49 protein-coding genes are annotated in these 57,324 nt (G+C 64.5%); 33 read left to right on the top strand and 16 right to left on the bottom strand.

Annotated elements, in window-relative coordinates; all coding sequences use genetic code 11:
* Positions 1 to 27: 27 nt before the first annotated feature.
* Positions 28 to 483 (top strand): hypothetical protein, encoded by a 456-nt coding sequence (locus tag CC207_RS20745; RefSeq protein ID WP_028690075.1) that lies wholly within the window; start codon positions 28 to 30, stop codon positions 481 to 483.
* A gap of 43 nt (positions 484 to 526) precedes the next feature.
* On the opposite strand, the gene CC207_RS20740 is transcribed toward CC207_RS20745, so the two are convergent.
* Together CC207_RS20740 and CC207_RS20735 are read right to left on the bottom strand one after the other, a co-directional pair.
* A complete protein-coding gene (locus CC207_RS20740) occupies positions 527 to 1,744 on the bottom strand; it encodes an argininosuccinate synthase (protein ID WP_028690076.1) in 1,218 nt (405 codons plus the stop codon).
* Between the two features lie 128 nt (positions 1,745 to 1,872).
* On the bottom strand, positions 1,873 to 2,850 hold the full coding sequence (locus tag CC207_RS20735) for an OmpA family protein (protein ID WP_088852678.1): 978 nt from the start codon (positions 2,848 to 2,850) through the stop codon (positions 1,873 to 1,875).
* Positions 2,851 to 2,980: 130 nt separating this feature from the next.
* On the opposite strand from CC207_RS20735, the gene pyrC reads away from it, so the two are divergent.
* Complete coding sequence (gene pyrC / locus CC207_RS20730) at positions 2,981 to 4,027, top strand: dihydroorotase (RefSeq protein WP_088852677.1); 1,047 nt, start codon at positions 2,981 to 2,983, stop codon at positions 4,025 to 4,027.
* A gap of 59 nt (positions 4,028 to 4,086) precedes the next feature.
* The gene (gene rnt / locus CC207_RS20725; protein ID WP_225933324.1) at positions 4,087 to 4,698 is read left to right on the top strand and encodes a ribonuclease T; all 612 of its coding nucleotides are present in this window, start codon (positions 4,087 to 4,089) and stop codon (positions 4,696 to 4,698) included.
* A gap of 75 nt (positions 4,699 to 4,773) precedes the next feature.
* Here the strand turns inward: rnt and CC207_RS20720 are convergent, their stop codons facing one another.
* Positions 4,774 to 5,376, bottom strand: coding sequence for a peroxiredoxin (locus tag CC207_RS20720; protein WP_003254945.1), 603 nt, complete (start codon positions 5,374 to 5,376; stop codon positions 4,774 to 4,776).
* Between the two features lie 213 nt (positions 5,377 to 5,589).
* On the opposite strand from CC207_RS20720, the gene CC207_RS20715 reads away from it, so the two are divergent.
* Together CC207_RS20715 and bfr are read left to right on the top strand one after the other, a co-directional pair.
* Positions 5,590 to 5,811, top strand: a complete 222-nt coding sequence (locus CC207_RS20715) for a bacterioferritin-associated ferredoxin (RefSeq protein ID WP_028690080.1) — start codon at positions 5,590 to 5,592, stop codon at positions 5,809 to 5,811.
* Positions 5,812 to 6,011: 200 nt separating this feature from the next.
* Positions 6,012 to 6,485 (top strand): bacterioferritin, encoded by a 474-nt coding sequence (gene bfr / locus CC207_RS20710; RefSeq protein WP_028690081.1) that lies wholly within the window; start codon positions 6,012 to 6,014, stop codon positions 6,483 to 6,485.
* Between the two features lie 65 nt (positions 6,486 to 6,550).
* Here the strand turns inward: bfr and grxD are convergent, their stop codons facing one another.
* Complete coding sequence (gene grxD / locus CC207_RS20705) at positions 6,551 to 6,886, bottom strand: Grx4 family monothiol glutaredoxin (RefSeq protein ID WP_016713741.1); 336 nt, start codon at positions 6,884 to 6,886, stop codon at positions 6,551 to 6,553.
* 91 nt (positions 6,887 to 6,977) lie between these two features.
* Positions 6,978 to 9,086, bottom strand: a complete 2,109-nt coding sequence (locus tag CC207_RS20700; protein ID WP_088852676.1) for a molybdopterin oxidoreductase family protein — start codon at positions 9,084 to 9,086, stop codon at positions 6,978 to 6,980.
* 364 nt (positions 9,087 to 9,450) lie between these two features.
* Here CC207_RS20700 and argF point away from each other — a divergent pair, with 364 nt between their 5' ends.
* Together argF and CC207_RS20690 are read left to right on the top strand one after the other, a co-directional pair.
* A complete protein-coding gene (gene argF, locus CC207_RS20695) occupies positions 9,451 to 10,371 on the top strand; it encodes an ornithine carbamoyltransferase (protein WP_028690083.1) in 921 nt (306 codons plus the stop codon).
* Entirely contained in the window at positions 10,368 to 11,477 is a 1,110-nt protein-coding gene (locus CC207_RS20690) for an ABC transporter ATP-binding protein (RefSeq protein WP_028690084.1), read from the top strand. The genes argF and CC207_RS20690 overlap by 4 nt, the downstream gene beginning before the upstream one ends.
* Positions 11,478 to 11,489: 12 nt before the next feature.
* On the opposite strand, the gene CC207_RS20685 is transcribed toward CC207_RS20690, so the two are convergent.
* Positions 11,490 to 12,269, bottom strand: coding sequence for a PhzF family phenazine biosynthesis protein (locus CC207_RS20685; protein ID WP_028690085.1), 780 nt, complete (start codon positions 12,267 to 12,269; stop codon positions 11,490 to 11,492).
* Between the two features lie 99 nt (positions 12,270 to 12,368).
* Positions 12,369 to 12,839, bottom strand: a complete 471-nt coding sequence (gene ybaK / locus CC207_RS20680; RefSeq protein WP_088852675.1) for a Cys-tRNA(Pro) deacylase — start codon at positions 12,837 to 12,839, stop codon at positions 12,369 to 12,371.
* Positions 12,840 to 13,145: 306 nt separating this feature from the next.
* On the opposite strand from ybaK, the gene CC207_RS20675 reads away from it, so the two are divergent.
* From CC207_RS20675 to CC207_RS20625, 11 genes are all read left to right on the top strand, one after another.
* On the top strand, positions 13,146 to 13,997 hold the full coding sequence (locus CC207_RS20675; RefSeq protein ID WP_028690087.1) for an MIP/aquaporin family protein: 852 nt from the start codon (positions 13,146 to 13,148) through the stop codon (positions 13,995 to 13,997).
* Positions 13,998 to 14,076: 79 nt separating this feature from the next.
* A complete protein-coding gene (glpK, locus tag CC207_RS20670; RefSeq protein WP_062573049.1) occupies positions 14,077 to 15,576 on the top strand; it encodes a glycerol kinase GlpK in 1,500 nt (499 codons plus the stop codon).
* A gap of 113 nt (positions 15,577 to 15,689) precedes the next feature.
* Positions 15,690 to 16,445, top strand: a complete 756-nt coding sequence (glpR, locus tag CC207_RS20665; RefSeq protein ID WP_062363536.1) for a DNA-binding transcriptional repressor GlpR — start codon at positions 15,690 to 15,692, stop codon at positions 16,443 to 16,445.
* A gap of 268 nt (positions 16,446 to 16,713) precedes the next feature.
* Positions 16,714 to 18,246: a glycerol-3-phosphate dehydrogenase gene (gene glpD, locus CC207_RS20660; protein ID WP_088852674.1), complete on the top strand. Its 1,533-nt coding sequence runs from the start codon at positions 16,714 to 16,716 to the stop codon at positions 18,244 to 18,246.
* A 336-nt stretch (positions 18,247 to 18,582) separates the two neighbouring features.
* Entirely contained in the window at positions 18,583 to 19,500 is a 918-nt protein-coding gene (locus CC207_RS20655; RefSeq protein ID WP_028690091.1) for a glutamate/aspartate ABC transporter substrate-binding protein, read from the top strand.
* Between the two features lie 147 nt (positions 19,501 to 19,647).
* Entirely contained in the window at positions 19,648 to 20,394 is a 747-nt protein-coding gene (locus CC207_RS20650; protein WP_028690092.1) for an amino acid ABC transporter permease, read from the top strand.
* Positions 20,395 to 21,066 (top strand): amino acid ABC transporter permease, encoded by a 672-nt coding sequence (locus CC207_RS20645; protein WP_028690093.1) that lies wholly within the window; start codon positions 20,395 to 20,397, stop codon positions 21,064 to 21,066. It begins immediately after the preceding gene.
* Positions 21,063 to 21,797, top strand: coding sequence for an amino acid ABC transporter ATP-binding protein (locus CC207_RS20640; protein ID WP_028690094.1), 735 nt, complete (start codon positions 21,063 to 21,065; stop codon positions 21,795 to 21,797). Before CC207_RS20645 ends, CC207_RS20640 begins: the two co-directional genes overlap by 4 nt.
* A gap of 60 nt (positions 21,798 to 21,857) precedes the next feature.
* Positions 21,858 to 23,762 carry an ATP-binding protein gene (locus tag CC207_RS20635; protein WP_028690095.1) on the top strand — a complete coding sequence of 635 codons (1,905 nt, stop codon included), beginning with the start codon at positions 21,858 to 21,860 and terminating at the stop codon, positions 23,760 to 23,762.
* Positions 23,759 to 25,087, top strand: coding sequence for a sigma-54 dependent transcriptional regulator (locus tag CC207_RS20630; protein WP_028690096.1), 1,329 nt, complete (start codon positions 23,759 to 23,761; stop codon positions 25,085 to 25,087). Before CC207_RS20635 ends, CC207_RS20630 begins: the two co-directional genes overlap by 4 nt.
* A gap of 28 nt (positions 25,088 to 25,115) precedes the next feature.
* On the top strand, positions 25,116 to 25,451 hold the full coding sequence (locus tag CC207_RS20625) for a GlpM family protein (RefSeq protein ID WP_028690097.1): 336 nt from the start codon (positions 25,116 to 25,118) through the stop codon (positions 25,449 to 25,451).
* A gap of 45 nt (positions 25,452 to 25,496) precedes the next feature.
* On the opposite strand, the gene CC207_RS20620 is transcribed toward CC207_RS20625, so the two are convergent.
* The gene (locus tag CC207_RS20620; RefSeq protein ID WP_088852673.1) at positions 25,497 to 26,492 is read right to left on the bottom strand and encodes an alpha/beta fold hydrolase; all 996 of its coding nucleotides are present in this window, start codon (positions 26,490 to 26,492) and stop codon (positions 25,497 to 25,499) included.
* 197 nt (positions 26,493 to 26,689) lie between these two features.
* On the opposite strand from CC207_RS20620, the gene metR reads away from it, so the two are divergent.
* On the top strand, positions 26,690 to 27,607 hold the full coding sequence (gene metR, locus CC207_RS20615; RefSeq protein WP_028690099.1) for a transcriptional regulator MetR: 918 nt from the start codon (positions 26,690 to 26,692) through the stop codon (positions 27,605 to 27,607).
* Here metR and CC207_RS20610 read toward each other — a convergent pair.
* The gene (locus CC207_RS20610) at positions 27,591 to 28,004 is read right to left on the bottom strand and encodes an NUDIX domain-containing protein (RefSeq protein ID WP_062363527.1); all 414 of its coding nucleotides are present in this window, start codon (positions 28,002 to 28,004) and stop codon (positions 27,591 to 27,593) included. The genes metR and CC207_RS20610 overlap by 17 nt on opposite strands.
* Before the next feature lie 142 nt (positions 28,005 to 28,146).
* Here CC207_RS20610 and CC207_RS20605 point away from each other — a divergent pair, with 142 nt between their 5' ends.
* The gene (locus CC207_RS20605) at positions 28,147 to 32,433 is read left to right on the top strand and encodes a DEAD/DEAH box helicase (protein ID WP_088852672.1); all 4,287 of its coding nucleotides are present in this window, start codon (positions 28,147 to 28,149) and stop codon (positions 32,431 to 32,433) included.
* Between the two features lie 8 nt (positions 32,434 to 32,441).
* On the opposite strand, the gene CC207_RS20600 is transcribed toward CC207_RS20605, so the two are convergent.
* Entirely contained in the window at positions 32,442 to 32,699 is a 258-nt protein-coding gene (locus CC207_RS20600; RefSeq protein ID WP_028690102.1) for a type B 50S ribosomal protein L31, read from the bottom strand.
* A 160-nt stretch (positions 32,700 to 32,859) separates the two neighbouring features.
* Here CC207_RS20600 and CC207_RS20595 point away from each other — a divergent pair, with 160 nt between their 5' ends.
* On the top strand, positions 32,860 to 34,479 hold the full coding sequence (locus CC207_RS20595) for an FMN-binding glutamate synthase family protein (RefSeq protein ID WP_028690103.1): 1,620 nt from the start codon (positions 32,860 to 32,862) through the stop codon (positions 34,477 to 34,479).
* 61 nt (positions 34,480 to 34,540) lie between these two features.
* Here CC207_RS20595 and CC207_RS20590 read toward each other — a convergent pair whose 3' ends face one another.
* Positions 34,541 to 35,959, bottom strand: coding sequence for an amino acid permease (locus tag CC207_RS20590; RefSeq protein WP_028690104.1), 1,419 nt, complete (start codon positions 35,957 to 35,959; stop codon positions 34,541 to 34,543).
* A gap of 424 nt (positions 35,960 to 36,383) precedes the next feature.
* On the opposite strand from CC207_RS20590, the gene CC207_RS20585 reads away from it, so the two are divergent.
* The 3 genes from CC207_RS20585 to CC207_RS20575 all read left to right on the top strand — a co-directional run bounded on the left by CC207_RS20585 (position 36,384) and on the right by CC207_RS20575 (position 40,899).
* Positions 36,384 to 39,503 carry a transglycosylase domain-containing protein gene (locus tag CC207_RS20585; protein ID WP_028690105.1) on the top strand — a complete coding sequence of 1,040 codons (3,120 nt, stop codon included), beginning with the start codon at positions 36,384 to 36,386 and terminating at the stop codon, positions 39,501 to 39,503.
* A gap of 104 nt (positions 39,504 to 39,607) precedes the next feature.
* The gene (locus CC207_RS20580) at positions 39,608 to 40,141 is read left to right on the top strand and encodes a PadR family transcriptional regulator (protein WP_028690106.1); all 534 of its coding nucleotides are present in this window, start codon (positions 39,608 to 39,610) and stop codon (positions 40,139 to 40,141) included.
* Entirely contained in the window at positions 40,138 to 40,899 is a 762-nt protein-coding gene (locus CC207_RS20575) for a siderophore-interacting protein (RefSeq protein ID WP_088852671.1), read from the top strand. The genes CC207_RS20580 and CC207_RS20575 overlap by 4 nt, the downstream gene beginning before the upstream one ends.
* A 170-nt stretch (positions 40,900 to 41,069) precedes the next feature.
* On the opposite strand, the gene CC207_RS20570 is transcribed toward CC207_RS20575, so the two are convergent.
* Both CC207_RS20570 and CC207_RS20565 read right to left on the bottom strand, forming a co-directional pair.
* The gene (locus CC207_RS20570) at positions 41,070 to 41,696 is read right to left on the bottom strand and encodes a Pr6Pr family membrane protein (protein ID WP_028690108.1); all 627 of its coding nucleotides are present in this window, start codon (positions 41,694 to 41,696) and stop codon (positions 41,070 to 41,072) included.
* Complete coding sequence (locus CC207_RS20565) at positions 41,696 to 41,917, bottom strand: VF530 family DNA-binding protein (protein WP_028690109.1); 222 nt, start codon at positions 41,915 to 41,917, stop codon at positions 41,696 to 41,698. The genes CC207_RS20570 and CC207_RS20565 overlap by 1 nt, the downstream gene beginning before the upstream one ends.
* A 369-nt stretch (positions 41,918 to 42,286) precedes the next feature.
* Here CC207_RS20565 and CC207_RS20560 point away from each other — a divergent pair, with 369 nt between their 5' ends.
* The 7 genes from CC207_RS20560 to cmoB all read left to right on the top strand — a co-directional run bounded on the left by CC207_RS20560 (position 42,287) and on the right by cmoB (position 53,320).
* Complete coding sequence (locus tag CC207_RS20560) at positions 42,287 to 44,338, top strand: TonB-dependent receptor (RefSeq protein WP_088852670.1); 2,052 nt, start codon at positions 42,287 to 42,289, stop codon at positions 44,336 to 44,338.
* Positions 44,339 to 44,639: 301 nt separating this feature from the next.
* Positions 44,640 to 45,986 (top strand): carbohydrate porin, encoded by a 1,347-nt coding sequence (locus tag CC207_RS20555; RefSeq protein ID WP_088852669.1) that lies wholly within the window; start codon positions 44,640 to 44,642, stop codon positions 45,984 to 45,986.
* A gap of 31 nt (positions 45,987 to 46,017) precedes the next feature.
* Positions 46,018 to 48,429 (top strand): glucose/quinate/shikimate family membrane-bound PQQ-dependent dehydrogenase, encoded by a 2,412-nt coding sequence (locus CC207_RS20550; protein ID WP_028690112.1) that lies wholly within the window; start codon positions 46,018 to 46,020, stop codon positions 48,427 to 48,429.
* A 152-nt stretch (positions 48,430 to 48,581) separates the two neighbouring features.
* Entirely contained in the window at positions 48,582 to 51,002 is a 2,421-nt protein-coding gene (gene lon / locus CC207_RS20545) for an endopeptidase La (protein WP_069016058.1), read from the top strand.
* A gap of 138 nt (positions 51,003 to 51,140) precedes the next feature.
* Positions 51,141 to 51,533, top strand: coding sequence for a protease inhibitor I42 family protein (locus CC207_RS20540; protein ID WP_028690114.1), 393 nt, complete (start codon positions 51,141 to 51,143; stop codon positions 51,531 to 51,533).
* Positions 51,534 to 51,623: 90 nt separating this feature from the next.
* Positions 51,624 to 52,367: a carboxy-S-adenosyl-L-methionine synthase CmoA gene (cmoA, locus tag CC207_RS20535; RefSeq protein WP_028690115.1), complete on the top strand. Its 744-nt coding sequence runs from the start codon at positions 51,624 to 51,626 to the stop codon at positions 52,365 to 52,367.
* On the top strand, positions 52,364 to 53,320 hold the full coding sequence (gene cmoB / locus CC207_RS20530) for a tRNA 5-methoxyuridine(34)/uridine 5-oxyacetic acid(34) synthase CmoB (RefSeq protein ID WP_062364210.1): 957 nt from the start codon (positions 52,364 to 52,366) through the stop codon (positions 53,318 to 53,320). The genes cmoA and cmoB overlap by 4 nt, the downstream gene beginning before the upstream one ends.
* A gap of 72 nt (positions 53,321 to 53,392) precedes the next feature.
* Here cmoB and CC207_RS20525 read toward each other — a convergent pair whose 3' ends face one another.
* Positions 53,393 to 53,596, bottom strand: coding sequence for a hypothetical protein (locus tag CC207_RS20525; protein WP_088852668.1), 204 nt, complete (start codon positions 53,594 to 53,596; stop codon positions 53,393 to 53,395).
* Between the two features lie 269 nt (positions 53,597 to 53,865).
* Between CC207_RS20525 and CC207_RS20520 the strand changes: the two genes are divergently transcribed.
* On the top strand, positions 53,866 to 54,540 hold the full coding sequence (locus tag CC207_RS20520) for a heavy metal response regulator transcription factor (RefSeq protein ID WP_062364201.1): 675 nt from the start codon (positions 53,866 to 53,868) through the stop codon (positions 54,538 to 54,540).
* The gene (locus CC207_RS20515; protein ID WP_088852667.1) at positions 54,537 to 55,925 is read left to right on the top strand and encodes a heavy metal sensor histidine kinase; all 1,389 of its coding nucleotides are present in this window, start codon (positions 54,537 to 54,539) and stop codon (positions 55,923 to 55,925) included. The genes CC207_RS20520 and CC207_RS20515 overlap by 4 nt, the downstream gene beginning before the upstream one ends.
* 33 nt (positions 55,926 to 55,958) lie before the next feature.
* On the opposite strand, the gene pdxJ is transcribed toward CC207_RS20515, so the two are convergent.
* Together pdxJ and CC207_RS20505 are read right to left on the bottom strand one after the other, a co-directional pair.
* Entirely contained in the window at positions 55,959 to 56,681 is a 723-nt protein-coding gene (pdxJ, locus tag CC207_RS20510) for a pyridoxine 5'-phosphate synthase (RefSeq protein WP_189656959.1), read from the bottom strand.
* A 62-nt stretch (positions 56,682 to 56,743) separates the two neighbouring features.
* On the bottom strand, positions 56,744 to 57,324 hold a 581-nt coding region (locus CC207_RS20505), incomplete at its 5' end, for a DNA repair protein RecO (RefSeq protein WP_256582141.1).

Below are 57,324 nucleotides of genomic sequence, written 5' to 3'. Positions count from 1 at the left end.
TGAGCAAAGCATGGCCAGGCACTCATCATGAACCGCGACCCCATCAGCCCGTTGACTCTTATCGCTGTCTTTGCCGGTGTGATTGAGGGATCCGCCTTGGCCTCACTACCATTCCTCAGTGACGACAGCCAGACTGTCTACACTTGGTTCCTGGTAGGTTTTCCGTTCTTCCTCACCGTGCTGTTCTTTCTCACACTCAACTTCAATAGCGGTTCACTCTTTGCCCCGGACAGGCGTGCCTGTACTTCGGATAAAACAATGCCCCCCTCTGCGGCAAGGGACAAAGGGGCAATGATCATCGCCATCTCCGGTACCGACAGCCGGAAGATTATCGAAAACCATGTGCTGCGGATGGTCGAGCGTCCACACGGACGACAGCGGCGCTGGATCCTGTACAACCTCGATACGCGAACCTGCATCCACCTGTCGGTATCGCCGATGCAGGAAGGCGAGGTCGCGCCGCCCGCTGAATCCCGGGCATGAAAAAACCCGGCCAAGGCCGGGTTTTTTCTGATACACCATAGGCTTACAGCAGCGAACGACCCTTGTTGGCCGCGATGCGCATGCGCAGTGCATTGAGCTTGATGAAGCCCGCGGCGTCGGCCTGATTGTAGGCGCCGCCGTCTTCCTCGAAGGTCGCGATATTGGCATCGAACAGCGAATCGTCCGACTTGCGGCCGACGACCGTGACGTTGCCCTTGTACAGCTTCAGGCGTACGACGCCGTTCACGTTGACCTGGGAGGCGTCGATCATCTGCTGCAGCATCAGACGCTCCGGGCTCCACCAGTAGCCGGTGTAGATCAGGCTGGCGTACTTGGGCATCAGCTCATCCTTCAGGTGAGCGACTTCGCGGTCCAGCGTGATCGACTCGATGGCGCGGTGGGCCTTGAGCATGATGGTGCCGCCCGGGGTCTCGTAGCAGCCGCGCGACTTCATGCCGACGTAGCGGTTCTCGACGATGTCCAGGCGACCGATGCCGTTGGCGCCGCCGATGCGGTTGAGGTCGGCCAGCACGGTGGCCGGGGTCTTCTCGACGCCGTCGATGGCAACGATGTCACCGTTGCGGTAGGTCAGCTCGAGGTAGGTGGCCTGGTCAGGGGCATTCTCCGGCGAGACGCTCCAGCGCCACATGTCTTCCTCATGCTCGGTCCAGGTATCTTCCAGGACACCGCCTTCGTAGGAGATGTGCAACAGGTTGGCGTCCATCGAGTACGGCGATTTCTTCTTGCCGTGGCGCTCGATCGGGATGCCGTGCTTCTCGGCATAGTCCATCAGCTTCTCGCGGGACAGCAGGTCCCACTCGCGCCACGGGGCAATGACCTTGACGCCTGGCTTGAGCGCATAGGCACCCAGCTCGAAGCGCACCTGGTCGTTACCCTTGCCGGTGGCACCGTGGGAAATGGCGTCGGCGCCGGTTTCGTTGGCGATCTCGATCAGGCGCTTGGCGATCAGCGGACGGGCGATGGAGGTACCCAGCAGGTACTCGCCTTCGTAGACGGTGTTGGCGCGGAACATCGGGAAGACGAAGTCACGCACGAACTCTTCGCGCAGATCGTCGATGTAGATTTCTTTCACGCCCATCGCCTGGGCCTTGGCGCGGGCCGGCTCGACCTCCTCGCCCTGGCCGAGGTCAGCGGTGAAGGTCACCACTTCACAGTTGTAGGTGTCCTGCAGCCACTTGAGAATCACCGAAGTATCAAGGCCGCCGGAATACGCCAATACGACCTTTTTTACGTCCGCCATGCCATCACTCCACGGGGTTGTACGGAAAGCCGTTGATTCTACCGGCCTTGCCGAAATATTTACAATGGGGCGACAGCTTGTGACGACAAAGCGACAGGAATTGTCGAGAGCGCGACCCGTGGTCGCTCTCAGGATTTCGCCGAAGCGGACGGCGTGGCAGCAGCCGCAGGCGTTGGCGCAGGTGTGGTAGCCGTGGGTGTCGGGGTCGACGGCGGCACCGGCGCTGCCGGTTTCTCCAACGGCTTCTCGACCGGCGTCACGCGCTCGAGCTGGATGTTCACCCGGCGGTTGCGCGCGCGGTTGGCGGCACTGTTGTTCTTGGCCAGCGGGTAGCGCTCACCATGGAAACGCACGGTGATCTGTTCTTCCGGCACACCATGGGCCTTGAGGTACTCGGCCACCGCCAGCGCCCGTCGACGCGAGGTGTCGCGGTTGGTCAGACGATTGCCGCTGTTGTCGGAGTGACCATTGAGTTCGATGTGATTGACCGTCGGATCGGCCTTCAGGTAGTCCAGCAGCACATCCAAGCGCGCGCGCGCCGAGCTGTCCAGCTCGATCCCGCCCCCCGGGAAGCCGACCTGGGTCTGGCGGATCTGGTCGTAGTTCATCGGCAGCAGCTTGGCGGCGCACAACTGGTAGTCGCTGTAGGCCTTGGCGAAACTGACCGGCATCACATGCACTTCCATCGGCCGGCCACCTTCGCCGCGGTAGTTGCGCACCACGGTGCTGCGTCCATCGAGCAGGCCGTTGATCAAACGGCTGGCCTGGCCCTGACTGGAGGTGAACAACACCCCGGTACGGGCCATATGCACCGCACCAAGGTTGATGTCGCCGCGCCCGGGCTGCCAGGGCGCGGCGGCGGCCAGCAAGGTGGCGGAGCCGGCGCCCAGGATATTGCTGTCCGAACGCAGCTGGAAGGTTGGCTGCTCGCCGGCGCGGCGCACGAACTCGCCGCTGCCGAAACCGTCGATCGGCTGGATCAGGCGACATTCGAACTGGTCACCCTCAACTTTCCAGGCAACGTTCTCCACGCGGGTCTGGAAGGTCATTGCCCCGGCCGGCAAGCTGGCAACGAGGGTGAACAGGGCTAGGTAACGCTGGCGCACGGTCGGCTCCACAGATTCTGGCGGCTTACCTGAACGCTATCGGTCGCCCGTCGGAAAACTTGATAGCCGTGCTCGAACAGGGGTTTTCCGGTAGCATTGGCTTCTGAGTTCGACCCGCCTGGAATCTCCAATGTCCGATCGCCTGACCCTCCTGCGCCCCGACGACTGGCACATCCATCTGCGCGATGGTGCCGTTCTGCCACACACCGTCGGTGACGTGGCGCGCACCTTCGCCCGCGCCATCATCATGCCCAACCTGGTTCCGCCAGTGCGCAACGCCGTCGAGGCCGCTGCCTACCGCGAGCGCATCCTTGCCGCACGACCCGCCGGCAGCCGCTTCGAGCCGCTGATGGTGCTTTATCTCACCGACCGTACCAGCGCTGACGATGTGCGTGCCGCCAAGGCCAGCGGGATCGTGTACGCTGCCAAGCTTTACCCGGCCGGCGCCACCACCAACTCCGATTCGGGCGTGACCAGCATCGACAATATCTTCCCGGCGATCGAGGCCCTGGCCGAAACCGGCATGCCCCTGCTGGTGCACGGAGAAGTCACACGCAGCGAGATCGACGTGTTCGACCGCGAGAAGCGCTTCATCGACGAGCACATGCGCCGCCTGGTCGAACGCTTCCCGACCCTGAAGGTAGTGTTCGAGCACATCACCACCAGCGACGCCGCGCAGTTCGTCACCGAGGCGCCAGCCAACGTTGGTGCGACCATCACTGCCCAGCACCTGCTGTACAACCGCAATCACATGCTGGTCGGCGGTATCCGCCCACACTACTACTGCTTGCCGATCCTCAAGCGCAACACCCACCAGGTGGCGCTGCTGGATGCCGCCACCAGCGGCAATCCGAAGTTCTTCCTCGGCACCGACTCGGCGCCCCACGCCAAGCATGCCAAGGAAGCCGCCTGCGGCTGTGCTGGCTGCTACACCGCTTACGCCGCCATCGAGATGTATGCCGAGGCGTTCGAACAGCGCAACGCGCTGGACAAGCTCGAGGGCTTCGCCAGCAAGCACGGCCCGGACTTCTACGGCCTTGCTCGCAACACCGACACCATCACCTTGGTCCGTGAGGAATGGACCGCGCCGGACAGCCTGCCGTTCGGCGACAACACCGTGATCCCCCTGCGCGCCGGTGAGAAATTGCGCTGGCGCCTGCTGGAGGACAACGCGTGAGCGAAGACCTGTACGAAGACGACCAGGACAGCCAAGTCAGCAGCGGCTCGCGCCACCCCATGGCCGAGCGTTTTCGTGGCTACTTGCCAGTGGTGGTGGATGTCGAGACCGGCGGTTTCAACAGCGCCACCGACGCGCTGCTGGAGATCGCCGCCGTCACCATTGGCATGGACGAGAAGGGCTTCCTGTTCCCCGAACACACCTACTTCCACCGGGTCGAACCGTTCGAAGGGGCCAACATCGAGGCGGCCGCGCTGGAATTCACCGGCATCAAGCTGGACCACCCGCTGCGCATGGCAGTGAGCGAGGAAAGCGCACTGACCGATATCTTCCGCGGCGTGCGCAAGGCGCTGAAGGCCAATGGCTGCAAGCGGGCAATCCTGGTCGGGCACAACAGCAGCTTCGACCTGGGCTTCCTCAATGCCGCGGTGGCGCGCAACGACATCAAGCGCAACCCGTTCCACCCGTTCTCCAGCTTCGATACCGCCACCCTCGCCGGCCTCGCCTACGGCCAGACCGTGCTGGCCCGTGCCTGCCAGAGCGCGGACATCGACTTTGACGGACGCGAAGCGCATTCGGCGCGCTACGACACCGAGAAGACCGCCGAGCTGTTCTGCGGCATCGTCAATCGTTGGAAAGAAATGGGCGGCTGGCGCGACTTCAACGATTGAAGCCCGCCTAGCGCGACATGCTCGCGGGGCATAAAAAAACCGGCCACCAGGGCCGGTTTTTTATACGCGTGGCAATTACAGCTTGCCAGCGTTCTCGCTCAGATAGGCAGCAACGCCTTCCGGCGAAGCGTTCATGCCCTTGTCGCCTTTCTTCCAGTTGGCCGGGCAGACTTCGCCGTGCTCTTCGTGGAATTGCAGGGCGTCTACCAGGCGCAGCAGCTCGTCCATGTTGCGGCCCAGCGGCAGGTCATTGACGATCTGCGAGCGGACAACACCGTTGGTGTCGATCAGGAAGGCGCCACGGAAGGCCACGCCGCCTTCGGACTCGACGTCGTAGGCCTTGCAGATTTCGTGGGTCATGTCGGCTGCCAGGGTGTACTTGACTTGACCGATACCGCCGTTGTTGACCGGCGTGTTGCGCCAGGCGTTGTGGGTGAAGTGCGAGTCGATCGACACACCGATCACTTCCACGTTGCGCGCCTGGAAGTCAGGGATACGGTTGTCCAGGGCGATCAGCTCGGATGGGCAGACGAACGTGAAGTCCAGCGGGTAGAAGAATACCAGGCCGTACTTGCCCTTGATGGCCGAGGCCAGGTTGAAGCTGTCTACGATCTCGCCGTTGCCCAGCACGGCTGGAACGGTGAAGTCCGGGGCTTTTTTGCCAACGAGTACGCTCATTCGATCTCTCCTGATGAGGGGTGAAAAACCTTGCCCGGGCGGAACACGTCCCCCGGATCCAGCAAAGGCCGACCATCATACACAGCTTTACGTGACAGGCCGAATCTCGACCGCCGGTCGCTCTGGAACGCACCTCACACAAAGTGCTTTGACAAGCATTCTCATTACCATTACTCTCCAACGCATCGACTCAACCCGCGACGGTCAGCCTTTATGTATGTGTGTCTCTGTGTCGGTGTCACCGATGGACAGATCCGCGATGCGATCTACGAAGGATGCTGCAGCTACAAAGAAGTGCGAGCCGCCACCAATGTGGCCAGCCAGTGCGGCAAATGCGCCTGCCTCGCCAAGCAGGTGGTACGCGAAACCCTCACCGAGCTGCAACTAAGCCAGCAGGCTAGCCTGCCCTACCCCGTTGAGTTCAATGCGGCATAATTCCCGAATTCGAAGAACCGGACCCAGCGTCCGGTTTTTTTATGCCTGCAATTCAATAAGTTAGCGCTCGAACGCGGTTCACAAACATTCTTATTCCGATTAATTTTCACTTATTATTCAATAACTTAGGTTTGACATAGGAATAGCTCAGGCTCAAACTTCCCTGTATTGGCTCAACTTCTACAGGGCAGGACCCCATCATGAAAGGCGACGTAAGCGTCATCCAGCATCTCAACAAGATCCTCGGAAACGAGCTGGTCGCAATCAACCAGTACTTCCTGCACGCGCGCATGTACGAAGATTGGGGCCTGAACAGAATCGGCAAGCTCGAGTACAAAGAATCCATCCAGGCGATGAAGGACGCTGACAAGCTGATCAAGCGCATCCTTTTCCTCGAAGGCATCCCCAACGTGCAGGACCTGGGCAAGCTGATGATCGGCGAGCACACCAAGGAGATGCTCGACTGCGACCTGAAACTTGAGAAAAAGGCCCATGCCGACCTCAAGGCCGCCATTGCCCACTGCGAAACGGCTGGCGACTTCGGCTCGCGCGATGTGCTCGAAGACATCCTCGAAGACCAGGAAGAGCACATCGACTGGCTGGAGACCCAGCTGGGCCTGATCGACAAGATCACTATCGAGAACTACCTGCAGTCGCAGATGGGCGAAGAGTAAGTTTCGCCAGCTACAAAAAAGCCCCGCCTAGGCGGGGCTTTTTGCTACTTGCGGCAAACGCCGGATCAGGCTTCGGAAGCCTTGGCCTTGGCGGCCGCTTCCTTGATCAGGGTCTGCAGCTCACCCTTCTCGAACATTTCCAGCATGATGTCGCTGCCACCGACCAGCTCACCGGCCACCCACAGTTGCGGGAAAGTCGGCCAGTTGGCGTACTTGGGCAGGTTGGCGCGGATTTCCGGGTTCTGCAGGATGTCGACATAGGCGAACTTCTCACCACAACCCATCACTGCCTGCGAAGCCTTGGCCGAGAAGCCACACTGCGGCGCATTCGGCGAACCTTTCATGTAAAGCAGAATGGTGTTGTTGGCAATCTGCTCTTTGATTGTATCGATGATATCCATGAAGCACCTCGGCTGAACTTTCCGACAGGGTCGTCGGCACGGTGACGCATTGTATCGGAAAGCCGAGCAGCGTGCTCGGCCTTACCGTACTTCATGCGGCCTCGACCTGTACCGGCACGCCATTGAGGGCGGCATTGCCGGAAACGCCATCGCGCAAGTGTTCGTCGGTCAGGTCATTGGCACTCGCCCCCGGCTGTGCAGCAGCCACCTGCAAGCGCGCGCCCTGGCGCCCATGGCCGTAGCCATGGGGCAGGCTGACCACGCCTGGCATCATTTGCTCACTGGCCTGCACCGTCACCTCGATTACCCCGGTACGCGAGCGCACCCGCACCGTCTGGCCGTCCTGCAAGTGCCGCCGGCGCAGGTCGTCCGGATGCATCAGCAACTGATGGCGCGGCTTGCCTTTGACCAACCGATGGTAGTTGTGCATCCACGAATTGTTGCTGCGCACGTGCCGACGGCCGATCAGCAGCAACTGGTCATCCGCAGGCGCGGCCATATGAGCGAGGCGCCGCAGGTCCTCGAGCAGTACGCCCGGGGCCGCCTCGACCTTGCCGCTGGTCGTGCGCAGGCGCGTCGTAAGGTTGGCGCGCAGCGGCCCGAGGTCAAGGCCATGGGGATGCGCGTCTAACACGCCTAGCGAGAGTTTCCAGGGCGTCTGCTCGCCATAAGGCCCCTTGCGCAGGGCGAAGTCGATCATCTGTGCCGGCGCCAGGGTGGCCTTGAGCTCGACCTGCGCGCGCTCGGCAAAAGCCTTGGCCAGCCCCACGAAGATCTCCCAGTCGTGCAATGCGCCCTCGGGCTTGGGCAGGATTGCCCGGTTGAAGCGGGTAACGTTGCGCACCGCCAGCAGGTTGAAGGTGGAATCGTAATGATCGTTCTCCAACGCCGAGGTCGACGGCAGGATCAGGTCGGCATGGCGCGTGGTCTCGTTGATGTACAAGTCAATACTGAGCATGAAGTCGAGGCCGGCCAGGGCGTCGTCCAGGCGTCGCCCGTTGGGCGTGGACAACACTGGGTTACCCGCCACGGTCACCAGTGCCCGCACCTGCCCCTCCCCGGGTTCGAGGATCTCTTCGGCCAGGGCCGACACCGGCAACTCGCCGCCGTACTCGGGCAAGCCCGAGACCCGGCTGCGCCATTGGTCGAAATGCCCGCCGCAAGTGCTGGCGACCAGGTCGACCGCAGGTGTCGTGCACAGGGCACCGCCCTCGCGATCAAGATTGCCGGTGACCAGGTTGATCAACTGCACCAACCAGTGGCACAGCGAACCGAAGACCTGGGTCGATACACCCATTCGGCCATAACACACCGCTTTGTCGGCAGCGGCGAAATCTCGCGCCAACTGGCGGATCGCCTCCGCCGGAATACCACACAGCGCGCTCATGGCGGTCGCATCGAACGGCAGGATGGCTTCGCGCACCTGTTCCAGCCCAGTGACCGGCAGATGCGAGCCCCGGGCCAGGTTCTCGCTGAACAGCGTATGCAGCAGGCCACACAACAGCGCCGCGTCGCCACCGGGGCGAATGAACAGGTGCTGGTCAGCCAGCGCCGCTGTCTCGCTGCGCCGCGGATCCACCACCACCAATTGTCCGCCTCGGGCCTTGAGCGCCTTGAGACGCTTTTCCACATCCGGCACGGTCATGATGCTGCCATTGGAAGCCAGGGGATTGCCGCCCAGGATCAGCATGAACTGGGTCTGATCGATGTCCGGAATGGGCAACAGCAGGCCATGGCCATACATCAGGTGGCTGGTCAGGTGCTGCGGCAACTGGTCCACTGAGGTCGCAGAGAAGCGATTGCGGGTCTTGAGCAGGCCGAGGAAGTAGTTGCTGTGGGTCATCAGCCCATAGTTGTGCACGCTGGGGTTGCCCTGGTAAACGGCCACCGCGTTGCGCCCGTGGGCCTGCTGGATCGCCCACAACCGCTCGGCGGCCAGGGCGAAGGCTTCGTTCCAGTCGATCGGCAACCACTGGTCACCGATGCGCCGGTGAGGCTGGCGCAGACGGTCGGGGTCCTCCTGGATGTCCTGCAGGGCGACCGCCTTGGGGCAGACATGGCCGCGGCTGAACGGATCCTGCTGATCGCCCTTGATCGAGCTGATCCGCGCCGGACCATCTGTTTCATGGGTGACTTCGATATTCAGGCCACAGATGGCCTCGCACAGGTGACAGGCTCGGTGATGCAGGGTCTTGGTCATGGCCGCCTCTGCCTTGTTATTTTAAAGACTCGACTATGCGCCCGCCGATCGAGGCTCGCTAGAAAGGTTCGCGACGTGAATCGGACGATATCAGGGGGACGATTCGCGACAACGGGTTTGCCAAAAGCGCTCCGAGCCGTGTACAACCGCTGTAGCAAATAAAAAACAGCTAGCCGGCAAGGGCTTACGACACCCATTGACACAGAGGCGCTGTTTCCCCTCTTGGTTTCAGGCGACATTTAATTATAGTATTGCGCCTTTCCCTATTCCGTCCGCCCTGTGCGGCTTACGCCGCAGGTCACCCCCGTTGTCAACAAAACCCATACGGTCGACCTGCAAAACGTTGCAGATAAGGTAGTCAATCATGAGCGCTAGGCACTTTCTCTCCCTGCTGGATTTCACCGCTGACGAATTGCTCGGCGTGATCCGTCGCGGCATTGAGCTGAAGGACCTGCGCAAACGAGGCGTGCTGTTCGAGCCGCTGAAAAACCGCGTGCTGGGCATGATCTTCGAGAAGTCCTCGACCCGCACCCGGGTGTCTTTCGAGGCCGGCATGATCCAGCTCGGCGGCCAGGCCATCTTCCTGTCGCCGCGCGACACCCAGCTGGGCCGCGGCGAGCCGATCGCCGACAGCGCCATCGTGCTGTCGAGCATGGTCGACGCGGTGATGATCCGCACCCACGCCCACAGCACCCTCACCGAGTTCGCCGCCAACGCGAAGGTGCCGGTCATCAACGGCCTGTCCGACGAGTCGCACCCCTGCCAACTGCTGGCCGACATGCAGACTTTCTTCGAGCACCGTGGCGCGATCCAGGGCAAGACCGTGGCCTGGGTCGGCGACGGCTTCAACATGTGCAACTCCTATATCGAAGCTGCCGTGCAGTTCGATTTCCAACTGCGCATCACCTGCCCTGAAGGCTACGAGCCTGATCAACGCTTCCTGGCGCTGGGCGGTGACCGCGTGCAGATCATCCGTGATCCGAAAGAAGCCGTGCGCGGCGCTCACCTGGTGACCACGGATGTCTGGACTTCCATGGGCCAGGAAGAGGAAACTGCACGGCGCCTGGCGCATTTCGCGCCTTACCAGGTCACCCGCGAACTGCTCGACCTGGCGGCACCCGATGCCCTGTTCATGCATTGCCTGCCCGCCCACCGTGGCGAGGAAATCAGCCAGGACCTGCTCGACGACCCTCGTTCGGTCGCCTGGGACGAAGCTGAAAACCGCCTGCATGCGCAGAAGGCCCTTCTGGAATTCCTTGTAGAACCGGCTTACCACCACGCATGAGTCAACAGCTACTGCTCAACCTGCGCAACCTCGCCTGCGGCTATGGCGAGCAACGCATCGTCCAGAACCTCAACCTGCACCTGAACGCAGGCGACATCGGTTGCCTGCTGGGGTCCTCCGGCTGCGGCAAGACCACCACGCTGCGCGCCATCGCCGGCTTCGAGCCGGTGCACGATGGCGAAATCCAGCTAGCCGGCGAAGTCATTTCCCGCGCCGGGTTCACCCTGGCCCCGGAAAAGCGCCGGATTGGCATGGTGTTCCAGGACTACGCCCTGTTCCCACACCTTACCGTGGCGCAGAACATCGCCTTCGGCATCGGCAAGCATCCGCGCCAGGCGGCGGTGGTCGACGAGATGCTCGAACTGGTCAAGCTCGGCGGCCTGGGCGGGCGCTACCCGCACGAACTGTCCGGTGGCCAGCAGCAGCGCGTGGCCCTGGCCCGGGCGCTGGCGCCGGAGCCACAGCTGCTGCTGCTCGACGAGCCGTTCTCCAACCTCGACGTGGAGCTGCGTCGGCGCCTGAGCCATGAGGTGCGCGACATTCTCAAGAGCCGTGGCACCAGCGCCATCCTGGTCACCCACGACCAGGAGGAAGCCTTTGCCGTCAGCGACCATGTAGGCGTGTTCAAAGAAGGTCGTCTGGAACAGTGGGACACCCCCTACAACCTCTACCACGAGCCGCAGACCCCGTTCGTCGCCAGCTTCATCGGCCAGGGTTACTTCATTCGCGGCCAGATGAGCAGCCACGAGTCGGTCACCACCGAACTCGGCGAGCTGCGCGGCAACCGCGCCTACACCATGGCTCCCGGCAGCTCGGTGGACGTGCTGCTGCGCCCGGATGATATCGTCCATGCTCCCGACAGCCCGTTGCGGGCGCGGATCATCGGCAAGAGCTTCCTCGGCGCCTCGACGCTGTATCGCCTGCAACTGCCCACCGGCAGCCAGCTCGAGTCGATTTTCCCCAGCCACAATGACCATCAGGTCGGCCAGGATGTCGGCATTGCGGTTGCTGCGGACCACCTGGTGCTGTTCGCGGTGCCCGGTAGCGTCGCTGCGCAGCTCTCCAGCCATGAGCAAGGCGTGCGACGCGTCAGCTGCGCACATTGATGCGCTAGATCCTCACAGCATCAATGTGCCGCTGGCGACGCGCCTGGCCATCCCGCCGATCTTCACCCGCTCGCCTTCCAGACGACAGAACAGCTCACCGCCCCTGGTCGAACACTGGAAGGCCTGCAGCTCGGACTTGCCAAGTCGCGCCGCCCAGTACGGGATCAGTGAGCAATGGGTGGAGCCGGTGACCGGGTCTTCCGGGATGCCAATGCCCGGAGCGAAATAGCGCGATACGAAATCATGCCGCTCGCCTGGAGCCGTCACGATCACTCCCAAGCCCGGCAGGCGAGCCAGCGCTGCCATGTCCGGCGCGCAATCGCGTACCGCTTGCTCCGAGTCGAGCACCACGAACAGCTCGCGGGTCTGGTAGACCTCGCGCACCTCGCAGCCCAGCGCTTCGGCCACCGCCACTGGCTCGGTCAACGGCTGCGGATCGATGCGCGGGAAGTCCAACCACAGGCGGCCATTCTCACGGCTGACGCTCAGCAGGCCCGAACGGCTCTTGAAGTCCAGGCGCGGCGCCTGCTCAGCATAGACGTCGAACAGGACATGAGCGCTGGCCAGGGTGGCGTGACCACACAGGGGGACTTCGGTGCTCGGGGTGAACCAGCGGATCCGATAGCCATCATCCTCGGCCACCACGAACGCGGTTTCGGCAAGGTTGTGCTCGGCGGCCACCTGCTGCATCAGGCCATCTTCGAGCCACTGGTCCAGGCGGTAGACCATGGCCGGGTTGCCAGCGAAGGGGCGGTCACTGAAGGCGTCCACCTGATGAAAATGCAACTGCATGCCACGACTCCTGTATCTGGCGGGAAAGGTCCCGAGCATGCGGCATGCCGCCAGGGCCCGACAGTGACAGAGTCGTAGAATTTCTATCAGTACAGATGATCAGCCGCGACCGATCTCGGCGAACTGTGCCTGGGTGTGGGTCGCCAGCACTGTGGCGGCCAGCTCCACTTCAAGACCACGGCGGCCAGCGCTCACATGAATCGTTTCATGTTGTTGCGCGGATTGATCGATAAAAGTGCGCAAGCGCTTCTTCTGCCCCAGCGGGCTGATCCCGCCGACCAGGTAACCCGTGGCGCGCTGGGCGGCCTGCGGGTCGGCCATTTCGCACTTTTTCACTCCCGCCGCGTGGGCCAGGGCCTTCAGGTCGAGGGTCCCGACCACCGGCACCACGGCCACCAGCAGTTCGCCCTTTTCACTGCTGGCGAGCAAGGTTTTGAATACCCGCAACGGGTCAAGGCCGAGCTTTTCCGCCGCCTCCAGGCCATACGAGGCGGTTTTCGGATCATGTTCGTAACTGTGCACGCGGTGCTCGGCGCGCACCTTCTTCAAAAGGTCCAGGGCGGGGGTCATCAACGGCTCCAGTCGATCACAAGTCGCCCGGTACTTTAGGGCAATTCTACCGGTGCAGCCAGCGCAGGTCCCAGGCTAGAGCAGCGGCCATGGATTCACGACCCGGTGCGTCAGTCAGATTGTGGCCAAGCGTTCATTTTCGACCTTTGACATCAGCGTTTCTTGTCTATATTTTTTCGTTTATGAATAAATGGTGCACCTATAAGGTGCACTACCTGTACCTGCCCGGCGTCAATGGGGATCGACTCCGGGCTTTTTTGCTGTCGAGCGCCCAGCGCCTCACAACAACAAGAACCGAGGTCACACATGACAACTGCTCTACGCGAACCCACGTTATCCGCCCAATGCCTGGCCGAGTTTCTCGGCACCGCCCTGCTCATCTTCTTCGGCACCGGTTGTGTCGCCGCGCTCAAGGTCGCTGGCGCCAGCTTCGGCCTGTGGGAGATCAGCATCATCTGGGGGGTCGGCGTGAGCATGGCGATCTACCTGACCGCCGGCGTCTCCGGCGCGCACCTGAACCCAGCGGTCAGCATCGCCCTGGCGGTGTTCGCCGGTTTCGACAAGCGCAAGCTGCCGTTCTACATGCTGGCCCAGGTGTGCGGCGCATTCTGCGGCGCGGCCCTGGTGTACTTCCTGTACAGCAACCTATTCTTCGATTTCGAACAAAGCCACGCCATGGTACGCGGCAGCCAGGCCAGCCTGGAGCTGGCCTCGGTGTTCTCCACCTACCCGCACCCGGCGCTGTCCACTGGCCAGGCCTTCCTGGTCGAAGTGATCATCACCGCGATCCTGATGGCCGTGATCATGGCCCTGACCGACGACAACAACGGTCTGCCACGCGGCGCCACCGCCCCGCTGCTGATCGGCCTGCTGATCGCCGTGATCGGCAGCGCCATGGGACCGCTGACCGGCTTCGCAATGAACCCGGCGCGAGATTTCGGGCCTAAACTGATGACCTTCCTGGCCGGCTGGGGCGAAGTCGCCTTCACCGGCGGGCGCGATATTCCGTATTTCCTGGTGCCGGTGTTCGCGCCAATCCTCGGTGCCAGCCTGGGCGCGGCCCTGTACCGTGGGGTGATCGCCCGCAACTTGCCGACAACCCAGGCTGCGGCCCAACAGACAGACGATAATCCTCAGGGTGATACCCAGGTTTCCTGATGCCAGCGCCGGGCCCGGACCGCAAGGCCGGCGCCCGCCACGCCCTGACCTACTCCCTTATTCGTGCAAGGCCACCGACATGACCGATACCCTGGACAAGAACTACATCATCGCCCTGGACCAGGGCACCACCAGTTCGCGCGCCATCATCTTTGATCGCGACGCCAACGTGGTGGGCACCTCGCAGCGTGAATTCGCCCAGCATTACCCGCAGGCGGGCTGGGTCGAACACGACCCGATGGAAATCTTCGCTACCCAGAGCGCGACCATGGTCGAGGCCCTGGCCCAGGCCGGCATCAGCCACGCCCAGGTCGCCGCCATCGGCATCACCAACCAGCGTGAGACCACCGTCGTCTGGGACAAGGAAACCGGCCGCCCGGTGTACAACGCCATCGTCTGGCAATGCCGCCGCAGCACCGACATCTGCGCCCAGCTCAAGCGCGACGGCCACGAGCAGTACATCCGCGAAGCCACCGGCCTGGTCACCGACCCGTACTTCTCCGGCACCAAGCTCAAGTGGATACTCGACAATGTCGAAGGCGCCCGCGAACGCGCCGAACGTGGCGAGCTGCTGTTCGGCACCATCGATACCTGGCTGATCTGGAAATTCTCCGGCGGCAAGGTACATGTCACCGACTACACCAACGCCTCGCGTACGCTGATGTTCAACATCCATTCGCTGCAGTGGGACGAGAAGCTGCTCGATATCCTCGGCATTCCGCGCCAGATGCTGCCTGAAGTGCGCCCATCGTCCGAGGTCTATGGCAAGACCAAGAGCGGCATCGACATCGCCGGTATCGCCGGCGACCAGCAATCGGCGCTGTTCGGCCAGATGTGCGTCGAACCGGGCCAGGCCAAGAACACCTACGGCACCGGCTGCTTCCTGCTGATGAACACCGGCGCCAAGGCGGTCCAGTCGTCTCACGGCCTGCTCACCACCATCGCTTGCGGCCCACGCGGCGAGGTGGCCTACGCCCTCGAGGGCGCGGTGTTCAATGGCGGCTCGACCGTGCAGTGGCTGCGCGACGAGCTGAAGATCGTCAACGACGCCTACGACACCGAGTACTTCGCCAGCAAGGTCAAGGACAGCAATGGCGTCTACCTGGTACCGGCCTTCACCGGCCTGGGCGCGCCGTACTGGGATCCGTACGCTCGTGGCGCATTGTTCGGCCTGACCCGTGGCGTCAAGGTCGATCACATCATTCGCGCCGCCCTGGAGTCGATCGCCTACCAGACCCGCGATGTGCTCGACGCCATGCAGCAGGACTGCGGCCAGCGCCTCTCCGAACTGCGCGTGGACGGTGGCGCAGTGGCCAACAACTTCCTCATGCAGTTCCAGGCCGACATTCTCGGCACCTGCGTCGAGCGTCCGAAGATGCGCGAGACCACGGCGCTGGGCGCGGCCTACCTGGCGGGCCTTGCCTGCGGCTTCTGGAGCGGCCTGGACGAGTTGCGCGACAAGGCGATCATCGAACGCGAGTTCAGCCCGCAGCTCGATGAAGCGGCGAAAGAGAAGCTGTACAAGGGCTGGCGCAAGGCTGTGGATCGTACCCGCGACTGGGAAGATCACGACGCCTGATCTAGTAATGCAGGGGCTGCCGTGCAGCCCCAGTTGACCAACGGCCTACTGGTCGTCATCTCCGTCCTACGGCATCATTGCAGAATTTGTCCGGCAGCCCCAAAGGACCGCCCATGAATCTGCCCCCACGCCAACAACAAATCCTCGAGCTCGTCCGCGAACGCGGCTATGTCAGCATCGAAGAGATGGCGCAGCTGTTCGTCGTCACCCCGCAGACCATCCGCCGCGATATCAACCAGCTTGCCGAGGGCAACCTGCTGCGCCGTTATCACGGTGGCGCGGCCTACGACTCGAGCATTGAGAACACCGCCTACGCCATGCGCGCCGACCAGATGCGCGACGAGAAGCAACGCATCGCCGAAGCCGTGGCACGGCAGATTCCCGACCATGCCTCACTGTTCATCAACATCGGCACCACCACCGAATCCATCGCCCGCGCCCTGCTCAACCACAACCACCTGAAGGTCATCACCAACAACCTGCACGTGGCGGCGATCCTGGCGGCCAAGGACGACTTCGAGGTACTGGTGGCCGGCGGCACGGTCCGTCGCGACGGCGGCGTGGTCGGCCAGGCAAGCGTCGACTTCATCAGCCAATTCAAGGTCGATTTCGCCGTGGTCGGCATCAGCGGTATCGACGAAGACGGCAGCCTGCTGGACTTCGACTACCAGGAAGTACGTGTATCCCAGGCGATCATCAGCAACGCCCGCCAGGTGCTACTGGCGGCGGACTCGAGCAAGTTCGGCCGCAATGCCATGGTTCGCCTCGGTTCGATCAGCCTGATCGACTGCCTGGTGACCGACCAGGCCCCTTCTTCTGCCCTGACGCAGTTGCTCAATCAGTACAAGATTCGTCTCGAGGTGGTTTGAAGCAGAGGCCGTGGGAGGGCGAAGGGCGCAGGCCTCAGCCCTTGTATCGCCTGTGAGATCAAGCGCCGCGCGGGCGGCGCTCGATCTCAATACCCCTGAAAATCTTCAACCGTTCACCCCACCTTTTTCACAAATGTTCATTTCCCTGTCATCCGATCAGTTTTTTCTATAAAGACTGACTGGCAGCCGCCTGTTCATTGCGCTAGTATTTTCGAAAACGAACATTAATGTTCATATTCGATGTGAACAGCCCCAGGAGGCCTTGCCCGTGTCCCAGCCCGTTTCGTCCCAGCCACCACTCCAGGACTGCTACGACCTCGCCGTGATCGGCGGTGGCATCAATGGCGTCGGTATCGCTGCCGATGCCGCCGGGCGCGGTCTGAAGGTGTTCCTTTGCGAAAAGGATGACCTGGCACAGCACACCTCCTCGGCCAGCAGCAAGCTGATCCACGGCGGCCTGCGCTACCTGGAGCACTACGAATTCCGCCTGGTGCGCGAAGCACTGGCCGAACGCGAAGTGCTGCTGGCCAAGGCGCCGCACATCGTCAAGCCTATGCGCTTCGTGCTGCCCCATCGCCCGCACCTGCGCCCGGCCTGGATGATCCGTGCCGGCCTGTTCCTCTATGACCACCTGGGCAAGCGCAAGCGTCTGGGCGCCTCGCGCGGCCTGCGATTCGGCCCAGGCTACCCGCTCAAGCCAGTCATCACCCGCGGCTTCGAATACGCCGACTGCGCGGTGGACGATGCTCGCCTGGTGGTGCTCAATGCCATGGCCGCCCGGGAGAAGGGCGCGCACATCCATACCCGCACCCGTTGCCTGCGCGCCGAACGCGTCGACGGCCTGTGGCAGGTGGAACTGCAGCATGCCGATGGCAGCCTGCAGAGCATCCGCGCCCGGGCACTGGTGAACGCTGCCGGCCCTTGGGTCGCCAGCTTCATCAAGGACGACCTCAAGCTCGATGCGCCGTACGGCATTCGCCTGATACAAGGCAGCCACCTGATCGTGCCGCGCCTGTACGAGGGCGAACACGCCTACATCCTGCAGAACGAAGACCAGCGCATCGTCTTCTGCATTCCTTACCTGGATCGCTTCACCCTGATCGGCACCACCGACCGCGAATACAGCGGTGACCCGGCCAAGGTAGCGATCACCGAACAGGAAACCGACTATCTGCTCAAGGTGGTCAACGAGCACTTCAACCACCAGCTCAGCCGCGCCGATATCCTGCACACCTATTCCGGCGTGCGCCCGCTGTGCAACGACGAATCGGACAACCCTTCGGCCGTGACCCGCGACTACACCCTGGCGCTGTCTGCCGCCCAGGGCGAGGCGCCGTTGCTGTCTGTGTTTGGCGGCAAGCTGACCACATACCGCAAGCTGGCCGAATCAGCCATGGCCGAGCTGCAGCCATTCTTCACCCAGATGCGCGGCAGTTGGACCGCAGGCGCACCACTCCCCGGCGGTGAAAGCATGACAACCGTACCAGCCCTGGTCGATGCGCTGGTGGCACGTCATGCCTGGCTGCCACTGGATATTGCCAAGCGTTGGGCCACGACCTATGGCAGCCGTGTGTGGCGTCTGCTCGACGGTGTCAACGGCCCCGAAGACCTCGGCCAGTCCATGGGCGGTGGCCTGTTCACCCGCGAGGTCGACTACCTGTGCACCGAAGAATGGGCCATCAGCGCCGACGACATCCTCTGGCGCCGCACCAAGCTGGGCCTGTTCACCAGTGCGATCGAGCAACAGGCACTGGCTGACTACTTGCAGCAGACCCAGGGCAACCGCGTGCAGGCTGCCTGACGCCAAACTGCTAAAGCTTGGGTTCGATCATCATCCATGGGGCCGCTTTGCGGCCCCAATGCATCTGACCGATGCATCTGCGCGCAGCCATTCGTTCGGATTTCCGAATGCGCCACGTCCCATCCTTTCGGAAATCCGTACGACACATACTGTCGTAAAGGCATCAAAAAACATTAATCCCCAGCATTTTCGCGGCGTTATGATCGACATCAGAGCTTGGCACGACTCATGCTCTACACTTGGAAGCCGAATGCACCACGCTTCATGCTGTATTCGTTGAACGAAAGAGTCCGCCAACGGCTCCATAAAAAAAACAAACACGTCGAGGAAAATTTGATGCGCATCGTTCGTCAATTGCTGGGCGCCGCCATCGCGGCAGCAGTCATTTCGTCGCCGGTCATGGCCGAAGAACTGACCGGCACCCTGAAGAAGATCAAGGACTCCGGCACCATCACCCTGGGCCATCGCGACTCCTCCATCCCGTTCTCCTACCTGGCCGGCAGCACCGCACCGGTAGGCTACTCCCACGACATCCAGCTGGCCGTCGTCGACGCCCTGAAGAAGCAACTGGGCACCGACATCAAGATCAAGTACAACCTGGTCACCTCGCAGACCCGCATCCCGCTGGTGCAGAACGGCACCGTGGACCTTGAGTGCGGTTCCACCACCAACAACGTCGAGCGCCAGCAGCAGGTCGGCTTCTCGGTGGGCATCTTCGAAGTCGGCACCCGCCTGCTGACCAAGGTCAAGGATGGCCAGCCTTCCTATAAAGACTTTGCCGACCTGGCCGGCAAGAACGTGGTGACCACCGCCGGCACCACCTCCGAGCGCATCCTCAAGGCGATGAACGCCGACAAGCAGATGAAGATGAACGTGATCTCCGCCAAGGACCACGGTGAAGCCTTCAACATGCTCGAAAGCGGCCGCGCCGTGGCCTTCATGATGGACGACGCCCTGCTGGCCGGTGAAATGGCCAAGGCCAAGAAGCCTGCCGACTGGGTCATCACCGGCACGCCACAGTCGTACGAAATCTACGGCTGCATGGTGCGCAAGGACGACCCGGCCTTCAAGAAAGCGGTCGACGAGGCCATCGTCGCCTACTTCAAGTCGGGTGAGGTCAACAAGAGCTACGACAAGTGGTTCCAGCAGCCGATCCCGCCAAAGGGCCTGAACCTGCAGTTCCCGATGAGCGACGAGCTGAAGAAGCTGATCGCCGAGCCGACCGACAAGGCGGCGGACGAGAAGAAGTCCTGACCTCCGGCAAATAGTGGCCTGAAGCGCCTCCGCGCGAATCCATCCAACAGGCCACTTAGTTAGTGTCTAACCTTTACATCCGAGGGCGTCGAACGCCCCCGGGTGTATCGAGGTGCCCGTGAAACAACCGTCTGAGGGGAAATCCCGATGAATTACAACTGGGACTGGGGCGTGTTCTTCAAGTCCACTGGCGTGGGCAGCGAAACCTATCTGGACTGGTACATCAGCGGTCTGGGCTGGACAATCGCCATCGCCATCTCCGCCTGGATCATCGCCTTGCTGCTGGGCTCGCTGCTCGGCGTGATGCGTACCGTACCCAACCGTCTGGTGTCAGGGATCGCCACCGCCTACGTCGAACTGTTCCGCAACGTGCCGCTGCTGGTGCAACTGTTCATCTGGTACTTCCTGGTGCCGGACCTGCTGCCAGAAGGCCTGCAGGAATGGTTCAAGCAGGACCTCAACCCGACCACCTCGGCACTGATCAGCGTGGTCATCTGCCTCGGCCTGTTCACCGCCGCCCGTGTCTGCGAGCAGGTGCGCACCGGCATCCAGGCGCTGCCCCGCGGCCAGGAGTCGGCCGGGCGCGCGATGGGCTTCAGCCTCCCGCAGATCTACATGAACGTGCTGCTGCCCCAGGCCTACCGGATCATTATTCCGCCGCTCACCTCGGAATTTTTGAACGTGTTCAAGAACTCCTCGGTGGCCTCGCTGATCGGCCTGATGGAGCTGCTGGCGCAGACCAAGCAGACTGCCGAGTTCTCCGCGAACCTGTTCGAAGCATTCACCCTGGCCACCCTGATCTACTTCACCCTGAACATGGGCCTGATGCTGCTCATGCGCATGGTCGAGAAGAAAGTCGCGGTACCGGGCCTGATTTCCGTGGGAGGCAAGTAAATGGACATGGATTTCAGTGAAATCATCCCGGCCCTGCCCGCCCTCTGGGACGGCATGGTCCTGACCCTGCAACTGATGGTCATGGGCGTGGTCGGCGGTATTGCCCTGGGTACCATCCTTGCCCTGATGCGCCTGTCGTCGAACAAGCTGCTAGCTAATATCGCTGGCGCCTACGTCAACTACTTCCGCTCCATCCCGCTGCTGCTGGTGATCACCTGGTTCTACCTGGCGGTGCCGTTCGTGCTGCGCTGGATCACCGGCGAAGACACCCCGGTGGGCGCCTTCACCTCCTGCGTCGTGGCCTTCATGATGTTCGAGGCGGCCTACTTCTGCGAAATCGTCCGCGCCGGCGTGCAGTCGATCTCCAAGGGCCAGATGGGCGCCGCGCAGGCGCTGGGCATGAGCTACGGCCAGTGCATGCGCCTGATCATCCTGCCCCAGGCGTTTCGCAAGATGACCCCGCTGCTTTTGCAACAGAGCATCATCCTGTTCCAGGACACCTCGCTGGTCTACACCGTCGGCCTGATCGATTTCCTCAACTCGGCCCGCTCCAACGGCGACATCATCGGGCGCTCCCATGAGTTCCTGATCTTCGCCGGTGTCGTCTACTTCCTCATCAGCTTCTCCGCTTCCTGGTTGGTCAAGCGCCTGCAAAAAAGGATCGCCGTATGATTTCCATCAAGAACGTCAACAAGTGGTACGGGGACTTCCAGGTGCTGACCGACTGCAGCACCGAGGTCAAGAAGGGGGAAGTGGTGGTCGTGTGCGGCCCGTCCGGCTCGGGCAAGTCGACCCTGATCAAGTGCGTCAACGCACTGGAACCCTTCCAGAAGGGCGACATCGTGGTCGACGGGACCTCCATCGCCGACCCGAAGACCAACCTGCCCAAGCTGCGTTCGCGGGTGGGCATGGTGTTCCAGCACTTCGAGCTGTTCCCTCACCTGTCGATCACCGAGAACCTGACCATCGCCCAGCGCAAGGTGCTCGGCCGCAGCGAGGCGGAAGCCACCAAGAAAGGCCTGGCCCTGCTCGACCGCGTAGGCCTCGGCGCCCACGCCAAGAAGCATCCCGGCCAGCTGTCCGGTGGCCAGCAGCAGCGCGTGGCGATCGCTCGCGCCCTGTCGATGGACCCGATCGTCATGCTGTTCGACGAACCGACCTCGGCGCTGGACCCGGAGATGGTCAACGAAGTGCTCGACGTGATGGTCGAGCTGGCCCACGAAGGCATGACCATGATGTGCGTGACCCATGAGATGGGCTTTGCGCGCAAGGTCGCCAACCGGGTGATCTTCATGGACAAGGGCCACATCATCGAGGATTGCCAGAAGGAAGACTTCTTCGGCAACCCCGAAGGCCGCCACGAACGCACTCAACACTTCCTCAGCAAGATCCTGCAACACTAAGCAGGCACTGCTGCCCGGCGCTGCCGGGCAGCGGATGCTGGTGGTGACAAGGCCACTGTGATGAAATGCGACCCCTCGCTCCTTCGCCCTGCCCAGCCTGCCGTGAAATCCCGTCTGATCCGCCAACTGCTCCTCCCGCCCCTGGTCATTCTACTGATGGTTGGGCTGGGCTTCGTTGGCTTCTTGATCAGCGAGAGCAACGGCATCCGCACCCTCAGCGAGAACGGCGAGCGCCAGCTGGAGCTGCACGCCCGTACCGTCGAAAGCGAAATCAGCAAGTACACCTACCTGCCCAGCCTGCTGGAGTTGGAAGACAGCGTCTCGCGCCTGCTCACCGACCCCGAGGCCGGTGACCGTCAGGCCGTCAACGAATACCTCGAGGGCCTGAACCGGCGCAGCCGCAGCCGGGCGATCTTCGTCCTCGACACCAACGGCAGGGTCCAGGCCACCAGCAACTGGCGCGACGCCGACTCCTTCCTCGGCGAGGACCTGGCGTTTCGCGCCTACTTCCAGGTCGCCGTGCGCGGCGAGCCGGGGCGCTTCTACGGCATCGGCAGCACCACCGGCGAGGCCGGCTACTACCTGGCACACGGGTTGGAGGAACACGGCAAGATCATCGGCGTGGCGGTGATCAAAGTTCGCCTGGACACCCTTGAGGAGCGCTGGCAGCGTGCCCGTCTGGAGGCCTTTGTCAGCGACGAGAACGGCATCATCATTCTCTCCAGCGACCCGGCCCGGCGCCTGAAATCAGTACGCCCGCTCACCCCGCAGATCAAGGAGCGCCTCGCGCGCAGCCTGCAATACTACTGGTGGCCGCTCAACGAACTGCAACCGCTGGCCCGCGAAACCCTGGCCGACGGCGTGGAAAAGCTCACCTTCCCGGCCAACAGCGAGACCGACCAGGGCAAGCAACGTGAAGTCTCCTACCTGGCCCAGACCCGCCGCCTGGTCGACACCCCCTGGCATTTCACCCTGCTCACCCCGCTGCAGGACCTGCGCCGCGAATCGATGATGCAGGGCATCCTGGTGGGCGTGGCCTTCGCCCTGCTGGCGATCCTGGCCATCGCCTGGAACGAGCGGCGCAAGGTGATCGCCACCCGCCTGGCCGCCCGCGAGGCCCTGGAAGAGGCCAACAGCCAGCTGGAACGCAAGATCACCGAGCGCACCGCCGACCTGCGCGCCAGCAACGAACGGCTCAAGGGCCAGATCCGCGAGCGCCGCCACGCCGAGCAGACCCTGCGCCACGCCCAGGACGAACTGGTTCAGGCCGGCAAGCTGGCGGCCATCGGGCAGATGTCCACCAGCATTGCCCATGAGTTGAACCAGCCGCTGGCGGCCTTGCGCACCCTGTCCGGCAACACCGTGCGCTTCCTCGAACGCGGCGCGCTGGAAACCGCCAGCGCCAACCTGCGCACCATGAACGACCTGATCGACCGCATGGGCCGCATCACCGCCAGCCTGCGCTCGTTCGCCCGACGTGGCGACGACAGCGGCCAGGCCTCGCTAGAAAAGGCGGTGGAGGCTACCTTGCAGGTGCTGGCCAACCGCATCAGCGCCTGCCACCTGCAACTGCACCGACAGTTCGACGATCAACTGCTGGCCATCGACCAGACCCGGCTGGAACAGATCCTGGTCAACCTGATCGGCAACGCCCTCGACGCCATGGCCACCCAACCCCTGCCGCAACTGTGGCTCGAAGGCGAGACGCAGGGCGACAAGTATCGCCTGCGGGTGCTCGACAACGGCCACGGCATCGATGCCGAGGCGCGCAAGCACCTGTTCGAACCTTTCTTCACCACCAAACCGGGCGAGCATGGCCTGGGCCTGGGCCTGACCCTGTCGGCGAGCCTGGCCACCGCCGCCAAGGGTACACTGAGCGTCGAACATCCCGCCGGTGGCGGCACCGCGTTCGTGCTTGCCCTGCCCCTGGTCACGCCCCCTAGCGAATTGGCTGAGCCTCTATGAAACAAGCACCTCTCACCGTCCTGATCGTCGAAGACGACCCGCACGTGCTGCTCGGCTGCCAGCAGGCGCTGGCCCTGGAAGACATCGCCTGCGAAGGCGTCGGCAGCGCCGAGCAGGCCCTGGAGCGCATCGGCGACGACTTTGCCGGCATCGTCGTCAGCGATATCCGCCTGCCGGGCATCGATGGCCTGGAGCTACTCAACCGCCTCAAGGCCCGCGACCGCAGCCTGCCGGTGGTGCTGATCACCGGCCACGGCGACATCGACATGGCGGTCGGCGCCATGCGCAACGGCGCCTACGACTTCATGGAGAAACCCTTCTCGCCGGAGCGTCTGGTCGAGGTGGTGCGCCGGGCACTGGAACAGCGCGGCCTGTCTCGCGAGGTATTCGCCCTGCGCCGCCAACTGGCCGAACAGAGCAGCCTGGAAGGGCGTATCATCGGCCGCTCGCCGGCCATGGAGCAACTGCGCGAACTGATCGCCAACGTCGCCGACACCTCGGCCAACGTGCTGATCGAAGGCGAGACCGGCACCGGCAAGGAGCTGGTCGCCCGCTGCCTGCACGACTTCAGCCGGCGCCAGGGCCAGCCGTTCGTGGCGCTGAACTGCGGCGGCCTGCCGGAGAACCTGTTCGAAAGCGAGATCTTCGGCCACGAGGCCAACGCCTTCACCGGTGCCGGCAAGCGTCGCATCGGCAAGATCGAGCACGCCAATGGCGGCACGCTTTTCCTCGACGAGGTGGAGAGCATGCCGATCAACCTGCAGATCAAGCTGCTGCGCGTGCTGCAGGAGCGCACCCTGGAGCGCCTGGGCTCGAACCAGAGCATCCCGGTGGACTGCCGGGTAATCGCCGCTACCAAGTCCGACCTCGCCACCCTGGGCCAGAGCGGCCAGTTCCGCAGCGACCTGTACTACCGGCTCAACGTCGTTACCCTGGAGCTGCCACCACTGCGTGAGCGTCGCGAAGACATCCTGCAACTGTTCGAGCACTTCCTGCAGCAATCTGCCCTGCGCTTCGACCGCGAAGCGCCAGCGCTAGACAGCCAGACCCTGTCGCGGCTGATGGCTCACGACTGGCCGGGCAACGTGCGCGAGCTGCGCAACGTCGCCGAGCGCCATGCCCTGGGGCTGCCCGCATTCAAGAAGGGCCCAAGCGGCGGCGCCAGCCAGGGCCTGGGTTTTGCCGAGGCGGTGGAAGCGTTCGAACGCAACCTGCTCAGCGACGCCCTGCAGCGCACCGGCGGCAACCTCAGCCAGGCCAGCTTGGAGCTGGGCATGGCCAAGACCACGCTGTTCGACAAAGTGAAGAAGTACGGCCTCGGCTGATCGGCAACCCCAATCCTGGAATGAAAACGTGGACCTGGTATTCAAAGCGGCCCTGGGCGCCGGGGTGGTGGTGCTCCTGGCAATCCTGTCGAAGACCCGCAACTATTACATTGCCGGCTTGGTGCCGCTGTTTCCCACCTTTGCCCTGATCGCCCACTATATCGTCGGCAAGGGGCGGTCGCTGGAAGACCTGAAGGCCACCATCCTGTTCGGCATGTGGTCGATCATTCCCTACTTCGTCTATCTGGCGACGCTCTACGTGCTGGTCGATCGCCTGCGCCTGGAAGCTTCGCTGGTGCTGGCCACTGTGGCCTGGCTGATGGCGGCGACGGTGCTGGTGAGCGTTTGGGTAAGGATGCATTGAACCTATCGCGAAACGATGCTGGAAGCCGGCCTGCCGCGAGAGCCTTTAAAGCCGGGCAATATGCGTGACATCCTGTCGATGCGCCTGCAGGTAGGGTAGAACCGCCACCAACAACGGCGCCTTGAACGGCTCCTGAAAGCGATGCGCCAGCCCAGGAATCAGCCGCAACTGGCTACCCTGGATATGCGCCGCCAGATGCACCCCGTGCATCACTGGCAACAAGGGATCGGCGGTGCCGTGCACCACCAGCGTCGGCACCCGCAATTGATTGAGCAGTTCGACCCGGCTGGGTTCGGCAAGGATCGCCATGATCTGGCGTTTGGCCCCTTCCGGATTGAACGCCCGGTCATAGGCCACGGCAGCTTGTTCCAGCAGCGCGGCACGGTCATCCCGCACCTCGGGGCTGCCCAGTGCCGCCAGCAGATCGGCCTGCTGCTCGATGGCCACCTCGCGGCTCGGCGCACTGCGCCGCGCCAGCAACTGCACCAAAGCCGGATCCGGCGCCGGCAGGCCGGCAGCGCCCGAACTGGACATCACCAGGGTCAGGCTGCTCACCCGCTCCGGGGCCATCGCCGCCAGGTGCTGCGCGATCATGCCGCCCATGCTCACCCCCAGCACATGAAACTGACGGATCCCCAGGGCATCCATCAGGCGCAAACCGTCACCGGCCATGTCGGTGAGGGTATAAGGCGCCGACACCGGCAGCCCCAGCTTGTAGCGCAGCAGTTCGACGGTCAGGTTGGCCGAGGCAGGCAGTTGGTTCCAGCGCGACAGGCCGACATCGCGGTTGTCGTAGCGGATCACCCTGAAACCCTGGCGACACAAGGCCTCGACCACATCGTCCGGCCAGTGGATCAACTGCCCGCCCAGGCCCATGACCAGCAACAGCGCCGGGTCACGGGGCGCGCCGACGCTCTGGTAGACCAGGCTCAGTTCACCCAGTTCGGCCCGTTGCACCGGCACATGGACGTCGCAGCGACCCTCGGCGAAACTCGCCGGCACGCTGACCAGCAGCAAGAAGAAAAGCAGTAAAGCCCGCATGAAAGAAACACCAGAATGCAGATCCCCAGTAGAGCGCGAGTCTGATGAAATCCGTTCGGGCGCGCTGCCACAAAACCGTGACAGTTTCGTGAACCCGGCCGAGCGGTCGTGTATATCCGGTTGTCGACAGCACAGTGCAACATGAGGGAAACTCAACGCCAACTCGTTTTAGTTCAAAGAATGCTCACGGAGCCGTCGTGCTGGAAATCCGCCACCTGAAAACCCTTCATGCCCTACGCGAAGCCGACAGCCTTGTGGAGGCCGCCGAGCGTCTGCACCTGACCCAGTCAGCGCTGTCACACCAGTTCAAGGAGTTGGAAGAGCGCCTGGGCCTGCCGCTGTTCGTGCGCAAGACCAAGCCCATCCGCTTCACCAGCGCCGGCCTGCGCTTGTTGCAACTGGCCGACGCCACCCTGCCGCTGCTGCGCGGCGCCGAACGCGATATCGCCCGCCTGGCCGGCGGCACCGCCGGACGCCTGCACATGGCCATCGAGTGCCACAGCTGCTTCCAATGGCTGATGCCGACCATCGACCAGTTCCGCGACGCCTGGCCGGAGGTGGAACTGGACCTGGCCTCGGGCTTCGCCTTCGCCCCGCTGCCGGCCCTGGCCCGTGGCGACCTGGACCTGGTGGTGACCTCCGACCCCGTGGACCTGGCCGGCATCACCTACGTGCCGCTATTCACCTATGAGGCCATGCTCGCCGTGGCCAACCAGCATGCGCTGGCCAGCAAGCCGTTCATCGTGCCCCAGGACCTGCTCGATCAGACCCTGATCACCTACCCAGTGGAGCGCGACCGCCTGGACATCTTCACCCGTTTCCTGGAGCCGGCCGACATCGAGCCGGCGGCGGTGCGCACCTCGGAGCTGACGGTGATGATGATGCAACTGGTGGCCAGCGGCCGCGGCGTGTGCGGCATGCCGCACTGGGCGCTGCACGAGTACAGCTCGCGGGGCTACGTGAAGGGCAAGCGCCTGGGCGAGAAAGGGTTGTTCGCCACGCTCTACGCCGCAGTGCGCACCGACATGCTCGATGCGCCATACATGCGCGACTTCCTGCTGACCGCCAAGGACACCTCGTTCGCCACCCTGGACGGGGTCAGCGCGGTACGTTGAGGCCTTCGCGCCACAGCGGCAGGATCAGGTCGCGAGTCAGAGGGGCCAGATCCAGGTCCGTGGCCTGGTCGGCGGACAGCCAGGTCACCTCTTCGATTTCCGCCGCCGGGCTTACCGTCTCGACGCATTGGACGCGAAACAACTCGGCCTGCACTTCGAAGCCCGGTTCGTTGGCGGCCGGGGCACTGAAACGGCCCAAGTGAAAGGCCTGGGCCGGATCGACGCACAAGCCCAGCTCCTCGTGCAGCTCGCGCACCAGCGCCTGGGCCGGCGACTCGCCCGCATCGATCTTGCCGCCGGGCTGCATGAACGCCTGGGTGCCGCGTTTGCGGACCAGCAGGGTGCGGCCTTGCAGGTCGATGAGCAGAGCGGCGGCGATACGGATGGTGTTGGACATACTGGACTCACGAGCAGATGAAGGGCCGCAGAATACCTGACCAGGCCCTATCGCGGGGCAAGCCCACGCGTAATCGGCAACTCCGGAACAGGCGGACGAACGGCCCCTTGCCAAGTCGCCGGCAACCCGCCATAACCAACCCATGAACCTCCCTGCCCCGCAACACCCGGTGCTCGGCCTGTTCCACCCCGCCGTCGCCACCTGGTTCCACCAGCGATTCGCCACGGTCACCGAGGCCCAGGCCGGCGCCTGGCCGTTGATCCACGGTGGCCAGTCGATGCTGCTGGCCGCCCCGACCGGCTCGGGCAAGACCCTCAGCGCCTTCCTCGCCGTGCTCGACGAGCTGTTTCGCCAGGGCCTGGCGCAAGGCGGCGAACTGCCGGCGCAGACCCTGGTCGTCTACGTCTCACCGCTCAAGGCGCTGTCCAATGACATCCGCTTGAACCTCGACGCGCCGCTCGCAGGCATCGGCGGGCAACTCGAACAGTCTGGTCTCAAAGCCCCGCGCATCACCACCGCCGTACGCACCGGCGATACCCCGCAGAAGGAGCGCGCGGCCATGCGCAAGCTGGCGCCGCATATCCTGGTGACCACGCCGGAATCACTCTATGTGCTGATGGGCTCGGCCTCGGGCCGCGAGGGGCTGGCCAACGTGCACACGGTGATCGTCGACGAGATCCACGCGCTGGCCGGCAACAAGCGCGGTTGCCACCTGGCGCTGACCCTTGAGCGTCTGCAGGCCCTGACTGGCCGGCCGCTGCGGCGCATCGGCCTGTCCGCCACGCAGCGCCCAGTGGAGCGCGTGGCGCGTTTCCTGGTCGGGCAGGAACGTCCCTGCGCCATCGTCGATATCGGCCATGCCCGCCATCGTGACCTGGCCCTGGAAGTGCCACCCGTGCCGCTGGGCGCGGTGATGGCCACGGATGTCTGGGACCTGGTCTACGACCGCCTCGCCACCCTCGCCCGCGAGCACCGCACCACCCTGGTGTTCGTCAACACCCGGCGCCTGGCCGAGCGCCTGACCCGGCACCTTGGCGAGCGCCTGGGCAACCACGCGGTGGCAGCGCACCACGGCAGCCTGGCCAAGGAGCATCGCCTGGCCGCCGAGCAGCGCCTCAAGGGCGGCGAACTGCAGGTGCTGGTGGCCACCGCCTCGCTGGAGCTGGGAATCGATATCGGTGAGGTCGACCTGGTCTGCCAGATTGCCTCGCCGGGTTCGATCGCCGCCTTCCTGCAGCGAGTCGGACGTTCCGGCCACCAGGTCGACGGCGTGCCCAAGGGGCGCCTGTTTCCCACCTCACGGGACGATTTGATCGAGTGTGTCGCCCTGCTCGACTGCGTGCGCCAGGGCGAGCTGGACGAACTGCACATCCCGGCGGCGCCACTGGATGTACTGGCCCAGCAGATCATCGCCGAGGTCGGCAACCAACCGTGGGAAGAACGGGCGCTGTTCGACCTGCTGCGCCGAGCCAGTCCCTACGCCCTGCTCGACGAAGGCCACTACCAGGCCCTGCTGCGCATGCTTGCCGAGGGCTTCAACGGTCGCCAGGGCATCCGCAGCGCCTACCTGCACCGTGATGCGCTGAACCACACCCTGCGTGGGCGCCGCGGCAGCCAGCTGACCGCCCTGACCAGCGGCGGCACCATCCCCGAAACCGCCGACTATGCCGTGCTGCTCGAACCCCAGGCGCTGAACATCGGCAGCGTCAACGAAGACTTCGCGGTGGAGAGCATCGCCGGCGATATCTTCCAGCTGGGCAACGCCTCCTATCGCATCCTGCGGGTCGAACCTGGCCGAGTGCGGGTCGAAGACGCCCACGGCCTGCCGCCGACCATCCCGTTCTGGCTGGGGGAGGCGCCGGGGCGCAGTGACGAGCTGTCCGCCGCGGTGGCCCGCCTGCAGCAGCGGATCGACCAGCAATTGCAGACCAGCGATGGTCCGCAGATGCGCGCCTGGCTGCAAGCGACCTATGCCCTGGATGAAAGCTGCGCCGCGCAACTGCTCGACTACCTGGGCCGCACCTGGCAGGTGCTGGGCGCCCTGCCTTCGCAGCAGACACTGGTCATGGAGCGCTTCTTCGACGAGTCCGGCGGTACCCAGCTGATCATCCACTCGCCCTTCGGCAGCCGGGTCAACCGGGCCTGGGGCCTGGCCCTGCGCAAGCGCTTCTGCCGTACGTTCAATTTCGAGCTGCAGGCGGCGGCCAGCGAGGACGCCATCGTGCTCTCGTTGTCCACTAGCCACAGCTTCGCGCTGGACGAAGTGTGGCGCTACCTGCACAGCCGCACCGCGGAGTCGATCCTGGTCCAGGCCCTGCTCGATGCGCCGCTGTTCGGCGTGCGCTGGCGCAGGAATGCGGCGGTGGCCCTGGCGTTGCCGCGCTATGTGGGCGGACGCAAGGTGGCGCCGCAGATCCAGCGAATGAAGGGCGAGGACTTGGTTGCCGCAGTGTTCCCCGACCAGATCGCCTGCCTGGAGAACATTGTCGGCGAACGCCAGATCCCCGATCACCCGCTGGTGCAACAGACCCTCGACGACTGCCTGCACGAGGGCATGGACAGCGAGGGCTGGCTGGCGTTGTTGCGGCGCATGGAAAACGACGAGGTGCGCCTGCTCAGTCGCGACCTGTCGGCCCCGTCGCCGCTGGCATCCGCCATCCTCAACGCTCGGCCCTATACCTTCCTCGATGACGCGCCCTTGGAGGAACGGCGTACCCAGGCCGTGCTCAACCGACGCTGGAACGAGGTGCACAGCGCCGACGACCTGGGTGCGCTGGACGGCGATGCCATCGCCGCGGTACAGGCCGAGGCCTGGCCACAGGCGAGCAACGCTGACGAAATGCATGAGGCGCTGATGAGCCTGGGTGCCATTGCCCAACCTGAAGTCGAGGTCAATCACGGTTGGTCGCAGCTGCTGTTGCAGCTGGCCAAGGCAGGGCGTGCCTGTCATCTGGATGTTGGGGAGCGACGCCTGTGGTTCGCCCGCGAGCGCCTGCAAGCGATGCGGATCCTGTATCCCGAGGCACGCCCGGCCCCGGACGTTGCGGTGCTGCCGGGTTTCGCCGATGTATGGGACCTCGACACGGCCCTGGTCGAGTTGCTGCGCGCCCGACTCAGTGGCTTCGGGCCGCTAACCTTGCCCGAGCTCATCGATCCGCTTGCACAGGCAGCGGGTAATGCCGAACAGGCCCTGGCCCGCCTGGAAGGCGAAGGCTATGTGATGCGTGGCCACTTCAGCCCAGGCCAGACCGGCCCGCAGTGGTGCGAGCGGCATCTACTGGCACGCATCCACCGCTACACGGTCAAGCGCCTGCGCCAGGAAATCGAGCCGGTCAGCCTGCAGGACTTCATGAGGTTTTTGTTCGACTGGCAGTACCTGGGCGACGAAACACGCCTGCGCGGGCCGCAGGCGCTGGGCGAAGTGCTCGCTCAGTTGCAAGGTTTCCCAGCCGCCGCCGGGGCCTGGGAAAGCGACCTGTTGCCGGCACGGATCAAGGGCTACAGCCCGCACTGGCTGGACGACGCCTGTCGCAGTGGCCAGTGGGCCTGGAGCCGGCTGGCATCCACGCTGTCAGCCAGCACCCTGGCCAGCACGCCGCTGGTGCTGCTGCCCCGCGAGCACCTGGGACTGTGGCGCAGCCTGGCGCCCACTCCGGACCTCGAACAACTGGGTGCACGCGCACGGCGAGTGTTGCAGACGCTGCAGGAACAAGGCGCCTTGTTCTTCGATGAGCTGGCCCACGAAGCTCATCTGCTACCCAGCGAGCTGGAGTCGGCCCTGCAGGAGCTGGTCGGATCGGGCTTGGCCAGCGCCGATGGTTTCAGCGGCCTGCGCAGCCTGATCACTCCGGCGGCCAAGCGCGCTTCGCGTAACAGCCGCCGCGGCCATCCGGCGCTGTCGAGCAGCATGGTCCACGCCGGACGCTGGGCGCTGCTGCGCCGTTCGAGCGTTGCAGTGGATGCAGGCAAGCGCCTGGAGCATGTCGCCCGCAGCCTGCTGCGCCGCTATGGCGTCGTCTGCTGGCGCCTGCTGGAGCGCGAGAGCGATGTGCTGCCGCCGTGGCGCGACCTGTTGCGCTGCTACCACCGCCTCGAGGCCCGCGGCGAGATCCGTGGCGGGCGCTTTATCGCCGGGCTGGCGGGGGAGCAGTTCGCCTTGCCCGAAGCGGTGGGGCTATTGCGCCAGGTACGCAGGCGCTCACCGCAAGGCGAGCTGGTGGTGGTCAGCGGCTGTGATCCGTTGAACCTGGTGGGTACCTTGTTGCCTGGGGCCAAGGTACCGGCGGTGGCGGGCAACCGCGTCCTGTACCGGGAGGGTGTCGCGGTGGCCACCCGGGTGGCGGGCAAGTACCAGTTTCTTGTCGATGCGCCAGCCACCGAACAGGCACAATGGCGCCAGTATCTGTTGCGCGACGCACCGTCTGTTTGACTACGCGATCAACGCTTGGCCTGGAAACCGGCGAAGCGCTTGTTGAACCCGGCCACCCGCCCTTCGACCGTGGTCTTGCGCTGCTGCCCGGTGTACACCGGATGCGAGGCACTGGAGACATCCAGCGCCACGTACGGATAGGTCTGCCCATCGCTGTGCACCTGGGTGCGGTCGGTCTCGACGGTCGAGCCGATCAGGAAGAACACATCGGCGGCAGTGTCGTGGAACAGCACGGGGCGATAGGCAGGGTGGATACCAGCTTTCATGGGGGCAATCTCCTGTAAGTTATGGTTACTTTATAACATATCTCATCGCGAATGATTTTCGATACCCCAATTTTCATTTTTCCCCCAGCGCCCAAACGGGCTATGGTCGGGGTTTGCCCCAGGCCCCTGAGCCTGACCGAGCCATTCGCAAGGACACCGTATGAGCCTGTCACTCCTCAGCCGTTACGCCTTCTTCGCCGCCTGCGTGCTGTTCACCCTCGCCAGCCTGCCGTTCCTCGCCCACGACTGGTTGTGGCCGTTCACCCTGACCACCGGGGTACTCAGCCTGATTGGCGTGTTCGACCTGCTCCAGCAACGCCACGCGGTCCGTCGCAACTACCCGATCCTGGGCAACATCCGCTACCTGGTCGAGGGCATCCGCCCGGAGATCCGCCAGTACCTGCTGGAATCCGACAGCGACGCGCTGCCCTTCTCCCGCGCCCAGCGCTCACTGGTCTACGCCCGGGCCAAGAACGAAGCCTCGGACAAACCCTTCGGTACCTTGATCGACGTCTACGAGTCGGGCTTCGAGTTCATCGGCCACTCCATGCGCCCCGCGCCGTTGGCCGACCCGGCGAGCTTTCGCGTCAGCGTCGGCGGCCCGCAGTGCACCCAGCCGTACTCGGCGTCGATCTTCAACATCTCGGCCATGAGCTTCGGCTCGCTCAGCGCCAACGCCATCCGGGCTCTCAACCAGGGCGCCAAGCTGGGCAATTTCCACCACGACACCGGCGAAGGCAGCATCAGCCCCTACCACCGCGAACATGGCGGCGACCTGGTCTGGGAACTGGGCAGCGGCTACTTCGGCTGCCGCACCGCGGACGGCCGCTTCGACCCCGAGCGCTTCGCCGTCCAGGCGCAGAACCCGCAGGTGCGGATGATCGAGATCAAGATGAGCCAGGGCGCCAAGCCCGGCCATGGCGGCATCCTGCCCAAGCACAAGGTGACCCGGGAAATCGCCGAGACCCGTGGCGTCATGATGGGCGAGGACTGCATCTCGCCATCACGCCACAGCGCCTTCTCGACCCCGATCGAGATGATGCAGTTCATCGCCCAGCTGCGTGAGCTGTCCGGCGGCAAGCCGGTGGGCTTCAAGTTCTGCCTGGGCCACCCATGGGAATTCATGGGCATCGCCAAGGCCATGCTGGAGACCGGCATCCTGCCCGACTTCATCGTCGTCGACGGCAAGGAAGGCGGCACCGGCGCCGCCCCGGTGGAGTTCACCGACCATATCGGCGTGCCGCTGCGCGAGGGCCTGCTGTTCGTGCACAACACCCTGGTCGGCCTGAACCTGCGCGACAAGATCAAGCTCGGCGCCAGCGGCAAGATCGTCAGCGCCTTCGACATCGCCAGCGTGCTGGCCATCGGCGCCGACTGGGCCAACTCGGCGCGCGGTTTCATGTTCGCCATCGGCTGCATCCAGTCGCAGAGCTGCCACACCAACAAGTGCCCGACCGGCGTGGCCACCCAGGACGCCCTGCGCCAGCGTGCGCTGGTGGTGCCGGACAAGGCCCAGCGGGTGCTGAACTTCCACCACAACACCCTGCGCGCCCTGGCCGAGATGCTCGCCGCGGCGGGCCTGGAACATCCGGCGCAATTGGAGGCCAAGCACCTGGTGCGGCGCATCTCGGCCACCGAGATCAAGCTGTTCTCGCAGATGCACGTGTTCCTCAAGCCGGGCGAACTGCTCACCGGCGAGGTCAATGGGCAGTTTTATTCGCGGATGTGGCAGTTGGCCCGGGCCGACAGTTTCGAGCCGCATAGCGAGGTGGCGGCCTGATCGGCCACGCGATGAGGGCCATACAAAAACAAAGCCCCGGCACTGGCCGGGGCTTTGTTCATCAGGAGGCGGTACTCGCCACGCCTTGGGCCTCTTTCGGCGCCAGACGGAAGGTGTAGTACAGCGCCGTCAGCAGCACCAGGAATGCCGGACCGATGTACAAGGCCACGCGGGTATCCGGGAAGTACGCCATCAGCCCCACCACCAGTACCAGGAACGCCAGCGCCAGGTACGAACTCAACGGCCACAGCCACATGCGGTATTTCAGCGCGTTGCGCTCGGCGGTACTCAGCCCGGCGCGGAACTTCAGTTGCGCCAGCAGGATCATCACCCAGGTCCAGATCGCGCCGAAAGTGGCGATCGAGGTCACCCAGACGAACACCTTCTCCGGCACCAGGTAGTTGGCCAGCACGCCCAGCAGCAGCGCGGCGATCGACAGCAGCAGCGCGTTGCGCGGCACGCCGCTCTTCGAGGTACGGGCGAAAGTGGCCGGGGCCTGGCCGTTCTGCGCCAGGCTGTAGAGCATGCGCCCGGTGCTGAAGATACCGCCGTTGCACGACGACAGCGCGGCGGTGATCACCACGAAGTTGATGATGCCGGCGGCGGTCTTGATGCCGAGGCGCTCGAAGGTCATCACGAACGGGCTGCCCTGGCTGCCGATCTCGTTCCACGGATAGATCGACAGGATCACGAACAGCGCGCCCACATAGAACAGCAGGATGCGCCAGAACACCGAGCCAATGGCTTGGGGGATGGTCTTCTGCGGGTTGCGCGCTTCGCCGGCGGTCAGGCCGATCATTTCCACGCCCAGGTAGGCGAACATCACCATCTGCAGCGACATCAGCACGCCGGTCACGCCATTGGGCATGAAGCCGCCGTTGCGCCACAGGTTGGAGATACCCATGGCCACGCCGTCGTTACCGAAACCGAAGGCGATGATGCCAATACCGCCGAGCACCATGGCGATGATGGTGACGATCTTGATCAGGGCAAACCAGAACTCGAACTCGCCGAACGCCTTGACCGCAATCAGGTTGATCGCGCCCATGCTGCCCAGGGCCATCAGCGCCCAGATCCAGCGCGGCACATCGGGGAACCAGATGCCCATGTAGATGGCCACCGCGGTGATCTCGGCGACGCAGGTCACCAGCCACAGGAACCAATAGTTCCAGCCGGTGAGGAAGCCCGCCAGGGGGCCGAGGTAGTCTTGCGCGTAGCGGCTGAAGGAGCCTGCCACCGGGTTGTGCACGGCCATCTCGCCGAGGGCGCGCATGATCACCAGGATGGCCAGGCCACCGATGATGTAGGAGAGCATGATGGCGGGGCCGGCCATTTCGATGGCCTTGGCCGATCCCAGGAACAGGCCGACGCCGATACAGGCGCCAAGGGCCATCAGACGGATGTGCCGTTCGCCCAGCTCGCGCTTGAGCGGGCCGCCCTGGACGGACGCGTCGTGGGCAGGATGGTTGCCGACTGGCATAGCAATACAACCTCATTTTGTTATTGGATTTGACCTTCGTGCAGCACCGACCACGCCGATAGGCGGGGCGTCGTCTCGCCAGGCCGCGTTGTGGGCGGCCTGTCCACCGGACGCGGGGCGCCGGCGGGTCGAAGGGGGCGAGCAGTATAGGAAGCCAATTGCAGGGCTTTTCACTATATAAAACGGGATATTTGGCGAGAATTCTCGGCAAAAAGCCCTTAACCGGAGGGGCATTCTGGCCTCGCTCCACCCATGCACAGGAATGGGGCAGCTACATTAACAACATTGCCGAAGAATGGAAGTCGCACCAAAGGCGCATGTTCATACGCTATCGCTCGAAGCTTCTTACAAATTTTTCACCAAACTTGGCCAGCGTCTAAGCTTCAGACAAGCAACGCGAAAACACCTGGCCGGACTCAAGACTATGGGCGCACTGTGGCAATCGGAACCAACCAGAACGGAAGCACCCAAAGCACCTCAGGCTGAAGCCCCCTTGCCCAAGACCCCACGTCAGCGCCGCCTGTGGTGGCGCCTGATCCTGCTCATCCTGTTGATCGGCCTGGTCGCGGTGGGCCTTGCCGCCTATGACGAATTCCAGACCTCGCGCCTGCAATCGCGTGAGTTCAGCCGCCTGGCCGGTACCCTCACCTACGCCCTTGAGCCCGGCCCGAGCGATGCCATCGTCTACCCGGGCGAGGGTCCGTTCGACAGGCGCCTGGGCTACAGCGCCCTGGGCGAATTCCTGCCGCGACTGCTCAAGCGCGACTACCTGATCAACCAGCAGGTGCGTTTCTCCCCGGCGCTGATGAACTACGTCGATCACGGCCTGTTCGTCCCCTATGTGGAGAAGATCCAGGCTGGCCTGTCGATCACCGACTGCCGCGGCGACATGCTCTATCAATACAACTACCCGCAGCACCTGTACCCGAACTTTGCGGCGATCCCGCCGGTGATGGTCAACAGCCTGCTGTTCATCGAGAACCGCGACCTGCTCGACCCGAAAGACCCGCAGAACAACCCAGCGGTGGACTGGCCACGCTTCGCCAAGGCCGCCTATAGCCAGGTGGCCAAGTACCTGGCCCTGCCCGGGCAGTCAGCCGGCGGCAGCACCCTGGCCACCCAATTGGAGAAATACCGCCACTCGCCGGACGGGCTGACCGTCTCAGGCGCCGAGAAGATCCGCCAGATGATTTCCGCCAGCGTGCGTGCCTACCAGGGCGGCCCCGACACCACCGAGGCTCGCGAGCGCATCGTGCGCGACTACCTCAACAGCGTGCCGCTGTCGGCGGTACCCGGCCACGGCGAGGTGCACGGCATGGCCGAAGGCCTGCGGGTGTGGTACGGCGCCGACTTCGACCAGGTCAACCAGGCCCTCACCTCCACCGCCAGCGACGAAAAGAGCATGGCCGAACGCGGCTTGGCCCTGCGCCAGGTGCTGTCGCTGATGATCGCCCAGCGCCGCCCTTCGCATTACCTGTCCAAGGGCCGCATCGAACTGGCCGAGCTCACCGATTCGCACATCCGTGTACTCGCCGCCAACGGCATCATCGAGCGTGCCCTGGCCGACGCCGCCCTGGCCAGCAAGGCGGTGTACCGCGACTGGGTGGCCCAGCCGACCATCGTGCCGATTATCACCAACAAAGGCATCAGCCTGGCCCGCAACCGCCTGGCAGCCATGCTCAACCGGCCGCTTTACGACCTCGACCGCCTCGATCTGTCGGCCACCAGCACCCTGCAGGCCGACCTGCAGGTGCAGGTCAGCCAGTACCTGAAAAACCTCGCCGACCCGGTATTCGCCGCGCAGATGGGCCTGATCGGCGAACGCCTGCTCACGGCCAAGACCACCGACCAGGTGAGCTACAGCTTTACCCTGTTCGAACGTACCGCCGACGGTTCGCGGGTACGGGTGCAGACCGACAGCACCAACCAGCCCTTCGACATCAATGAAGGCAGCAAGCTCGAACTGGGCTCCACCGCCAAGCTGCGGGTGCTGACCACCTACCTGGAAATCATCGCCGAGCTGCACGACAAGTATGCCGGCAAGCCGGCGGCCGAGCTGAAGAAGGTCCCGGTGGCCGAGCTCGACCGCATCACCCAGTGGTCGCTGGAATGGCTGATGCAGAACAGCAAGAACCAAGGCCTGGATGCCATGCTCGACGCGGCGCTCGAGCGCAAGTACTCGGCCAACACCGGCGAGGCGTTCTTTACCGGTGGCGGCATGCATGTGTTCAACAACTTCCGCAAGGAAGACAACAATCGCAACCCCACGCTCAAGGATGCCCTGCGCGAGTCGATCAACCTGCCGTTCATCCGCCTGATGCGCGACATCGTGCGCTACGTCACCTATCAGCAGCCGTTCAACCGCGAACCACTGCTCAGGGACGACAGCGATCCGCGCCGCCAGGAATACCTGGCGCGCTTCGCCGACCGCGAAGGCTCCAACTACACCATGCGTTTCTGGAAGAAGTACCAGCGCAAGACCTCGCAGCAGCGCCTGGACACCTTCCTCGACAGCATGCGGGTAACCCCGCAGCGCTTGGCCGCGGTGCACCGCTACCTGTTCCCCGAGGCCGGCCAGGAGACCTTCAACGCCTTCGTTCGCGCCCACAGCAAGGAAGACAAGAAGGCCATGGCCAAGCTCACCGACGGCCGCCTGGTGGAGATGTACGAAGCCTACGGCCCGGGCAAGTACGACTTGCCTGACCAGGGCTACATCGCCAAAGTCCACCCGCTGGACCTGTGGCTGCTCGGCTACCTGCTGAAGAACCCCGGCGCCTCGCTCAAGGACGCCCTCAACGCTAGCCGCTTCGAGCGCCAGGAGGTCTACAGCTGGCTGTTCAAGAGCCGCCACCAGGGCGCCCGCGACAGCCGCATCCGCACCATGGTCGAGATCGAGGCGTTCACCGATATCCACCAGCGCTGGAAGCGCGTCGGCTACCCGTTCGACCACCTGGTACCGTCGCTGGCCACCGCCATCGGCAGCTCCGGCGACCGTCCGGCCGCGCTCTCCGAACTGGTCGGGATCATCCAGAACGACGGCGTGCGCCTGCCCACGCTGCGCATCGACACCCTGCACTTCGCCCAGAACACCCCCTACGAAACGCAGCTGATCAGCGACCCGGACCGTGGCCAGCGGATTCTCCCGGTGGAAGTCGCCCGGGCGCTCAAGGGCGCCATGTCGCAGGTGGTCGACGCCGGCACCGCGCGGCGCATCTCCGGCAGCTTCAAGCTGCACGACGGCACCCCGCTGGTGATGGGCGGCAAGACCGGCACCGGCGACAACCGCATCGAAAGCTTCGGCGCCGGCGGCCGGTTGATCGGCTCGCGTTCGCTGAACCGCACCGCGACCTTCGTGTTCTTCCTCGGCGACAACCACTTCGGCACCCTTACCGCGTTCGTCCCGGGGCGCTCGGCAGAAGCGTTCACGTTCACCTCGGCGTTGCCGGTGCAGGTGCTCAAGGGCATGGCACCGATTCTCATGCCGTATCTGGAGCCGGGCAATCCCACCGCCTGCAAGGCACCACAAGTGGCAGGCCAGTCCTGAACCATCAAAAAAACAGATGATAATCATCTGCATTTGAGGGCTTGTCTTTAGATATATCTTGAGTAATATCTTGCGATATATCTAAACAGACGGAGCCCTTCCCCATGCGCGACCACGACCCCTTCGAACGCCGTCCCGGCCGCGGCGAACGTGGCCCGCGGGTATTCGCCCCGGGCGACCTGAAGTTGCTGATGCTTTCGATGCTGGCCGAGCAACCCGGCCATGGCTACGACCTGATCCGCCAGATCGAGACCCTCTTCGACGGCAGCTACAGCCCCAGCCCCGGGGTGATCTACCCCACACTTAGCTATCTCGAGGAAGCCGAGCTGGTCACCGGCGCCATCCAGGGCAGCAAGCGCCTCTACGCCATCACCGATGCCGGCCGCAGTGCCTTGCAGGAACAGGCCGTCGCCCTCGACGGCGTGCGCATGCGCATCGAGGTTAGCAAGCGCGCCCTGCGCGGCCACGACCGGCCGCCGGAAATCCATGAAGCGGTCGGCAACCTGCGCCACGCCCTGCACATGCACAGCGGCCGCTGGACCAGCGAAGAGATCGAGCGGGTGCGCAACCTGCTCAACGACACCGCCAAGGCCATCGCCTCCGGGCCGGCCAACCTTGTTACGGAGAACACCCCATGAGCGACACCATTCATCGCGTCAACCATGAGATTCGCCAGCGCCGCCTCGAAGTGCTGCGGGTCACCGACCTCACCCCGCGCATGCGCCGCATTACTCTCGGTGGCGCGGAGCTAACCGGTTTCACCAGTGTCGGCACGGACGACCACATCAAGCTGCTGTTCGCCTGCACGCCCGAAGAGCAGCAGGCCATCGACGCGCGCAACCTGGGCCGTGATGGCGGCGCCCGGCCGACCATGCGCGAGTACACGCCACGGCGCATCGACCTGGTGAACAACCAGCTGGATATCGATTTCGTCCTGCATGGCGATGGCCCCGCCTCCACCTGGGCGGCCCAGGCCGCGCCCGGCCAGACCCTGGACATCGCCGGCCCGCGGGCCTCGATGGTGGTGCCGGATATCTTCGACAGCTACTTGCTGATCGGCGACGAGACGGCGATCCCGGCCATTGCCCGTCGCCTGGAAGAACTGCCGGCGGGCCGCCAGGTACTGGCGGTGATCCAGATCGAGGACGAGCATGAGCGCCAGGTGCTGACGAGCAAGGCCCAGGTCGAGGTGATCTGGGTGCGCCGGCACCAGGAGGATGTGCTGGAGCGGGTGAAGCACCTGGCGTTGCCCCAGGGCCGGTTGTATGGCTGGGTGGCGCTGGAGAAGGCTCTGACCCGCCAGGCCAAGGCGCTGCTGCTGGAGAAAGGCGTTCCCGAGGATGCCCTCAAGGCTGCGGCTTACTGGCGAGCTGACGGCACTGCCGACGACGAATGATCAGAATCTGCACACCCCGTGTAGGAGCGGCCTTGCCGAGGTGTCGGCCCGGTCGGAAAGGGCTGCAAAGCAGCCCCGGGATCTCAGCGCCAAGGAAGAAATTGCCGAGGCCGCTGTGCGGCCCGTTCGCGACACAAGGCCGCTACTACAGGGATTGCATATGGCCAATCTCATGAATGCCTGCGCCAGCGATCCAACCCCAGCAATACCAACCCGATCCCCCAGAATCCCGCCAGCACCATCAGGGCATTGCCCAGCACCTGCCCATATCCCAACCGTGCCACGTCGATGAACGGATAGGGATAGACCCCAATCTCATGCCCGCGTAGCAGCACGAAGGCAAAATACAACACCGGGTACAGCGCCCAGGCCGCCAGGTGCCAGAGCCGCAATTGCCCCTTGGGCACCTCCAGCCACCAGTACAGGACGAACACCAGCGGCATCACATCGTGCAGCAGTTCGTCCGCCAGCCACTGCCAGCCCTGGGGCTGCCAAAGGTGGCGCAGCAACAGGCTGTAGGCCAGTGCCACCAGCAGAATGCTCGCGGCGATGCATGAGCTCACAGCGGGTGACAAGAACCAGCGCCTGGCCGCCGACTCGCGGCCGAACGCGGCCTGGCTGAGCACGGTGGCCACCAGCGTATTGCTCAACACCGTGAAAAAACAGAATAGGTTGACCAGCCCGCCGATCAGGCTGGCCTGCTCCTGCCAGCGCGCCAGCAGCACCAGGTACAACTGGATCGCCAGGCCCGTCCAGCCGAGGACGGCCGCCAGGGTCAGCCAGGGGCGGGGCGGCATCAGCCTTTGCGCTGCAGCTTCACGTACAGCTGCTCGACCTTTTCCCGTGCCCACGGGGTCTTGCGCAGGAAGGTCAGGCTCGACTTGATGCTCGGGTCGCTTTTGAAGCAGCGGATGTCGACGCGCTCGGCCAGGCCCTGCCATTGGTAGTGCGCCACCAGTTCGGTAAGGATCTGCTCGAGGGTCTTGCCGTGCAGCGCGTTGTGATTGGCCGTGCTCATGCCAGTGCTCCAGGTTCGGGAAGGTGCGCACCTTACACGAGTGTAGTGGCATCTACAGCCTCTACCGCTGAGCCCTGTAGGAGACTGCCCAGCCCTTCGGGCCACGCTGTCGCGCTGGAAACTGTCCTCTGTGGGAGCGGCCTTGCGTCGCGAAAGGGGCGCGCAGCGGCCCCAGGTTCTGAGCCACCATCAAAAATTGCCGGGGCTGCTGCGCAGCCCTTTCGCGACGCAAGGCCGCTCCCACAGGGCTGGACGATCGCCTACAGGGTAAACACGTTACTTCACAAAGTACTGGCCCGTGGCAAACAGCTTGTGATGAAATGTTATAAAGTAACTATTAACAATTCTGCCAAGGAACGCCACATCCCCATGCGTCACATGCCGCTGCACCTCTCTCCCCTTGCCGTCGCGCTCTGGCTGGTCTCCACCTCCAGCCAGGCCGTGGAACTGCAACCCCAGGTGATCACTGCCAACCCGCTGGGCAACGCCCAACTGGCCGCGCCCAGCACCGTCCTCGAAGGCGACGACCTGCTGCAACAGCAACACGCCAGCCTCGGTGAAACCCTCAACAAACAGCCCGGCGTCGCCTCCACCTGGTTCGGCCCCGGTGCCAGCCGCCCGGTAATCCGCGGCCTGGACGGCGACCGTATTCGTATCCTGCGCAACGGCGTCGGCGCCCTGGACGCCTCGTCGCTGTCCTACGACCACGCCGTGCCACTGGACCCGGTCACCGTCGAGCGGGTCGAGATCGTCCGCGGCCCGGCCGCCCTGCTATATGGCGGCAACGCCATCGGTGGCGTGGTCAACACCTTCGACAACCGCATCCCCGACTCACCCATCGACGGCATCCATGGCGCGGGCGAGCTGCGCTACGGCGGCGCCGACACCACCCGCAGCAGCGCTGGCAAGCTGGAGGCCGGCAACGGCGCCTTCGCCCTGCACCTGGACGCCAACAGCCGCCAGTTCAACGACCTGCGCATCCCCGGCTACGCCCGCAGTTCGAAGGTCCGCGATGCCGACGAGCCCGGCGGCAAGCACCGCCTGGAGAACAGCGACGGTCGCCAGGACGGCGGTGCGATCGGCGGTTCGTACCATTGGGATCACGGCTACACCGGCCTGTCCTACAGCCGCTACGACAGCAACTACGGCTCGGTGGCCGAGCCCGGCGTGCGCCTGGACATGCAGCAGGACCACTACGGCTTCGCCTCGGAACTGCGCGACCTCGACGGGCCGTTCAGCTCGGTCAAGGTCGATGCCGGCTACACCGACTACCAGCACCGCGAAATCGAAAGCGGCGAGGTGCACACCACCTTCAAGAACAAAGGCTACGAAGCGCGCATCGAGGCCCGTCACCAGCCGCTGGGCCCGGTCGAGGGCGTGGTCGGCGCCCAGGTCAGCCGCAACGAATTCTCCGCGCTGGGCGAGGAAGCCTTTGTCCCGCACACCGATACCGACAGCCTGGCGCTGTTCCTGCTTGAGCAATGGCAGGCCAGCGAACGCCTGAACCTGAGCCTGGGCGCGCGCCTGGAACACACCCGGGTCGATCCGGATGCCAAGGGCAACGAGAACTTCGCCGGGGCCGACAGCGCCAGCAGCTTCAACGCCTTGAGCCTGTCCTCGGGCGCGGTGTACCAGCTCGACCCGATCTGGTCGCTGGCCGCCAACCTTGGCTACACCGAGCGCGCGCCGACTTTCTACGAGCTGTACGCCAACGGTGCCCACGTGGCCACCGGCGCCTACGAGATCGGCGATCCGAACCTGAACAAGGAGAAGGCCATCTCCACCGACCTGGCCCTGCGCTTCGACAACGGCACCCACAAGGGCAGCGTCGGCGTGTTCTACAGCCATTTTCGCAACTACATCGGCCTGATTGGCACCGGCAACCTGCGTGAAGGCCATCATCACGACCACGACGATCATGACCATGACCACGATCATGATCATGACCACGGCGATATCCCCGAGTATGCCTATCAGGGCGTGCGGGCACGTTTCTACGGCATCGAGGCCCAGGACCGCTGGCAACTGCTGAAAAACCGCTACGGCAGCTTCGCCCTGGAACTGTCCGGCGACTACACCCGGGCCAAGAACCTCGACAGCGGCGAGCCGCTGCCGCGCATCGCCCCGCTGCGCCTGAACAGCGGCCTGGTCTGGGAGCTGGACCGCTGGCAGGCGCGTGTCGATGTGCAGCACGCGGCGTCACAGCATCGCAAACCGGCCAACGAGACCAGCACCGATGGCTACACCACCCTCGGCGCCAGCCTGGGGTATCGCTTCGACATCGGCCAGAGTGAATGGCTGGCCTTCGTGCGCGGCGAGAACCTCACCGACCAGACCGTGCGCTATGCCAGCTCGATCCTGCGTGATATCGCGCCGGCGCCGGGGCGTAGTGTGCAGGTGGGGCTGCGTACCAGCTTCTGATTGCCAGGGGCGCTATGCGCCCCTTTCGCCGGCAAGCCGGCTCCCACAGGACTGCGCTGTACCGGTGGGAGCCGACTTGCCGGCGAATAGGCTACAAAGCAGCCTCCTGCGCACTTACTGTTACCCCGTCAGCAACAATCCCCTGCGACATTTTGTCTTTTTTTCTTACAACTTCCCCTATATCCTCCCCGCCGCAAGCTGAATCGCTTCATTCGATACCCAACGCAGTCATTTCCCTTCGAAGATCTCGCACTTCGTTGCGCTTGCCGTTTCTTCAACAATCAAAAGATAGCGCTATCTCATGCTCCAGCTGCCCTATACCCGCTACTCCGGCCTCGCCCTCGCCACCCTGCTCGGCGCCCTGTCCCCCACCACCAGCGCCAGCGAAATGTTCGCCAAGGACTCGCCGTGGATGCTCGGAGACTGGGGCGGAACCCGCAGCGAGCTGCTGGAGGAAGGCTATGACTTCACCCTCGGCTACACCGGCGAGATGGGCAGCAACCTGCACGGCGGCTACAGCCATGACCGCGCGGCGCGCTACAGCGACCAGTTCACCTTCGGCGTGAACATGGACCTGCAAAAGATCCTCGGCTGGCAAGACACCGAGTTCCAGCTGACCGTCACCGAACGCCATGGCGACAACATCAGCAACGACCGCATCAACGACCCGCGCGTCGGCGGTTTCACCTCGGCCCAGGAGGTCTGGGGCCGTGGCGAGACCTGGCGGCTGACGCAGATGTGGATCAAGCAGAAATACTTCGATGGCACGCTGGACGTGAAATTCGGCCGCTTTGGCGAAGGCGAGGACTTCAACAGCTTCCCCTGCGACTTCCAGAACCTGGCGTTCTGCGGCTCGCAGGTGGGCAACTGGGTCGGCGGCATCTGGTACAACTGGCCGGTCAGCCAGTGGGCCCTGCGCGTGCGCTACAACCTGAACGACGCACTCTACGCCCAGGTCGGCGTTTTCGAGCAGAACCCCTCCAACCTCGAGAGCGGCAACGGCTTCAAGCTCAGCGGCAGCGGCACCCAGGGCGCGGTGATGCCGATCGAACTGGTCTGGAGCCCGCGGGTCAATGGCCTGAAAGGGGAATATCGTGCCGGCTACTACTACAGTAATGCCAAGGCACAGGATGTACTCAAGGACAGCACCGGCGCGCCTGCCGCCATCAGCGGCGCCGCCTACCGCAGCAGCTCGAGCAAGCATGGCCTGTGGCTCGGCGCCCAGCAGCAGGTAACCGCGCTGGCCTCCGACCAGTCGCGCGGCCTGAGCCTGTTCGCCAATGCCACGGTGCACGACAAGAAGACCAATGCCATCGACAACTATGTGCAGGCAGGTGTGGTTTACAAAGGGCCCTTCGATGCCCGCGCCAAGGACGACATCGGTTTCGCCCTGGCCCGCGTGCACGTCAATCCCGGCTACCGCAAGAACGCCCGCCTCATCAACCAGGCCAACGGCCTGGACGACTACGACAACCCCGGTTTCCTGCCCGTGCAGGACACCGAATACAGCGCCGAACTCTATTACGGCATCCACCTGGCCGACTGGCTCACCGTGCGCCCGAACCTGCAGTACATCCGCCATCCGGGCGGGGTGTCGCGGGTCGACGACGCCCTGATCGGCGGCCTGAAGATCCAGAGCAGTTTCTAACCCGACCCTTTCACACTACGGAGAACAGACGATGAGCACTGACGGTGCCAAGAATGGAACCCGCTGGCTACCGCGCCTGATGGGCGTATTGCTGCTGCTGATGGGGCTGGCCCTGCTGGCCGGCGGCATCAAGCTGAGCCAGCTGGGTGGCTCGCTTTACTACCTGATTGCCGGTATCGGCTTCGCCTTGTCCGGCATCCTGCTGCTGGCCAAGCGTCGCATCGCCCTGGGCCTGTATGGCCTGATGCTGCTGGGCAGCACCGCCTGGGCGCTGCTGGAAGTCGGCCTGGACTGGTGGCAGCTGGTGCCGCGCCTGGCCATCTGGTTCGCCATCGGCGTGGTCCTGCTGCTGCCGTGGGCACGCCGCCCGCTGGTCGGCCCCGCGTCGAAAGTCAACACCGCCCTGCTCAGCGTCGCCGTGGTCGCCTCCGGCGCCACCGCCGTGGCCAGCCAGTTCACCCACCCGGGCGAGATCCGTGGCGAGTTCACCCGCGACAACAGCGAGATGGGCAGCGCCGCTCCGGCCATGCCGGAAGGTGAATGGCAGGCCTACGGCCGCACCGAACACGGCGACCGCTACTCGCCGCTGCGCCAGATCACCCCGCAGAACGCCTACCGCCTGGAAGAGGCCTGGCGCATCCGCACCGGCGATCTGCCAAGCGAAAACGACCCGGTGGAGCTGACCAACCAGAACACCCCGCTGAAGGTCAACGGCATGCTCTATGCCTGCACCGCCCACAGCCGCCTGCTGGCCCTGGACCCGGATACCGGCGCCGAAATCTGGCGCTACGACCCCCAGGTCAAGAGCCCTACCGGCACCTTCAAGGGCTTCGCCCACATGACCTGCCGCGGCGTCTCGTACTATGACGAGAACAACTACGTCAGCCGTGACGGCAGCCCCGCGCCGAAGATCACTGACGCCGGCCAGGCCGTGGCCCAGGCATGCCCGCGCCGCCTGTACCTGCCCACCGCCGACGCCCGCCTGATCGCCATCAACGCCGACACCGGCAAGGTCTGCGAAGGCTTCGCCAACCAGGGCGTGATCGACCTGACCCGCGGCATCGGCCCGTTCACCGCCGGTGGCTACTACTCCACCTCGCCCGCGGCGATCACCCGCAGCCTGGTGATCATCGGTGGCCATGTCACCGACAACGAATCGACCAACGAGCCGTCCGGCGTAATCCGCGCCTACGACGTGCACGACGGCCACCTGGTGTGGAACTGGGACAGCAACAACCCGGACGACACCAAGCCCCTGGCCGACGGGAAAATGTACAGCCGCAACTCGGCCAACATGTGGTCGATCGCCAGCGTCGACGAAGACCTGGGCATGATCTACCTGCCGCTGGGCAACCAGACCCCCGACCAGTGGGGTGCCGACCGCACTCCGGGTGCCGAGAAGTACAGCGCCGGCATCGTCGCCCTGGACCTGGCCACCGGCAAGGCGCGCTGGAACTACCAGTTCACCCACCACGACCTGTGGGACATGGACGTCGGCAGCCAGCCGACCCTGGTTCACCTGAAGACCGACGACGGCGTCAAGCCGGCGGTCATCGTGCCGACCAAGCAAGGCAGCCTGTACGTGCTCGACCGCCGCGACGGCACGCCTATCGTGCCGATCCGCGAGATCCCGGTACCGCAGGGCGCCGTGAAAGGCGACCACACCGCGCCGACCCAGGCCCGCTCCGACCTCAACCTGCTCGGCCCCGATCTGACCGAACAGGCCATGTGGGGCGCCACGCCGTTCGACCAGATGCTCTGCCGCATCCAGTTCCGCAGCCTGCGTTACGAAGGCCAGTACACGCCGCCTTCCGAGCAGGGCAGCCTGGTCTACCCAGGCAACGTCGGCGTGTTCAACTGGGGCAGCGTGTCGGTCGACCCGGTGCGCCAGATCCTCTTCACCTCGCCGAACTACATGGCCTTCGTGTCGAAAATGATCCCGCGCGAGCAGGTAGCAGAAGGCAGCAAACGCGAAAGCGAGACCAGCGGCGTGCAGCCGAACGCCGGCGCGCCGTACGCGGTGACCATGCACCCGTTCATGTCGCCGCTGGGCATCCCGTGCCAGGCACCGGCCTGGGGCTATGTGGCGGCCATCGACCTGTTCACCAACAAGGTGGTGTGGAAGCACAAGAACGGCACCACCCGCGACAGCACCCCGGTGCCGATCGGCATGCCGGTGGGCGTGCCGAGCATGGGCGGCTCGATCGTCACCGCCGGTGGCGTGGGCTTCCTCAGCGGCACCCTGGACCAGTACCTGCGCGCCTATGACGTGAAGAACGGCCAGGAGTTGTGGAAGGCTCGTCTGCCGGCCGGCGGCCAGGCCACGCCGATGAGCTACACCGGCAAGGACGGCAAGCAGTACGTGCTGGTCACCGCGGGCGGCCATGGCTCGCTGGGCACTAAAATGGGCGACTACATCATCGCTTACAAATTGGCTGAGTAAGCGTCACGCCTGTCGCAGGGCAGGCCCGCTCCCAACCAGGGAGCGGGCTTACCCGCTATTGTTCCCCCCGCGGTTCTCCCCCCTTCGTCTACCATTGAAACCTGCCCACCACCGCCCCATCTAAGCACCATAGCCATTCACGCAGGTGCCCCATGAGCGACCAGCAGGATTTCCCTGAACATCCCGACGAACACAGCGAAGTCGAACACCTCGATCCCCAGGCCGCCCCCGGCCACCACCTCGCCCTGCCCGGCCAGCAACTGCCGGACAAGGTCTATGTGATCCCGATCCACAACCGCCCATTCTTCCCCGCGCAAGTGCTGCCGGTGATCGTCAACGAAGAACCCTGGGCCGAAACCCTCGACCTGGTCGCCAAGACCCCGCACCACGCGCTGGCGCTGTTCTTCATGGACACCCCGCCGGAAGACCACCGCCACTTCGACACCAAGGCCCTGCCCGAGTACGGCACCCTGGTGAAGGTCCACCACGCCAGCCGCGAAGGCGGCAAGCTGCAGTTCGTCGCCCAGGGCCTGACCCGCGTGCGTATCCGCACCTGGCTCAAGCACCACCGCCCACCCTACCTGGTGGAGGTCGACTACCCACGCCAGCCGGCGGAGCCCAACGACGAAGTGAAGGCCTACGGCATGGCCCTGATCAACGCGATCAAGGAACTGCTGCCACTCAACCCGCTGTACAGCGAAGAGCTGAAGAACTACCTCAACCGCTTCAGCCCCAATGACCCCTCGCCACTCACCGACTTCGCCGCCGCCCTCACCTCGGCCACCGGCAACCAGCTGCAGGAAGTGCTCGACTGTGTACCCATGCTCAAACGCATGGAAAAGGTCCTGCCGATGCTGCGCAAGGAAGTCGAGGTGGCCCGGCTGCAGAACGAGATCTCCGCCGAGGTGAACCGGCAGATCGGCGAGCACCAGCGCGAGTTCTTCCTCAAGGAGCAGCTCAAGGTCATCCAGCAGGAGCTGGGCCTGACCAAGGACGACCGCAGCGCCGACCTGGAGCAGTTCCAGCAGCGCCTGGAGGGCAAGACCCTGCCTGAACAGGCGAAAAAGCGCATCGACGAGGAGATGGGCAAGCTAGCCATCCTCGAGACCGGCTCGCCGGAGTACGCCGTCACCCGCAACTACCTGGAATGGGCCACGGCTCTGCCCTGGGGCGTGTACGGCAAGGACAAGCTCGACCTCAAGCACGCGCGCAAGGTCCTCGACCGCCACCACGCGGGCCTGGACGACATCAAGGAGCGCATCCTCGAGTTCCTCGCCGTGGGCGCCTGGAAAGGTGAGATAAGCGGCTCCATCGTGCTGCTGGTGGGTCCGCCGGGCGTCGGCAAGACCAGCATCGGCAAGTCCATCGCCGAGTCCCTGGGCCGACCGTTCTACCGCTTCAGTGTCGGCGGCATGCGCGACGAGGCCGAGATCAAGGGCCACCGCCGCACCTACATCGGCGCTCAGCCGGGCAAGCTGGTGCAGGCGCTGAAGGAAGTCGAGGTGATGAACCCGGTGATCATGCTCGACGAGATCGACAAGATGGGCCAGAGCTACCAGGGCGACCCGGCCTCGGCGCTGCTGGAAACCCTCGACCCGGAACAGAACGTCGACTTCCTCGACCATTACCTCGATCTGCGCCTGGACCTGTCCAAGGTGCTGTTCGTCTGCACTGCCAACACCCTCGACTCGATCCCCGGCCCGTTGCTCGACCGTATGGAAGTGATCCGCCTGTCCGGCTACATCACCGAGGAAAAGCTGGCCATTGCCAAGCGCCACCTGTGGCCCAAGCAGCTGGACAAGGCCGGCGTGGCCAAGACCAGCCTGAGCATCAACGACGCCGCCCTGCGTGCGGTGATCGAGGGCTATGCCCGCGAAGCCGGTGTGCGTCAGTTGGAGAAACAGCTGGGCAAGCTGGTGCGCAAGTCGGTGGTCAAGCTGCTGGAAGATCCGCAGGCCAAACTCAAGATCGCCGCCAAGGACCTCGAGCCCGCCCTGGGCATGCCGGTGTTTCGCAGCGAGCAGGTACTGGCCGGCAAGGGCGTGATCACAGGTCTCGCCTGGACCAGCATGGGCGGTGCCACCCTGCCGATCGAGGCCACGCATATCCACAGCCTCAACCGCGGCCTCAAGCTCACCGGGCAGCTGGGTGACGTGATGAAGGAATCGGCAGAGATCGCCTACAGCTACATCAGCTCGAACCTCAAGCAGTTCGGTGGCACGCCCGGCTACTTCAACGAGGCGTTCATCCACTTGCACGTGCCCGAGGGCGCCACGCCCAAGGATGGCCCCAGCGCCGGCGTGACCATGGCCAGTGCCTTGCTCTCGCTGGCCCGCGACCAGGCGCCGAAGAAAGGCGTGGCCATGACCGGCGAGCTGACCCTGACCGGCCAGGTGCTGCCGATCGGCGGGGTGCGCGAGAAAGTGATCGCCGCGCGACGGCAGAAAATCTTCGAACTGATCCTACCGGAGGCCAATCGTGGCGATTTCGAAGAGCTGCCTGACTACCTGAAGGAAGGGTTGAGCGTGCACTTCGCCAAGCGCTTTACCGACGTGGCGAAAGTGTTGTTCTGACAGCCCGTCTTCGCGGGGCCAGCCAGCTCCCACGCATACGCTGTGGGAGCTGGCTGGCCCCGCGATGGCCCCCCCACCACCCCACAAAACTGCGACAGCTTCGGTTATCCTCAGGCCATTCCAGCTTCAGGAGCCAACATGTCTCTCCCTCGCCTGCTTGTTCCCGCCGCCCTGGCCCTGCTCACCGCCTGCGCCCAGCAACCGCAACGCACCGTCGAACTGGACGGAGAAAGCGAGTGCCCCAAGCGCCTGGTCGTCGGCCAGACCATGACCCTCACCCTGCCCAGCAACCCCACCACCGGCTACCGCTGGCTGCTGCAGAACCCGGCTTCGGAGATCCTGCGCAGCCTCGGTCCCGAGGTATACAGCTCCCCGGAACAAGCCGGCATCGTCGGCAGCGGCGGGCTTTCCACCTGGCGCTTCCAGGCCAAGGCCGCCGGCGAAGGCCACCTGATCCTGGTCTACCAGCAGCCCTGGGCCCCTGAAGTGCGACCGGTGCAGACCTTCGATTGCGCCATCCGGGTGAAGTGAGCGCACGGCGCCGGTCAGCGAGTCATGCAAGCTTGCCGTGGTTTGGCTAGAATGCCGCCCCTGTAGATTGCCAGCCGCCTGGACCCGCCCGTGAGCAAACAACCCGACCGCCTTTTCGCCCAGCCCCTGGAGCAGGTGCCCGACTTCGTCTTCAACGAAGACGTGGTGCAGGTGTTCCCGGACATGATCAAGCGCTCGGTGCCCGGTTACCCGACCATCGTCGAGAACCTCGGCGTGCTGGCCGCGCGCTTCGCCCAGCCGAACTCCGTGCTGTACGACCTCGGCGCCTCGCTGGGCGCGGTGACCCAGGCGCTGCGCCGCCATGTGCGCACGGACGGCTGCCGGGTCATCGCGGTGGACAACTCCGCGGCCATGGTCGAGCGCTGCCGCCAGTACCTCACCGCCCAGGACTCGATGTTCCAGGAGCTGCTGCCGGTACAGGTGCTGGAGGCGGACATCCTCACCCTGCCCTTCGAACCGGCCTCGGTGGTGGCGATGAACTTCACCCTGCAGTTCGTCGCCCCAGAGCAACGCCTGGAGCTGCTCGGCCGCATCCATCAGGCCCTGTTGCCGGGCGGTGCGCTGATTCTCTCGGAAAAACTGCGCTTCACCGACGCGCAGGAGCAGGACCTGCTCAACGAACTGCACCTGGACTTCAAACGTGCCAATGGCTACAGCGAACTGGAAATTGCCCAGAAACGCAGCGCCATCGAGAACGTGATGAAGCCCGACACCCTGGAAACCCATGAGCAGCGCCTGCGCGCCGCCGGCTTCTCCAAGGTCGTGCCCTGGTTCCAATGCCTCAACTTCGCCTCGCTGATAGCCCTGCCATGATCGATCTGTCCCCCCTCGTCCGCCGCCTGGCGGGCACGCCCCTTGCCACCTGGTCCCAGGGCCTGCAGGCGCAACTCGAAGCCAAGCTGGAAAAGGGCCACGGCGACCTCGACCGCTGGCGCGGCGCCCTCGAGGCACTGCCGCGGCTGACCCCCAGCGAAATCGACCTGGTCGACGGCCTGCGTCTGGACTGCGCCTGCGACGACGCCACCCGGGCGCAGATGCGGCAGGCACTGATGGGCCTGTCGCCCTGGCGCAAGGGCCCGTTCGACCTGTTTGGCGTGCATGTCGACACCGAGTGGCGCTCTGACTGGAAATGGTCACGGGTCGGCCCACACCTGGACCTCAAGGGCAAGCGCGTGCTCGATGTAGGCTGCGGCAACGGCTACTACCAGTGGCGCATGCTCGGCGCCGGCGCCGACATGGTCATCGGCGTGGACCCCAACTGGCTGTTCTTCTGCCAGTTCCAGGCCGTGCAGCAGTACCTGCCTGAACTGCCGGCCTGGCACCTGCCGTTCGCCCTCGAGGAGCTGCCGGCCAACCTCGAAGGCTTTGATACCGTATTTTCCATGGGCGTGTTCTATCACCGCCGCTCGCCCATCGAGCACCTGCTGGCGCTCAAGGACTGTCTGGTCAAGGGCGGCGAACTGGTGCTGGAAACCCTGGTGATCGAGGGTGACGAAAACCAGGTGCTGGTACCCGAGGATCGCTACGCGCAGATGCGCAACGTCTGGTTCCTGCCGTCGGTGCCGGCCCTGGAGCGCTGGTTGCGCCGCGCCGGCTTCAGCGATGTGCGCTGCGTCGATGTCAGCGTCACCAGCGTCGAGGAGCAGCGCAGCACCGAGTGGATGCGCTACCAGTCGCTGGGCGACTTCCTCGACCCGAACGACCACGACAAGACCATCGAAGGCCTGCCAGCCCCGCGCCGCGCCACGCTGCTGGCACGCAAATAAAAAAAAGGGCGCCCGTTCGGGCGCCCAGGTTCACCTGCGCCGAGGAGCTGTCGCGGCGCAAGTGTGTGGTACTCAGTCCTTGGCCAGTTCCCGGGCCTTTTCCTCGGCCTTGCGCTCGCGCTCGGCCAGCGCCTGCTGCTTGTCCCCGTACAGGCGCGCCTGGTCGTCGCGGAACGCTTGCCAGAATTGCTTCGAACGCTCCGCGCCTCCCTCGGCGACAGCGCTGGTGCTGCCCAGGGCGAGAATCGCCAGCAGCAGGTACTTGGTCAGGTTCATCGTGCTTGCCTCGTGATAACCGTTTCGACAGGGCCATCATCGCAAGCGGGAGCTAACACCAAGGTGAGGCGGACATTACAGTCTTGCAAGAGAGCCGTATCGCGGGACAAGCCCGCTCCCACAGGATCGCCCTGTCAGGCACATGACCCGCGCATTACAAATCCGTTATTCCCGCCGCTTGCCTATTCGCATCCAGTAACATCCTCGCCGCTTGACCCTGATGTCACTACAGGGTCGAGAATCGCCCCCTTTCCACACAGAGCCCGACCATGCGCCTACTGATCATCGAGGACGAACCCCGCACCGCCGACTACCTGCAACAGGGCCTGCGCGAGAACGGCTACGTGGTCGACTGCGCCCATACCGGCACCGACGGCCTGCACCTGGCCCGCCAGCAGGCGTACGACCTGGTGATCCTCGACGTCAACCTGCCCGGGCTCGATGGCTGGGGCGTGCTGCAGCGCCTGCGCGCCGAATCCTCGACGCGGATCATGATGCTCACCGCCCATGGCCGTCTGGCCGACCGGGTCAAGGGGCTGGACCTGGGCGCCGACGACTACCTGCTCAAGCCCTTCGAGTTTCCCGAACTGCTGGCGCGCATCCGCAGCCTGCTGCGGCGCAACGACCAGCACCTGCAGCCGAGCACGCTGAAGGTCGCCGACCTCGAACTCGACCCCGGCCGCCACCGCGCCTGGCGCGGCGGCCAGCGCATCGACCTGACCGCCAAGGAGTTCGCCCTGCTGCACCTGCTGATGCGCCAGAGCGGCGAAGTGCTGTCACGCACACAGATCATCTCGCTGGTGTGGGACATGAACTTCGACTGCGACACCAACGTGGTTGAGGTCTCGATCCGCCGCTTGCGAGCGAAGATCGACGACCCGTTCGAGGACAAGCTGATCCACACCCTGCGCGGCGTCGGCTACGTGCTCGAGGCCCGGGCGTGAAGCGCCGCCCGAGCCTGTCGCTGCGCCTGGGCCTGACCGTCACCCTGCTCGGCGCGGCACTGGTCTTGCTGCTGGCGTGCCTGGCGGTGTTCGCCCTCGACCACGAGCTGGACAGCCGGGCGCGCAAGGACCTGGCGCGCAAGATGCTGCAAGTCGAGCACAACCTGCGCGTCGATCTGCGCAGCGATGACCTTGGCGCCCGCGCCCACCCGCTGCTCGACCTGGTCATGGGCCATGACAACCTCAGCCTCAGCGTGATGGCCATCAACGGCCGCCACCCGGCCCTGCTCAGCCTGGGGCCGGCGCTGCAGTCGCAGCACCTGCTGGACCTGGAGGCCGACAACCGGCTGACCTTCCACACCTGGCGCGACGACGATGGCAACCAGATCCTCACTGCCAGCCGCCTGATGCGCCTGCGCGACGACACCCCGGTCAAGGTGCTGATGTCGCTCAACCGCAGCGACGACAACAGCCTGTTGCAGGCCTACCTGCACTCCACCCTGCTGGCCCTGCCGCTGCTGCTGGTGCTGATCGGCATCGCCGCGTGGAAGCTGGTGCAGCGAGGCCTGCGCCCGCTGCGGCACTTTCGCCGGATCGCCGGGCAAGTCTCGGCCCAGGACCTGGAGCATCGCCTGCCGGACGAGGGCCTGCCCGTCGAACTGGCCGACCTGGCCCGCGCCATCAACGTGATGCTCGACCGGCTCGACCAGGGCGTGCGTCAGCTGTCGCAGTTTTCCGACGACTTGGCCCACGAACTGCGCACGCCCATCGGCAACCTGATGGGCAAGGCCCAGGTCACCCTGGCCCGCGAGCGTGATGGCGACAAGTACCGCGAGGCGCTGGAAGACAGCGTCGAGGAGCTGACTCGGCTCAACCGCATCATCAACGACATGCTGTTCCTGGCCCAGGTCAGCCAGCCGCAGACCCAAGTGGCCCTGGTTCCCGTGGCGCTGGCGGACGAAGTGGCGCGGGTGAGCGAGCTGTTCGCCTTCAGCGCCGAGCTCAAGGGTATCTCCCTGCACCTGCAAGGTTGGGGTACCGCGATGGCGGACAAGCTGATGTTCCAGCGGGCGCTGTCGAACCTGCTCAGCAATGCGATTCGCCATGGCCCTGAAGGCCAGCCAGTGGCCGTGGGCATCGAGCGAATCGGCGACCAGATCGGCGTGTGGGTGGAAAATCGCGGGCCGGGGATTGGCGAGGCATACTTGCCGCACCTGTTCGAACGGTTCTACAGGGCCGGGGCCGGGCGTTCACGATTGGACGGCGGGACGGGGTTGGGGCTGGCGATCGTCAAGTCGATCATGCAGCTGCATGGGGGACGGGTCGAGGTGAGCAGCCAGGTCGAAGGGCCAACTCGGTTTACCCTCCTCTTCAAAGCCGAATGACGCTGGGGCTGCCTTGCAGCCCCAGGGGCTGAATCAGCGCGAAGCGGCGACGATCAGCGCCTTCATCTCCGCCACCGCCGCCTTGAAGCCGACAAACAGTGCATGGGCCACCAGCGCATGGCCGATGTTCAGCTCGTTGATGCCCTTGATTGCCGCCACCGCCTCGACGTTGTGGTAGTGCAGGCCATGACCGGCATTGACGATCAGGCCCTGGCCAACACCAAACGCCACGCCATCGACGATGCGCTTGAGCTCCTCGGCGACCTCGGTCGGCGTCTCGGCATCGGCATAGCGGCCGGTGTGCAGCTCGATAGCCGGCGCACCGACCCGGCGCGAGGCTTCGATCTGCCGCTCGTCGGCATCGATGAACAGCGACACTTCGGCGCCGGTGCGCGACAGACGCTCGACCGCCGCCTTGATCCGCGCCTCCTGGCCGGCCACATCGAGGCCGCCTTCGGTGGTCAGCTCCTGGCGGGTTTCCGGCACCAGGCAGATATGCGCCGGGCGGATCTTCTCGGCGAAGGCCATCATCTCCTCGGTGACGCCCATCTCGAAGTTCATGCGGGTCTGCAGCACGTCCTTGAGCAGCAGCACATCGCGCTCCTGAATATGCCGGCGGTCTTCGCGCAGGTGCACGGTGATGCCATCGGCACCCGCTTCCTCGGCGTCCAGGGCGGCCTTGACCGGGTCCGGATAGCGGGTGCCCCGGGCCTGGCGCAGGGTCGCCACGTGGTCGATGTTGACGCCGAGAAGCATGCGGTTGCTGTGAGTCACGAAAGGGCTCTCCTGAAGATTGAGCCCCACAGCATACGTCGTGCTCAGCGCTTGCGAAACAGTTCCCGGCTGACCAGCGGCTTGGGCCCCAGGTGAACCGCCAGGGCCTGGCGCATCAGGCGCTTGGCGGCGAGCAACGCACCAGGCGCTTCCCAGTCGGCCTGGGCCAGGGCCAGCAGTTCGCTGCCCTTGAACAGCCCGGGCTGGAACAGCTCGACGCGCTCCAGGCCGGCGTCAACCTGCAGGCGATAGAGCCCTTCGGCGACGACGGCAGTGTCGTTGACGTCATGATCCAGGGCGAAGGCATAGCCCAGCTCGTCCAGCAGGCGCCATTCGAAGGAGCGCAGCAACGGCTCCAGCGGCCGCCCGGCGGCCAGGGCCTGCAAGGTCAGGGTGTAGTGCTCGAACAACGCCGGATGCGGCGCCTCGGCGGGCAGCAGGCGCATCAACAGCTCGTTGAGGTAGAGCCCGCTGAACAGCGCATCGCCGTGCAGCCAGGCTGCGATGCCAATGCTGTCCATGCGACCGACGTTCTTCAGATCGCCGCGCCCGCGCAGTTCGACTTCCAGCGGCACGAACGGCCGCACCAGGCTGCCACCCTTGCCCCGCGCCCGGCGCAGCACCG

The organism is Pseudomonas sp. DrBHI1 (assembly GCF_002205115.1).
Taxonomy (GTDB): Bacteria; Pseudomonadota; Gammaproteobacteria; order Pseudomonadales; family Pseudomonadaceae; genus Aquipseudomonas; species Aquipseudomonas mosselii.
Note: the sequence above shows the minus strand (reverse complement) of the source record. Positions and strands in the feature narration are given on the sequence as shown.

What these genes read in the sequence shown, in the direction of transcription:
- CC207_RS20645 (WP_028690093.1), top strand. Translation starts at nt 20,395, where the DNA reads ATGGACATGGATTTCAGTGAAATCATCCCGGCCCTGCCCGCCCTCTGG.
- cmoB (WP_062364210.1), top strand. Translation starts at nt 52,364, where the DNA reads ATGATCGATCTGTCCCCCCTCGTCCGCCGCCTGGCGGGCACGCCCCTT.
- CC207_RS20525 (WP_088852668.1), bottom strand. Translation starts at nt 53,596, where the DNA reads ATGAACCTGACCAAGTACCTGCTGCTGGCGATTCTCGCCCTGGGCAGC.
- CC207_RS20745 (WP_028690075.1), top strand. Translation starts at nt 28, where the DNA reads ATGAACCGCGACCCCATCAGCCCGTTGACTCTTATCGCTGTCTTTGCC.
- CC207_RS20600 (WP_028690102.1), bottom strand. Translation starts at nt 32,699, where the DNA reads ATGAAAGCTGGTATCCACCCTGCCTATCGCCCCGTGCTGTTCCACGAC.
- CC207_RS20685 (WP_028690085.1), bottom strand. Translation starts at nt 12,269, where the DNA reads ATGCAGTTGCATTTTCATCAGGTGGACGCCTTCAGTGACCGCCCCTTC.
- CC207_RS20550 (WP_028690112.1), top strand. Translation starts at nt 46,018, where the DNA reads ATGAGCACTGACGGTGCCAAGAATGGAACCCGCTGGCTACCGCGCCTG.
- pdxJ (WP_189656959.1), bottom strand. Translation starts at nt 56,681, where the DNA reads ATGCTTCTCGGCGTCAACATCGACCACGTGGCGACCCTGCGCCAGGCC.
- bfr (WP_028690081.1), top strand. Translation starts at nt 6,012, where the DNA reads ATGAAAGGCGACGTAAGCGTCATCCAGCATCTCAACAAGATCCTCGGA.
- CC207_RS20700 (WP_088852676.1), bottom strand. Translation starts at nt 9,086, where the DNA reads ATGACCAAGACCCTGCATCACCGAGCCTGTCACCTGTGCGAGGCCATC.
- CC207_RS20570 (WP_028690108.1), bottom strand. Translation starts at nt 41,696, where the DNA reads ATGCCGCCCCGCCCCTGGCTGACCCTGGCGGCCGTCCTCGGCTGGACG.
- pyrC (WP_088852677.1), top strand. Translation starts at nt 2,981, where the DNA reads ATGTCCGATCGCCTGACCCTCCTGCGCCCCGACGACTGGCACATCCAT.
- CC207_RS20650 (WP_028690092.1), top strand. Translation starts at nt 19,648, where the DNA reads ATGAATTACAACTGGGACTGGGGCGTGTTCTTCAAGTCCACTGGCGTG.
- glpR (WP_062363536.1), top strand. Translation starts at nt 15,690, where the DNA reads ATGAATCTGCCCCCACGCCAACAACAAATCCTCGAGCTCGTCCGCGAA.
- glpK (WP_062573049.1), top strand. Translation starts at nt 14,077, where the DNA reads ATGACCGATACCCTGGACAAGAACTACATCATCGCCCTGGACCAGGGC.
- CC207_RS20555 (WP_088852669.1), top strand. Translation starts at nt 44,640, where the DNA reads ATGCTCCAGCTGCCCTATACCCGCTACTCCGGCCTCGCCCTCGCCACC.
- argF (WP_028690083.1), top strand. Translation starts at nt 9,451, where the DNA reads ATGAGCGCTAGGCACTTTCTCTCCCTGCTGGATTTCACCGCTGACGAA.
- CC207_RS20655 (WP_028690091.1), top strand. Translation starts at nt 18,583, where the DNA reads ATGCGCATCGTTCGTCAATTGCTGGGCGCCGCCATCGCGGCAGCAGTC.
- CC207_RS20640 (WP_028690094.1), top strand. Translation starts at nt 21,063, where the DNA reads ATGATTTCCATCAAGAACGTCAACAAGTGGTACGGGGACTTCCAGGTG.
- CC207_RS20580 (WP_028690106.1), top strand. Translation starts at nt 39,608, where the DNA reads ATGCGCGACCACGACCCCTTCGAACGCCGTCCCGGCCGCGGCGAACGT.
- CC207_RS20635 (WP_028690095.1), top strand. Translation starts at nt 21,858, where the DNA reads ATGAAATGCGACCCCTCGCTCCTTCGCCCTGCCCAGCCTGCCGTGAAA.
- CC207_RS20620 (WP_088852673.1), bottom strand. Translation starts at nt 26,492, where the DNA reads ATGCGGGCTTTACTGCTTTTCTTCTTGCTGCTGGTCAGCGTGCCGGCG.
- CC207_RS20590 (WP_028690104.1), bottom strand. Translation starts at nt 35,959, where the DNA reads ATGCCAGTCGGCAACCATCCTGCCCACGACGCGTCCGTCCAGGGCGGC.
- CC207_RS20605 (WP_088852672.1), top strand. Translation starts at nt 28,147, where the DNA reads ATGAACCTCCCTGCCCCGCAACACCCGGTGCTCGGCCTGTTCCACCCC.
- grxD (WP_016713741.1), bottom strand. Translation starts at nt 6,886, where the DNA reads ATGGATATCATCGATACAATCAAAGAGCAGATTGCCAACAACACCATT.
- CC207_RS20630 (WP_028690096.1), top strand. Translation starts at nt 23,759, where the DNA reads ATGAAACAAGCACCTCTCACCGTCCTGATCGTCGAAGACGACCCGCAC.
- CC207_RS20575 (WP_088852671.1), top strand. Translation starts at nt 40,138, where the DNA reads ATGAGCGACACCATTCATCGCGTCAACCATGAGATTCGCCAGCGCCGC.
- lon (WP_069016058.1), top strand. Translation starts at nt 48,582, where the DNA reads ATGAGCGACCAGCAGGATTTCCCTGAACATCCCGACGAACACAGCGAA.
- CC207_RS20560 (WP_088852670.1), top strand. Translation starts at nt 42,287, where the DNA reads ATGCGTCACATGCCGCTGCACCTCTCTCCCCTTGCCGTCGCGCTCTGG.
- rnt (WP_225933324.1), top strand. Translation starts at nt 4,087, where the DNA reads ATGGCCGAGCGTTTTCGTGGCTACTTGCCAGTGGTGGTGGATGTCGAG.
- ybaK (WP_088852675.1), bottom strand. Translation starts at nt 12,839, where the DNA reads ATGACCCCCGCCCTGGACCTTTTGAAGAAGGTGCGCGCCGAGCACCGC.
- CC207_RS20565 (WP_028690109.1), bottom strand. Translation starts at nt 41,917, where the DNA reads ATGAGCACGGCCAATCACAACGCGCTGCACGGCAAGACCCTCGAGCAG.
- CC207_RS20610 (WP_062363527.1), bottom strand. Translation starts at nt 28,004, where the DNA reads ATGTCCAACACCATCCGTATCGCCGCCGCTCTGCTCATCGACCTGCAA.
- CC207_RS20690 (WP_028690084.1), top strand. Translation starts at nt 10,368, where the DNA reads ATGAGTCAACAGCTACTGCTCAACCTGCGCAACCTCGCCTGCGGCTAT.
- CC207_RS20540 (WP_028690114.1), top strand. Translation starts at nt 51,141, where the DNA reads ATGTCTCTCCCTCGCCTGCTTGTTCCCGCCGCCCTGGCCCTGCTCACC.
- CC207_RS20520 (WP_062364201.1), top strand. Translation starts at nt 53,866, where the DNA reads ATGCGCCTACTGATCATCGAGGACGAACCCCGCACCGCCGACTACCTG.
- CC207_RS20675 (WP_028690087.1), top strand. Translation starts at nt 13,146, where the DNA reads ATGACAACTGCTCTACGCGAACCCACGTTATCCGCCCAATGCCTGGCC.
- CC207_RS20595 (WP_028690103.1), top strand. Translation starts at nt 32,860, where the DNA reads ATGAGCCTGTCACTCCTCAGCCGTTACGCCTTCTTCGCCGCCTGCGTG.
- CC207_RS20715 (WP_028690080.1), top strand. Translation starts at nt 5,590, where the DNA reads ATGTATGTGTGTCTCTGTGTCGGTGTCACCGATGGACAGATCCGCGAT.
- CC207_RS20720 (WP_003254945.1), bottom strand. Translation starts at nt 5,376, where the DNA reads ATGAGCGTACTCGTTGGCAAAAAAGCCCCGGACTTCACCGTTCCAGCC.
- CC207_RS20740 (WP_028690076.1), bottom strand. Translation starts at nt 1,744, where the DNA reads ATGGCGGACGTAAAAAAGGTCGTATTGGCGTATTCCGGCGGCCTTGAT.
- CC207_RS20585 (WP_028690105.1), top strand. Translation starts at nt 36,384, where the DNA reads ATGGGCGCACTGTGGCAATCGGAACCAACCAGAACGGAAGCACCCAAA.